Origin of the sequence: Hyphomicrobium sp., assembly GCF_019744875.1 — a bacterium.
GTDB lineage: Bacteria > Pseudomonadota > Alphaproteobacteria > Rhizobiales > Hyphomicrobiaceae > Hyphomicrobium_C.
The window spans coordinates 1,352,910-1,407,340 of record NZ_JAIETU010000002.1 but is presented as its reverse complement, the minus strand read 5'-3'; the positions used below and the strand labels follow the sequence as shown (position 1 = coordinate 1,407,340).

Below are 54,431 nucleotides of genomic sequence, written 5' to 3'. Positions count from 1 at the left end.
ACGCGGGCGGTGAGAGCTGACAATCGGTGACGCGGGCGGGTGCTAAGTGTCAGAATAGATGAGACGCGGTAGCGAGATGTGCTGGAGCGGCGCGCTGTACGCAACGGGTACAGGCTTGATGGGATTTCAAGGGATTGGGTAGCGGCTTGCTACCGATTATGCGTTCCACGCCGCAACGTGGAACAGCGTGCCGCTACCGTTTATGCGTTGTCGTGCTGAATGGTTTCAATCATTTGTGCGGAACGGCCAGCACCTCCGACGATCCTGGGTGGATGACGCATCCGTTTTCGCTGAGGAAGACGGGCAACTTCGGGAACACGTCCTTGATGTCCGCAATCTCCAGCGCGAGGTCGCGCTTGAAGTTGTTGAAGCGGCTGTATCCGGCGCCCCATTGGTCTTTGAGGTTTTCCCAGGACAGGTGGATGTCCTCTTTGGCCGTGTAGATGCGGTATCCCAGCCACCACATAAGGTCGATTTTGCGGGGGCTGTTGGAAAAGGCGCGCATGGCGTGGGTGCTGACCGGCAGGGCGTGCTTGGAGAGCGACGTATAGAACTCGTGGCTGAGCTTGAGTTCGGTTGGCCAAAGGGTTCGCTGGTTGGGTTCGTCGTTGAACATCTCGGCTGACATGGAGGCGAATGGGCTGGTGTTGAGTGTTTTCCCCAGGCGTCCGTCCTGCCAGCCTATCTGCATGTTGCAGGCGGCAAGCGCGTTGATCTGCTGCTTGAAGGACGTGATGGTGCCGTTCTTTCCTCCCGTGGGGGAATAGCCAAGCGCGCGGATGAACCCGCAAAGCGTATCCTCGACATGGACGGTGGCGGAGTTAGTGCGGATGGCTTCGCTGCAGACGTGCATCATCATCATGCGGGCGCGCGTGCCGTAGGGAACCGGCTGGTCGACCCAATTGCCGTCGGGGCCCATGAGGCGTCCGGCGGAGACGGAGAGCTTCATGCGGCCCTGCTGGGATTCCCATTGCCGCTTGTTGTCGGGGAGTTTGTTGTAGGGAAGCGAGCAGATGGCAAGCACGGAGTGGATGTGCCGCAGTGAATCGCGCGAGGGGGCTGCGGCTTCGGCGATGGCGTGGCTGATCTTGGCGCGGCGGCGCTGGATGGGCGGCATGGCGACCAGAGCATCGCGCTTGGCTTGTTCCGTGACGCATTGCCGGTAGACGGTGTCCCGTAGGAAGCCTGAACCGGTGATGCGTGCGAGCAGGTCGGGGTCGCGCACTTCGGTTTCGATGAGCTGGGGCTGCTGAGATGTCATGTGCCCCGCTCCGATCGGCATTCGGCAATGACGGCTTTGGCGATGGCAACGAACTGCGCCGCGCGCGGGTTGGCGTTTGCGGAAGCGATTATGCTATTGCCAGTGAACTCGTAGCCGCTGGCTTTAGCTGCGGCGCGGGCGCAGCGATCCAACACGGGCGACGAACGGGCGAACGACCGAACGGGCGAACTGGTGTTGGTGCTAGGCATCGGCGCCTCCATTCAGCACTTCGCCGCTTTCGGTGATGTCGATATCCTTCACCTTGAGGCCACCAGCCTGGAAGGCTTCCAAGACGACGCGTTTCTTGGTGACGCCGCGGCTGAAGGCGAGCTGGTGAATTTCGTGAATGACGTAGAGGGGCAGGTCCACCGAGCAGCGGCGCACCGGCGCGGGTCGTGCCCCCCTTCCCTTCTTGTCGGAGGCGGGAAGCGGAGCCGGGATGACAGCGACCGGGACGGCGGTGGCGGCAACAGGTGCGGGAGCTTGCTCAATCACCTGCTTGTTCTGCGGATAGACGCTGGTGGGTACGTTAGTTTCGCGCGCGACTTCCTGGGCGGCCGCGATGGACTTGGTGATCATGTCGGCGTCGACGCCGAGGTTCATGCGCTTGGGAGGCGTGGATTTCATGGGCGCGGTGCTCATGCGGCGGCTTTCTGTTGTTCGGGTTCGAGGATGATGCGCACTTCGTTCATCAGCGCGTCGATTTCCTTGAGCGCCTTGCGGTCTGGTGCTTCCGCCATGTGGGGCAGCGTGCCGCGCGAGAAGGATTTGCTGTAGGCGGAACGGCGGTAGATCAGTGTCTGGAAGCGGCGCAGGTTGCTGTCGTCGATCTGCTTGATGAGGTCCACCTCGTCCTTGCTGATGATGCCGGGCACCTCATTGAGAAGGATCAGATGGTTGATGGGCTTGCCAAGGCGCGCGGCAACGGCGTGAAGCTTCTGCGCCATCTTGTTGGCTTCGATGATGTCGGGCTCGCTAACCTTCGCCGGAGTGATGGTAAGGGTTGCGAAGGCGGCGATCATGAGGGTGAGGTCGGTCAGCGCACCCGCGAGATCGAGCAGCACGTAGTCGGTTGCGGTGGCGTAAAGCTCTTGAATGAAATTGCCGAGGTTGTCGATGGGCCCCTTCTCCACCGTGAGGTTGGGGATAGCCTGTGCGGTGGGGCTGGTGGAATACCAGCGCCAGATGGTTTCAGTCTGGTCGAAGTCGATGATGTGCACTTTCTCCCCTGCTGAAAGGAGCGCACCGGCGATGGCGAGGCATGAAGTGGATTTGCCCACGCCGCCCTTGGGAGATGCGAAGGAGATGAACTTGGCGGTGTCGTGGTGGCTCATGGCGCAACAATGCGTATGCGGATGACTGACGTCAATTGAGGGCGCCGAAATGATGGGCAGTTGTGTGGTGGGGGTGTTGCAAAATGAACGGGCGAACGGACGAACGCCCGAACGGGCGAACGCGGCCAATGCAGCATGAATGCAAGTTTAAATGGATGGATGGCGATGGTGATCGAACGGGCGAACGGACGAACGGGAGAACGCCCGCACGCCCGAACGGGCGAACGGACGAACGGCAGAAATGGCGCGGAAATCCGTGCAGTCCCGGAATGGGGAAAAACGAACGGGCGAACGCCCGAACAAACGAACGCCCGAACGGAAGAACGGGCGAACGGGAGAACGGACGAACGCCCGAAGGGGCGAACGCCCAGGTTAGCAAGGGAGACTGGGAGCAATGCGAGTGAGCGAACGTCCGAACGGGCGAACGGATGAGGCGCACAGCGCCGTGCGGTGCAGCGATGTAACAGTACGGAACGAACGCCCGAACGCCCGAACGGGCGTTCGCCAAATGCTCACGCGGCGAGCAGCAGCGATGTGCGTGGTCTGGCAACCGGCCGGGCGTTTTTGTACGGCGCGGTGCGAAGCCACTTGAACATGGTTGGACCGTCGTACCCGGCGTGCCAGACCAGCCAGCAATAGCGTTGCTGCAAAATGCTCCGGGTGGCCTTGTTCGGGTCGCCGTAGGGATAGCAGGTGCAGTCGTCAACGGCGTAGATGATGGCGGGCGGATGCTTCTCAAAGAAGGGCGTGCGCGTCGGGTGGCAGAGGCTTTGCACGGCTACCAGCATGGCAACCTTGCCTCCGGTTTTGGCGGTGAGTTGCAGTGCGTGAAGGCAGAACGCATCGGCGAGGCCACGGCCATAGGGTGGGTTGGTGATGATGTTGCGGGCCAGCGGCTCCCGCTCCACGAGGAAGTCGCGGCCTCGTTGGCCAAAACCGTAGTCAATCAAATCCGTGGCCACTACGTCATGGTGATGCTCGGTTAGCACCTTGGCTATATGGCCCTGGCCGCACGCTGGTTCCCAAATGGACCCTTCGAAGCGTTCCGCTGCAAGCAGCGCGCGGGTTGCTTCAAGTGGTGTGGGGTAGAATTCATAGGCGGCGCGGTTGGGGTGGAATGTTCCCGAAACGGGGAAGGGGCGCGCGCCCCGGTATGCATCGTTGTTGTTACGTGGGTTGAAGAGAAGAACGGTCACGGAATTAGCTTTCGTTAGTTAGTCTTGAGGCCAAGGAAAATCTGGATGGCCAGCTCGACGTCCTCGTGGACATCCAGCAATTTTGCGTGGAGGTCCAAGCCGACGGGAAAGGTGACGGTGCCGTTCCGATTCATCACCGCCGAGCTCTTTGCGTTTACAAACCAAGGGAGGTTCACGAGCTGTTGGTGGGTTTCCTTGCTGATTGTGATGGTGGTGAAGTCGCTGTTTTTCACATGTCGTGCATTCATTGGTTGATGGTGATGGTGACGTCGGGCAGCAGATCGATGCTGTCCGGGTCTGTTTGCTCCAGCGCCCAATGGCCGATGCCGGTTTTGACGATGGAGAGGTAGTCCAGCCCTCCTGATTGGCAGTAGTGGCCGATGTTGGCGATTAGGTCGCCGGCTGCTTCCTTTATCGAGAGGGCGGGACCGGTGAGGTGGACGAAGTGGTTTAGGCATACCTCGGCGGTGTACGCACGATCGAGGTTGGTCATGAGGGATAGCTTTCATTGGGGAGGTGTTTGTCGAGGAAGTCGGTAATGACTTCGTTCGAGAGGGTCGAGACGTCTATGTCGCGGTAGGTCGCAAGTATTCGTAGGCGTCGCTTGCTTTCAGCAACGCGCTGCGGCTCCATGTAGACACGAAGCTTCAAGGCCGGATATTTGAGATCCTGGGGATGGGTCATAGCCTCACCCCTTCAGCTGCCGGTAGCTTTTCGTCGAGAAGCGTGACGATCGCGGCGGGCAGGAATTTTCGGGGATCATCATACCCGACTTCGGCGGTATCGGGAATCTGCTCTATTTCATCTTTTTTGATGGAATGGATGACGTCGTTGTGGAGCCCCCAATAGTCGTGGTCCACGGTGTAGCCGGCGTCCTGGAGCAGAGTGGCGACTGTGGATGTTTCCACCTGGCCGTCGCCGTCACCGAATCCAAACTTGTCGAAGGCGTCTTCCCAGATCCAATGGTAGGGACCGCCGCATGTTTCGCAGATGCAGCTAGGCATTGGTGTGCACTTTGTCGTGCGTGCTTGCATCCCGATCCGTGGTGCCACCCCGGTTCATGTCGATGGAGAAGCCATCGTTGGTTTCGTCGTCATGGTCGTAAGCGGGATTGTTGCTGTAGTGGTCGTTGGCGAACCAGGTATCGAGTGCGTGGCCAAGTGCCGCCCCGCTCAATCCCCGAACCGGAAGCTCGGGGAAGAGCGATTGCAGCGCCGCGCGGTCAGCGGACGAGAGGAGCATTATTGGGGCTCCCCTTGACCTTCGGTGGTGGTTTCAGCGTCGGCTTTCGGTTCATCCACGCGGATGACGATCTTGCCTTCGCCTGCGGGAACCAGGTCGAGCATGATGTTCAGGCCTTTGCTGTCGTCGTGGAGCCAACCGGCGCCGATGCGGGTCCAGAAACCCTTGCCACCTTTCTTGCCTTCGCGGACGAAGAAGACGCCGTGGGTGGGTTTGCTGCCTTTGGTTTGAGCCATTGTCGTTACTTTCGATGGTTGGTTTGTTCGAGGCTGCATCCATTGCGGCCTGTCGGGGTCAAAAGCGGCTACCGGGAATGACGGCGGCGGGAAGGGGAGGGGCATCACCCGGCTGCACGGCAGGAAGCTGGGGAAACCCCTTCAGGGCGACGGCCCGTGGCCGATAACCCTCGACATGAAAGGGCGCATGGCGTGTCTCGCCTCGCCAACCACGCGAAAGGGCAATGGGAAAAGAGCAGCGCCTCCACGTCGGCTTTCCGGCGCGGCAGAAAGGGCTGGTGTGTGTCTGGATTGGTGGCGACAGGTCCAAACAGCCGGTGCTGTCATCATGTGCAAGTGTGGTTTCAGGCGCGAAGGGATGCGGTAGGCTTTGCGGATGGCAAAGACCAAGCTCGCAGACGGAGTGAAGGGTGAAGAAAAGACCCATTGGACGCTTCGATTTGAGCGCGCGGCGCAACGGGAACGGTTGCGCGCGTTCGCGGTGGAAGCACTGAAGTCGGTGCGCCCGGCCAAAATGATGACCTGGGCCATGCTCGCCCAGGCGCTTAACAGGAAGAAGGTGCGGAACCATCTTGGACACGTATGGAACGGGCCGATGGTTTCGGGCTTTGTGCGCATCCATGAAGCGATGACGGGAGTGCGGCTTGTTCCTTGGATGGGCGAGGCCGGTTCGAGGCGCGGGGCGTTGAGGCTGGTAGCGGGAAGGAAGGCGTATCTGCTGCGCAGACGCAGGCTGAGGGAGGAACGTGCTGATGCGATCAGGAAGTATTGCGTGGCTGCTAAGACCTATTCAGAAGGAGTGAGGGTTCTGAATGTGCGCGGCATCCGCACGCAGTCGGGTAGGTGGACCGTGGTGCGCTTGGGCGACTTCGTGCGGCGGTACAGAGAGCAAACCGGTGAAAAGTTGATGCCCCTGGTGGAGTTGAAGCCGGGCCTGCAAACGGGCGGCAGGCGGCTAAATGGCCTGAGGGAGTGATGCATTTGTAGGCAGGAGACGCCCGGCCACCGTTAGACCATCGGGGGGGACGGTGGCCGGGTTCAGACAGGAGAATACGTGGCGCCGGTCTGCACACATACGCTTCGGCGGGGGAACACCCCATCAACAACATCGCCACTACCGGCACCACGCATTTGATAATGACGGACCGGATGGGCGTTGGCAATCGCGTGATGGAATACCCGTAGTGTTAGACGTGGAACTGGTAGGAAGAGCACCAGTGCGGGTTTGCACGATGAAAGTGAGCGAGTGATGCCCGGCCCAGCAATAAGTTGCCGCGATTGTATGCAGCTCCCTTTCATGTAATCGCATGATCAGGCATCTAGGGTTATAAGCCGCGCATGTATTCTGGCCTGTGCTCTATTTTCCGGTGTGACCCGGATGCGAGGATTTGGAACTTGACCGGCACGCCTATTACCCCGTGACGATAGATGAAACGGTTGTGGTGCGGGGGTGTGACGGATACACGCTTGGCACTGTGCGCGTAGACAACAAGGATGGAACGTCGGCCATGTGTATGCCGCTGAAGGCGGGATGCAATGACACGCGCGAACCGGGTTGCGGCGAAGGAAGGTTTGTCGATCACGTGTCCGGGGAGGATGCCGGACCGTAATGAATACAATGTGGGCAGAGGTTCTTTGCGGACACGGGGCATTGTGCAAGCATCGGGCATGATTGCCGATGTTCCTCCTTTCTACGTGCGCTTCTTCAAATCGGTGTTCTTGCCGGTGCCGCTGCGCAATCATCAATCTCCAGAGGCCATAGTTGGGGCATCTCCGCCAGAGCCAGTGCGGCTGCTTCCCAAACCCGAGCCGAAACGGCTGCAACAAGCCGCGACGGCGTTGAAGGCCTTGTCGCTGCCGGAGCAACCGAAGCCGGATGTGCTGTCGCTTGCCGGCTGCGACTACCTCCGAACCGTGGTGCCGGATTACGATCACGTTGTATACGAATAAACGGCGTCGCCCGCATGCAGGAGAAACGTAGCCTCTCGCAGGGCAATCCGCGCGGTCCTTCCCGGTGGCGTCCTGTGGATTGTTGCGTCGCGCGGCTTATGGCCGAATTGTCCTTGTGCGAAGGTTGGACCTGCTGAGGAAACGGAGGTGAGCCTGTGCTGAAGGAGGGGTGTTTCCTATTTCTTGTTTTGCTGGCCGGCGCGATCATGGTGTCGTCGATGGCGCAAGCCGACGATAGGGAACAGAGGTTGCGGGAGATGATCGGTCATCATCGCCATTTGGCTCAAACAGTTGGGCAGGGCATCGATACGTCGGAGGCGGGGAATCTTGGAACCGCCTTCAATGAAATGGGCGTGAACGAATTCAGGTGTGCCGCACTGGCCTTCCTGTTCGGCAAGGATGAGATTTTCAAGAGACTCGGGAAGATTGAGGAAACGCCGCGCCAGACATATCTCGAGACGCCGTTGGCGGTGCTCGGCGATTCTTTGCTTCACACCAACTGGGCGTTGGCCGCTGACGGTGTTCTTGTCCTGTCGGAACGTAACCGCGTGGAAACGTGGAACCTCGATTGCGTGAGGCAATACGATATCGGGGAAGAACATGCGCGCGCGCGGATAGCGCCTGCCGCGGAGTTCGAGATCCATGAGGACCAGCTTCATGTTCTCGGGGATATCGATGAAGGCTTCTACGATAGATTTGCAGCGTTCCTGTCGGGGCATCCCGGCGTGAAGTATGTGGCGATGGGAAGTGGCGGCGGAAGCGTGCGAGACGCAATCCTTGCGGGGATGCTGATCAGGAGGAGGGGGCTTGAGACCACGCTTATGGCCGATTGCTACTCGGCGTGCCCCTTGCTGTTTCTGGGAGGCGTAAGCAGAACCGTGTGGTCGCCGTATCGGCGGCTCGGTTTTCATCAGGTGTCCCGGAATGGGCAGGCGTTGCCGCTCGATGACGACATTTACGGCGTGATCCGGAAATACACGGAGAACATGGGGGCGAACGGTGCCTTTGTCCTGAAGAGCATGCAGAGCGCTGCACCCAGGGATATGTCGTACCCGGACGTGTGGGATCTTTGCGAACCGGGAATAACGACGTGGGTGCAGCGCGGATGTTGAGCCGAGGGCGTGCGGGGAACCCTCGTCACTTCCTCACGGGAATGTTCGAGGATGACCACTGGGTTGCGAAGGGATGGGCGAGGTTGCGGTTTGGGCACATGAGGTGACTTCTTTTCGAGCAGGGTCATGGCGGGGCATTATCATTCCCGTTAGAATCTCCGCAAAAAGATTGCATACCCTTGCGCCAATGGTTCTCCTCCGCCGTGGTTCTGCTGGTCATACCGGCAGCCGCCGCATGGTTGGCGTGGGACTTCCATAAGAGCGCATCCCTTAATCCGGGCGCCTGCATCGAAGGCACGTTCCGCACCAACGACAATGGAAGTCCGCAAATCTGCGTCACGCGATAACCCGCTCCGCGATGACGGCGCTGCTGGCGCTCGCAGCCGCATGGGGGAACGCGCAAGACTGGGGCAACATCGCGGTCATCTCCGATACGCTCGGTAATCACGCCGGACGCCTCTGTATCGGTGAGGGCTTGCGCGTCAGCGACATCGGCTGTCCGACCTATGCGCCAAGCGTTTCAACCGCCGGCCACGTAAGCATCACCGGCAACGTCTCTGCACAGAAGTTCATTGGGGATGGCTCTCTCCTTAGCGGTATCAGCACCGCGAGCGGCGATCGCATCGTATCAGGCACGAACGATGCCACCCGCATGGTGGCGATTTCGGACACCGGATATATCAGCATTACGCAGGCGGGTGCGAACAGCGGGTGGTTTAGCCCCTACACCGGTTTGGTGACGTTGGGTGTGAGTAGTACCGGCGGGATTAGCGGTACGACGGGCTATTTCAGCGGAAATGTGGGAATTGGAATGAGCGCGACTGATGTCACGCTTCATGTCAATGGCATCGCCCAGTTGGCCGGTTCGAATGCTCAACACAACAATGATGGCATTCCTCTTACGAGTTCAACTTTGTGGCTTCGCAGAGGAACTGCCGGTTCCGGGAACTATGCAGGACTACGCCTCGGCACCAACCATGCCGATGGCAGCACTTACCTCTTCGGCAACCAAACGGGGATGCTGTTCTACACAACAAGTGGTGGCACCTCCAGCGAACGGATGCGCATTGCTGGCGGAGGCAATGTCGGCGTCGGCATCATTTCACCCACCGCGACGCTGCAAGTTTCCGGTAGCTTCACCGTCTCCACCAGCGGGCAGACCACCACGCCGACCATTCAGGGTTTAGCGAATGGCGGCGTGGGTATGGGTATGCTCGCTGATGCGGCGTGGCCCTTATCGGTGCGGAACTGGATAAGGTTAGAGTCGGAAGACACGGAATTCAATGGGATCGGATTCGGTGGCGTCGGTGGTGCGCCAAACAAGTTTTACATCGGGAAACGAACAGGCGTCTCCTCATCGGCACTGGCTATTGTGTACGGATCGGGGCCTGCAAACAGCAATGGCCTGCTGCTATCACAGAACGGCAAACTCGGAGTGAAAACGTTTGCGTTGGCTGATCTTGATGTCGCCGGCACCATCTCCGCCTCTGGCGCCATCCAAGTCGGCACCAGCAGCCTTGCCTGCAGCGCAGGTATTCCCGGAGCGATGCGTTATTCATCCGGCAACATACAGTTCTGCAACGGCACGACGTGGACGGCGTTGGGCGCGGCGGGTGGCGGCTTGGAAGACCGCATCGTTAGCGGCACCACCAGTGTGATTGCTTATGAGGACCGGAGCATCACCTTTAGCATCGCCGGTGCGCAGCGGATGATCGTGGGCGAGAACGGCGCGGTCGGCATTGGTTTGGCAGAACCTGTTTCGGGCTATGCCCTGAGTGTCTCGGGATCAATATATTCTTCAAACTCCACCCCTTCGCTCGCGAATATTCACGTCACCAACTTCGGTGGAAACGCCGCGTTGTGGGCAAACACCTATAATGCCGGTTCGGATGCCATGGTGTTGTTGCGCACCTTGCGGTCGGGAGCGAGCCATTACTGGAACATGGGTTCGGACAGCAGCGATGGGAACAAGCTCAAGTTCGGGCAAGGCTCGAGCGTCGGCAGCGCTGTTGCCATGACCATCGATTCCTCGGGTAGCGTTGGTATCGGGACAGTGACTCCGGTTGCGACGTTGCAGGTGAGTGGGACGTTTATCGTGAGCCGTACCGGGCAGACGAGCACGCCGACGTTCTATGTGGGCACGGACGGCGTAGTGGGTATTGGAACAACGACGCCGACGGTTGCATTTTCAGGGGGCGGACTTGAGATTGACGGCCGTGTTGGAGGTGGTTCGGGCGGGGCTGGATTACGACTTACCAATTCCTTGGGTATTTGGGATATCACATCGCCTGGCAGCAATGGCAACCTAGGGATCTATGACGCTTCGAACAATCGGTATCCATTCTATATCCGGCAAAATAGCGGGAACGTAGGGATTGCGACGACCCTTCCCAATGCGGCGCTGCAGGTGAGTGGGACGTTTACGGTGAGTAAAACGGGGCAGACCGCACAGGAACCGAGTTTTGTGGTGGACAGTGATGGCGAGGTTGGTATCGGCACCAGTGCGCCGACAGCGCCGCTGCATGTCTCGGGAACCGGGCAGATGATCCTGCTGGGCACTTCGAGCGGCATTCCCCACTACTATATGACGTTCCGTGACCCTACCGTTGGAGGCATGGTCGGATTTGATGCTGGGGGCGGCATGGGGAACTCGCTGAACAGCAACCTGCGAATCCAAGGCGGCACCAATAAGGGTATTGTGTTCGACGTGCACAACGCCGGTGGGTGGGGTACGGGGCCGGGCGCGATGTTCCTTTCAGCCGCCGGCAACCTAGGGATTGGCACGAGCAACACCCTGCCGAAGGCCCGGCTTGACGTCAGCGGAACGATTTCGGCAACCAATGCGATTCAGGTTGGGCAGAGCAGTTTGGCTTGTTCCAGCGGTATTCCGGGGGCTTTGCGTTACAACGCCAGCGCCATGCAGTTCTGTAATGGCACCACGTGGACGACGCTGGGGAGTGCGGGGGCTGCCACGGCGGCCAGCAGTACGGGGGCTGTTCAGTTTAACGTGGGGAATGCGCTGGCGGGCGATACCTCCAACTTCTTCTGGGATGACGCCAACAACCGTTTGGGGATTGGCACCAGCACGCCGGGTTATATCGTTCATGTCTCGGGTTCGAGCCCACGTCTGGCTATCGCCAACGGCGTGGGTTCCACCTATGCGGAAACCGTGCTGCTCGATGAGACGGGAAGCGCGAAATGGTCGACCGGTATTTACGGAGACAGCCATTCGAACGCGAGCCTCCGTAACGGCTATTACATTTACCAGTACGAGGATGCATCGGACGCGATGGTGAACAAATACCGGTTCTTCATCAACGATGATGGCAACGTTTCAGTCGGCGGGTCGGTAACGCCCATCGCGACGCTACAAGTCTCCGGCAGCTTCATCATCTCCACCAGCGCGCAGATCACGACGCCTACGATGATCGCTTATGATAGCGGCACCATCTCGATAGGCACAACGAGCACGACAGCTGGTTTTCCTGCCCAAGTCTTTATTGGCAGACGGCTCGGGCGTGTGGGTCTCACCATATCCAGCGTTGATGGCAGTGCTCAAAGCGACCTTGTTCTTCACAGCAGCGGCAACCCGGCCGATGGCAAAAGCCTTCAGTTCGTTAATACGGCCACCAGTGGAGGGAATTTTTACTTGCGGGTGCTTTCGGATGACTATCTGACGATCAAGCACAATCTTCTCACGGCCACTTTGGTTTCGGGCACCTTGGGCATAAGCAATACCAATCCTCTTGCAAAACTCGATGTCGTCGGCACGATTTCGGCGAGCGATGCCATTCAGGTTGGGCAGAGCACCTTGGAGTGCAGCGTAGCTATTTCGGGCAGCATCCGCTACAACGTTACCAGCAACACCATCCAAGTCTGCACGGGCGCCACGGGGTGGAAGAGCCTTGCCAGCAGCACGGTTGCAGCGGGGTCTGCCACGGCGGCGAGCAGCACCGGTGCGGTGCAGTTCAATGTGGCGGGTGATTTGGCTGGCGATACAAACAACTTCTTCTGGGATGACACCAACAACCGGTTGAGCATCGGGACAAGCACTCCCGCGAACTTTGGGCAGTTCTATGTTTCCGGTTCGATTGGCCGGATGGGAATTGCGGCAGGAAACCCGACGCAATTCTCGGAGTTGATGTTCTTTGATAATACGCCGGTGGCAAAATGGGTGTTAGCCCACTACGGTGACAGCACCGCCAACACGACGCTCCGCAACTCGTTTGGTATCTACCAGTACCGCGACCAGTCGGACGCTTCGGTCAGCCGCTACCGCTTGTTCTTCAATGATGATGGCAATGCGTCGTTTGGAGGTTCTGTTTCACCCACCGCGACGTTGCAGGTGAGCGGCACGTTCACGGTTTCCAACAGTGCGCAGACCACCACGCCGAGTTTGTTTGTGGGGACGGATGGGAATGTCGCGATTGGAACGACCAGGCCAAGCGCCTCGCTGCATGTAACGGGCGGCGCAAAATTCGGCAATACCGGCGCATCTCTCAATTATGTGGATCACACTGTTATCCTTTCGGATGGCGGTACCGCATTTGAGGGCGGCCTATTGATCACCAACATTGACACGCTTGCCGGAACGAGCGTGAAAATGTCAGCGGCCTTTGGTGCTGGTTCTGCTGATTTGCGTTTAGGCATGGTCAGCAACAATGCGCCCAACACGTTTGTACGAAATTGGATTTTCGGCGAGGGCTCCAACGGTAATGTAGGGATCAGTCAGACCACACCATTGGCGAAGCTTGATGTCGTCGGCACGATTAGTGCCAGTGACGCGATTCAGGTGGGTAGTAGCAGCTTGACCTGCAGTAGCGGCATTTCCGGTGCCATCCGCTACAATTCAGGGAGTCTTGAGCTCTGCGATGGCACATCGTGGGGCGCACTCGGTGGCAGCGGTGGCGGTACCGCCCTTGGTGACCGCATCACCAGCGGCACGTTGGCCATGGTGGTCAACAGTGCAACCAGCTATGTGAGCCTAAGCACGGCGGGGACGGATTGGGGCTACCTCTCCAGCGCCGCGACGTATCTGCCGAACCTGCGCAGCAACAGCATCAGCGCAACGCTGGTGAGCGTGACGAACGTTTCGGCCACCTACATCCAACTCAACAGTCCAAGTACCGTGCTTGCTTGCAACGCTGGCTTTACCGGCGCCATGCGCTACACCTCCGGCACCATGCAGGTGTGCGATGGTTCCAACTGGGGTAACATTGGCCTGGGTGTGCCAACAGGAACGATCTCGGCTTTTGCGGCAACCAGCTGCCCGTCCGGATGGACCGAATATATTCCTTCGCGCGGTCGCTTCTTGCGCGGCTATGACAACAGCGCGGGCAATGATCCGGACGGCAACCGTGCTGTCGGCGATTTGCAAGACGACGCGATGCAACAGATTACGGGGTCGATGGGCTTTAACCGCACCGCGGCAGCCAACCCGGTTGGAGCTTTCGTGGCAGGAGGAACCGCCGGTGCAGCGGGGGCTACACCCGGTTCCAGTGCTGCCGGTTCAATCGCTTTCAACAGCGCGAACTCTCCGGGTGCGCGTACTGCAGCTGAAACCCGTCCAAAAAACGTGATGGTTATCTTCTGTAGCTATAGCGGTTTCCAGAGTGCCCCCGGGCAGACCATTCTGACAACCTTGGCCAGTTTGACCGATGTGAACCTTGCCGGAAACGCAGTCGGCAAAGTACTGGCTTATAACGGTGGCCAGTGGGTGGTGAGCAACAGCGCTGCTGGCAGCGATAATCTCGGCGACCACACGGCCACTCAGGACCTGAACATAACCGGTTCGTACAAGATATCGTTCGGTTCGACGGTGTCGGACAAAGCCCTGTGGTATGGCAACACCTTCGGTACTGGCATTGAAGCTAGCACCCTGACCAACTGGAGCGGATCGCAATTCCGTTGGCGCACGGGCGGCACCACGGCCTCGGGCGGCACGGAGCGAATGTTACTAACGACAACAGGTTTGACCGTAACGGGCTTTGTATCCACCACGGGTGTGATCGACGTCGGAACACAGGTTCTTGGCAACGGCGGCGACAGCGCCGCAACGCCGACCTACAGTTGGACAGGCGACACGAATACGGGGCTGTTCACACCCGGAGCGGACCAGGTTGGGCTTAGCACCGGCGGCGCGGAACGACTGCGCGTAACAAACACTGGCCTTGGCATCGGGACCACTGCCCCCTCCACGTCTCTGTATGTGAATGGTCAGATTGGTGGCGGATTTGGTGCCGTCACTACCGCTGGTACCCTTGACTTCAACGATATATCAAATGCTCGACCGGGCAGCGGCTACACCTTGCTGCGCGGTAGCACGGCTACCAACGCGCCGAATGTGACCGCCAGCTATTGGCACCCGTTCTCATTCGAATATAGCAGCAAGGTGGGTAGTGGAAACCTGACCCAATTCGCCATCCCGTACACTGCGGCCTCGGGTATGTATTTGCGGTACAGGACATCGGGCACGTGGACGGGATGGTACCGGTTCATCGTCGAGGATGCGTCCGGCAATGCCACGGTTACAAACAACCTGACCGCAGCGGCTTTCCTCTACAGCTCGGATAAACGGCTCAAGAAGAATATCGAAGCCATGACCGGGGGGTTGGCGAAGCTTGACCATATAACTCCTGTGACGTTCAGCTACATCAGCGACACAACCAACCGCGAGCATTTGGGTGTAATCGCGCAAGACGTGCAGAAGGTCTATCCGCAAGCGGTGGTCATGCAGGACGACGGCTTCCTGGCGGTGGATTACCCCGCGCTGGTGCCCGTGTTGATCGATGCCGTGAAGGAACTGAAGGCCGACAACGACCGGTTGGCGGGTGAAATGAAGGACGTGGAGGAACTTCACACTGTTGGTCTTACGACCATCGGGCGCTTGAACCGGGAAGTCGAAGAGCTCCGCAGCGCCAATGATAACTTTGTACGCCGTCTGGAAGCGGTAGAGACAAGGAAAGCCGCGTCCAGGTGAACAAACGTATGATGGCCGTATTGTTGAGGCTGGCGGTCATTCCGCTGGCCTTTTTGTTGGTTTCCGCGACCTCGTACAAGGTCGACAACGGTACCAACCAGAACATCACCGAACACACGGTTTGCAGGAACGTCGCCAATAATCACTCGAGCGGGAGCGATATATTCGTCCCGACAAATACCTCCACTGAGTGGAGCACTTTCTACGGCAATCCGCCTGCGGGTGTTGTTGTAGCCGCATGCTGCGGTGGCACGGCCACGATTTCTGCCAACGCTAGCAACGTCAACCTGTTCACGTTGGCCGGTTCACCGTCGTGCACCGGCGGTACGTGGACCATTACCATCAACAACAACATCGTCGTTAACTCCACAAGCGCGGCCACCGCTGCGCTCGTCACTGGAACATGGCCCGCAGGCTCAACCGTCACGCTGGTCAACAATGGCGAGATTTATGGCAAGGGTGGCGCCGGCGGCGTAGGTGGAAACGGTGATACCGGTCCAGGAACGGCAGGATCAGCCGGAGGGGATGCCATATCCCTCGGCGCCAACATCACCATCAACAACACCGGCGGCAACATTTTTGGCGCCGGCGGTGGGGGCGGGGCCGGAAGAGGGTGCGGATCCGGCGGCCTGGGCAATCGCCGCGGAGGCGGCGGCGGTGGAGGCGGGCAAGGCTCAACCAACACTCCTGGTGGCGCCGGAGGGACGGGCAACACCGCCGCCGGAACTGCTGGCGGTACGGGATCCGTGGCCAGCGCGGGGATCGGAGGGGCTGGCACCGGCGCTGGCGGTTGCAGCACCTCGGGCTCGCCCGATGGTGGCGCTGGCGGAGCATGGGGAGCGGCCGGAGCGGCCTCATCAAACGCCGGCGGAGCGGCAGGCAAAGCCATCGACCGGAACGGCTTCACCGCAACATTCACCGGCGGGAACAACGCCACGCAAGTTAAGGGCGCCGTGAACTAGCGGTCTACCGGCAGGGGTTTGACCGTTGGGGGTGTCAAGAGCAAGCTCGGCTGCATGCTTCGGTTTGAATGCGAGCTATTGGAAGGCATGTGCCTGCACGCGGTGATAATTGCGGGGGGCAGGCTTGGACGACGCTTTGCCTTCATTTTTGGCCTGCCGGATAAATCACCGGTGGCAAGGAGCGGTTTGGTGCGAGCCTCCGGTGAAGGTTATGTGGGCTCTGGCATCCGCCCGGAAAGGGCGGTGCAAGCTGGCCCTGGTATCATGTTGGTACTTTATTTTCCGTCGCCAATCTTCAGCACGGTTTTGGTCAGCTGGTAGGTGGCGGTGATCCCCGTGATCTTTGCGCTGGTCATCAGGTTGTTGGTTTGGGCCATTTTGGCTCTCACGGTCAGCTGCTTGGACGCAGCACTATAGGACCACGCGAAGAAGCTGCTGCGGTTCGGGGAATTGTCGTAGTGGCATGTGGCCTCGGTGGTGGCAACGTTGGTGTTTACGTTGGCGATGTTCAAGGTTTTGGTGCCGGTGACCCCGGAACAGCTGCCGGTGAAACCTGCAAGAGTGCCGATGACGGAAATTGATTTCGCACCTGCTTCCACGGCGTCTGACAGGTCGATTGCGCGGGTGGAGGAACCGATGAAACCCTTCTTGTTCTTGGAGTAGTCGGGGTAGCTGTTGAAGGCAACGTTGGGCAAGTTGACCTTGTGATTTGTGGTGGTCGTAGTGATGGCAGCCCCCACACAGCCGTTGGCGTCGGCGGTGGTATCGAGGGGTTTGTAAAACTTGTTCATCTTATTGCACTTGAGGACGGCGAGGATGTCTTTGTTCACTTTTGTTATTGCTGCGGTGAGCGCTGCGCTCTCGGCGTTGATGCGGATTTCGCTCGAGACGGTTTTGACGTCGCGGGCATTGGCGCTGGTTTCCAAAGAGGTTGCGTGTTGCGCAAACGTGGTGGCCAGAAGGACGGTTGCAAATAAGGCGTATTTCATGGACGTGTCTTTCATTGATTACTCGACGGTAACGGTAACGGTAACGGTGATGGGGATGCAACCGTTGGCATCTGCGCCGACTTCACCGGGTGCGTAGAAGCGGCCTTTGGCGGTGCAGGCGAGGATGGCGTTGGCTTTAGATTGCAAGCTTGCGACTTCGGCGATCTGGTCGGCTCGTGTTTGGGTGAGATGCCGCATCATGGATCGGTCGCTGGCTTGGCCTCCGGGGGCGGTGGTGGCTTCCAAGGCGAATGCATGTCCGCAAAGCGCCGGGCCTGCGACGAGCAGGGCCACCGAGAAAATTACCTGACGTGAGTGCATGATTGCTCTCCCTTGTTCCGTGTCATTATGCGGAGCGGGGTAAGGCAACCTGACATCGAAGGGCGGCATACGTGGAAGAGCAGGATGTGCCGACCGAGCGCGGGGATGTTTTGAAGGCTCGCCGGAGGACGTGGAACTTGAACGGCTCGCGGATGTATTGGATGCCGCTGGAAGGTGAGTTTCAACCGAAGTGGTAAGGAATTAATAACCAAGATAATTGTGGGGGTTATTTACCGGTGGTTCTTACCCCGTGCCGACGGAATGTCTTGGTACGGGGTGATTGCAATGGCGGAGTTCGGGAAGCGGCGCGCGCAAGGCGCATCGACGGTGCGAACGGGGAGTAGGGTTCCAGAAGCGCGGACGGCGGCGGAAGGAGCTGCGATTGGTGACGCTGCTGAAACGCCGGTGCGCGAGGATGGTGTATTTGACAGCTGGATCAAACGACATCCCTTCATCTCCGGATTTGTGTTCTTGGCGGTCCTTGGTTCACAACTGCAGAAGAATACGGGCGGTGAACTTGTGACCCGCACCAACGAGGGGAACTGCAGCGCCACGCAGCGTGACGCGGCTCAGGGGATGATACGGGCCTATGGGTATTCGTGTGCGCCCGTGAACTTCTGCCTGCAGTCATCCTGGGACGGGAGCTACCGCGTAACATGCAACAGCAATCGGTACGTGTACCGGTTGGAAGACCGCGGCGGAAACTGGACTGTCATGCTGAAGTGAGGGTTTATGCTTAGCGTGAGTGCTAGATGATCTATCTGCGCTTTGCGTTGGTGAATGCGCCAGTGACCGCCATGATGATGGTCTGGCTGCCCGCACCGTGTGGCGGAACGAGAAGGCCCCGCTCGATCTTAAACCCTTCTGCGCGTAGCCCCGCGAGGGTTTTCTGGTGAAGGGTGTCATCGTCCTGGCCGGCCAGGGCCAAATGCGGATAACCCGCTATGGGAAGACGTTCGGATGCCATGCCGCCGTTGGTAGTGGCGATCGAGGGATTCGGCAAGAACCCAGCAGGTGTAACGGGGAGCTTTGATGATCACTGCGCTTCGTTGACAACGCCTTCGATAAATCCATTCTCATCCAGCAAGCAGCGGATACTAAACTTGAGCTCCAGGTTGAAACTGTTCTTCGCGGTAAACGACGACAGGACGGTTGTGCGGCCGTTCGCGTGTTCGTTGACTGCAATGTCGAGGAAGCGTGAAAAACTGACAGTGGATGGGTGGGTGGCCTGGGATTTGGCGTAGGCTTCACAAAGCTGAATCGCTTGCGGCCGGTTAAGATGCGAAGGTGCCGTGAACGGTTTTTGGTCGTTGGCGCGCGCTGCATCGAAATAGACGGTCACGACTTTGATGCCGTCGCCGCAGGTGACGTAGAACACAGGTCTGCCCTTAACCTTGGACTGATGGGCGGATTTCGCCACGGATGCAGGGGAGATGCTATCCCGGCATCGGGCGTCCTCCCGGCGGATGCGATTTACCGCCTTGATGATCTGGGCCTTGGCTTTGCTGGTGTCGCCATCCCAATGGAAATCATTGGCGGCGAACTCGCGCGTCTGTCCGCCGGGCAACTTGAAGGCGAGCACTCCAGCCTGAACCCATCCGACCTGATGCTTGAGCCAGTCGGGGTCCGTGATCTGAACGCGAATCCAATCCCCATCGCGGCATTGGACCTGAACCTTGGTAGAATTGTCGATGGATTGGTAGACGGTGCTGCCGATGATTGCGGTCGCCTTCTCGTTTACGATCGTCTCTCCGTTGGGTTTCTTGCGGAGTGGGTGGGAATCCGCACCGATCACTTCGACCACCGCGCCATCGGCAGGCACGCCGTGTTCACAAGAGAAGCGGGAGGCGACGGGGATTGGATTCGCAGCGGGCGTTGAAGGGGCGCGTGGTGCTACCGTGGTGGCGAAAGCTACGAAAATGACCGCCACGGCGGCAAGAACCTGTGCGGTGTTGCTCTTGAAGAAGGAGACGGCACGCGCGAGGGCGGCGCCCCCTGGTGGAGAGAGAAGAATGGAACCGGCCAGGATCCAGGCACCGCCGATAAAACTTTCGGTGGCCATCACTTGAACGGCAACCATGCCGAATAGGATGGCGAAGGCCCAGCGGATGAGAGAAGTGATCACGGCCATGGCGATATCCCTTGGTTCGGCCAGCGAAAGTACGTGTGCGAATCGACAGGCGTGGGAGTATTTTGGGCAGGATGCTTATGTCCTTCAAGTTACCGGGGCAAGAAAGGCGATTTGTTCAGCGGTAATCTCGATGGAGATCTGTGAGCCGGTGTTCGCGTCTATCCATTCCTGGACTTCGTTGAGAGGGAACTGTTCGGCGCCGTCGTCTCCTCCAAAGGTGGCGCTCTTTTCCATCCACCAGTTCTCGTCTGTGTTGGGGTTGCAGCCATTCGCGTAGACGCAGGTGCGCGGTGGCTTTTCACTTGGGTTCATGAAGTAGACCCCGTGGTCTCCCACAAGCATAAGGTGGGCGGCGGGGGCTTCTCGCGCTCGTTTGATGAGACGCAGAAGGTCCGCACGGCGGAAGGAAAGCCTAGCCATTGTTTCTCTCCGCTTGTGCGGGGAGGGCTATTTCGCGCAGCGTGACGTGAAGGTCTGGCCATTCCTCGTATTCGATGGCGTGGGTGATGACGCGGGTGGTGTACGCAGAACAGACGCTTTCCCAATCGGCGTCGATGAGATCGTTCCAGGGCGCGTGTTCGTAGCTGCATTCGAACTGGCTTACTGCGTTGGCCATTCGCTGGATGAGCTCGTACATGCGCAGCATTCCGCCCATGCGGTTTACGAAGCTGAAGCGGTCAATCTTGCATTGCTCGCTCAGCAGCAAGTCTTCGGTGATGTAAATGGCGTTTAGGGCGAGGCCATCGGGGTCGATGTGCCGGACCAGGTAAGGTGCCGGTTGAATATCAGGCATGGCGAGATGCTTTCGTTATCCGGTGCCGCGTTATCGCGGCTCCATCCCGCGAAACATGCACGGCGATGTCGGCGGGCGTGCCGGGCTGTAACCGAAGGCGCGCGTTACGCGCGGCCCTTGGCGCGGACGCGGTGGCCGGGCAGCATCGCGTTGGATGGGGCGTGCAACTTGCGGACCCGGGCGAATGCTGAGCCTTGTGGCTCAATAGGCCCTGCCGGGGGTTATCGACCCTTGGCCTTTTGATATGCGCCCGTGATGTCAGCGATAAGCTGTGGGACCCATGGCGCGGAGCGCGCGTGCGTGCATTTTGAGCACAGGGATGGCCGCTGACTTGTTCATGTCGGTCAGTGTGGGTGTGGGTCGCTTGGATGGCAATACGCAGGTGATCGAACGGAACCTGCCTAACTCTTTTGCACCAACGGCGACGGTATGATTGTTGTACGTTTGTCTTGGTGGCGCGGAGCAACATCCCACGCCATGATGTGAAAGATGGCAGGGGAAGCCGCCCGCGTAACGAAGCTGGGGAGCGACGCCCAGCTTTCGCATACGGAGACAGCACCCCATAGCGTGCAGGCCGAACAAGCCCTGATCGGCGCCATCCTCGTCAACAACCGCTTCTATGACGAGCTCGAAGGGAGATTGAAGCCTGAACACTTCTACGTGCCGATGCACGCGGCGGTGTTCGAGGCGATCGAGACCATTATCGACCAACGTGGTGGCGACGCGAACCCCATTACCATTGCCGAACGCCTGCGCGGTTCACCCTTCGATGCTGACAAGGCGCTGTTTCCGCACCTGTCGCGGATGTTCGAGAACGCCGCGCTGACCGCCGACGCGAAAAGTCTAGCAGAAGTGATCATCACCGCGTTCCGGCAACGCCAACTGATGGGTCTTGCCGAAAACCTCCACAAGGAAGCCCGCGCGGCGTCAAAACCCGAAGACGTGGAAGGGATGTTGGAAGCGGTGGGCAGCGAAGTGTTCCGCCTCACCGAAGCGGGTGGTTCCAAATCAACGGCGCGCGGCATGCGCGAAAATCTCATCGCGGTTATCGAACAGGCGGCAGCCGCCAAGCAAAGCGGCACCGGCATCACCGGCATCACGAGCGGTTTCCTCGATTTGGACAAGCTGCTGGGTGGGTTCCAGAAAAGCGACCTCATCATCCTCGGTGCGCGGCCGAGCATGGGGAAGACCAGCTTGCTGGTGAACATCGCGCAGGCGGTGGCGATGCGTCACCTAACAAAGCAACCCAACTGTGGCCCGGTCGGCGTCTTCAGCCTCGAGATGAGCAGCGAGCAGCTGACGCAGCGCATCCTGTCCAACGCATCCAAGATCAACGCACAGCAACTCGGTAGCGGACAAATCAGCGATTCTGAAATGATGCGGGTGATGAAGGCGGCGAACGACCTTCACACACTGCCGCTGGTCATCGACGACACACCGGGGCTTTCGATTGCCGCGCTCCGGGGGCGTGCGCGCCAGATGAAGCGCCAGCACGGGATCGGGCTTATTGTTGTCGACTACCTGCAACTCCTAACCTGCCCCTTGAAGGGGGATTTCAACCGTGTGCAGGAAATCAGCCAGATTAGCCAAGGGCTGAAGCTCGTGGCGCGCGAACTGAATGTGCCGGTGATCGCGGCGAGCCAGCTATCGCGGCAGGTGGACAGCCGTGACAACAAACGGCCTTTGCTCTCAGACCTCAGGGACAGCGGGACGATCGAACAAGATGCTGACGTTGTGCTGATGCTCTATAGAGCCGAGTATTACCTTTCGCGGGCGTTGGGTGCCGATGACGGAGCAAGCGCCGCGGGCGATGCGGAACGGAAACGTATCACCGAGACGCAACAGCAACTTGAAGCGGTGCGGGGGATTACCGAATTGATTGTCGCGAAGAACCGCAAGGGCCCGACTGACACGGTGAAGCTGCGCTTCCGTGGCGAGACGACCACTTTTGAAGACTATTCCGGTCGCGGGGCCGGACTAACATTTTAATCGGAGGAGGGATTGATTGGAACGCTCAACGATATTTCTGTTTCAGTGCATCTTGCGGTTTGTGCTCTTGGTATGCACCGGTCTCGTTGCCCTGGGTCACCAGTCCCTCGCCGCTCGTTTTTGATCTTCAGCCAGTAGTGCAGGTAGCGGATTGCGTCCGGGCGGTCTGGGGTAAGGCGGTAGTGCGCGAGTTCAGACCTATTGAACAGGGTTCCGGCGCAGTGCCCGAGGATAAGCGTGTCATAGAGGAGATGGCGGGGGTCGGTGCATTCCTCGAATGTGGACAAACCGTCGCTCCAGAGCAGCGTCCGTTCCGGCATCGCGTCGCTAAGGGCGTACCACTGCTTGGCGCGTTCCTTGGCGAGGTATTGTTGGTGTCTTCTTAAAATGGAGATCAGGCTTCCTCGCCCCTAAACCATGTGCGGCGAATGCTTGATGGCATGGATGAGGGGAATGATGGGGAAGAAGAGAATGGTGTTGGATGTTTGCTTTCCCGTCCGCGTGAGATGCCAAAGGAATTTGACGGTGAGGGGGGGGACATCCTCCAGTTCGAGAACCCTGTGGCAATGGCAGAGGATGAGCCTGAGTTGGTGGGCTGCTGCATTCCGGGCGGGTACATCGTGTGTGAAGGACACGGACGTTGCGATGGGAGCGGTGCCATCGGCCGTGGAGGACATTGGCGATGGCGTTATGCGCCCGAGAGAGGTTGTGGAAGTGCTTGTCCGTCAGCATGCAATAAACTCCGACGGAGTCGTGAAAAGGTATTGCCGGAAACATGAATAGATAATCCAAAGAGTATTGAAGAGGGTTTTTGTCTTAAGTTGGGTTGGCGTGGCTAGCGACGGGGGCGGGTTTGCGGCGTCGTGTATTCTCCGCCGAAGCGCTCGATGAAGCGGTCGGCATCTTCCTTCCGCGAGAAGCACTTGACGTTCCACCATTCGCCGTCGCGCACGAATGCATGCCCGCGGGGTGACACATCGAGGGCATTGCAGAATTCGTGCTGTGGTGGCCAGTGCTCCCGGCATGAAAGCCGTTCGGGCAGCGCCACCTGGTGGGGCCACGTGCTGTCGATTGTGGACTTGCTGCGCTCGCCCTTTCTTCTCACGGGAACCTCCATCTTGACGCCGAACCCAAATAGGAACAAAAAGTGAACACAAATCAAGAGGGAGTTGTTCCATGCGGGTCCATGACGTCGAAAAGCGCACAAATCTGGCGGTTCCATTGATGGCGGCACCGGTTGCCGCGGGGTTCCCGTCGCCGGCGGAAGAACACGAGGATCGCCCTCTGGATTTCAACGAGTTGCTGGTGAAGAACCCTGCCAGCACCTTTGCCGTGAAAGCGCAGGGCGACAGCATGGTGGGCGCCGGCATCCACGACGGTGACATCTGCGTTGTCGACCGTTCGCTGAAGCCCGTAGACGGCTCTGTCATTGTGGCGCTGGTGAATGGTGAGTTCACGATGAAGCGGCTGCGCATGAAAGCGGGGCGCGTGTGGCTTAAGCCGGAGAATAGCAACTACCCGGATATCCCGATCACCGAAGGGACCGAGTTTGAGATTTGGGGCGTGATACCGAAAAGCGTGCGGATGCACACGGCATGATGGTCGGCCTGGTCGACTGCAACAACTTCTATGTCAGCTGCGAGCGCCTGTTCCAGCCGCAACTGCGCGGTCGGCCGGTGGTAGTCTTGTCGAACAATGACGGTTGTGCCGTGGCCCGCTCGGAGGAAGCGAAGCAGCTTGGTGTCAAGATGGGCGCTCCGTGGCACCTTCACCGCGCAGCGTGGAAACAAGCTGGGGTGACTGTCCGATCATCCAACTACGCGCTCTACGGCGACCTGAGCAACCGCGTGATGTCGATCCTGCGGATGCTCACGCCCGGTATCGAGGTGTATTCCATCGATGAGGCGTTCATAGATTTCGGTGGAATGGGAGGCCGGGAGGAACAGGTAGCCCGCGAGCTGCGGGCGACGATCCTGCAATGGACCGGCATTCCCGTGTCGATCGGCATTGTGCCAACGAAGACGTTGGCGAAGGTTGCAAACCGGAGCGCCAAAAAAGTTCCTGTATCCGGCGGCGTGCGGGTGCTGCTGACGGACGAGGTGCAACAGCAGGTGTTGTCCAAGCTGGAGGTCGAAGATATTTGGGGCGTGGCGACAAGGCTCGGCCGCCGCCTCCGCGCGCTGGGAATCGCAACGGCCGCCGACATGCGGAATGCTGCGCCGGAGGCACTGCGGAAAGAAGGCGGGGTTGTTTTGGAGCGTATCGGGAGGGAACTGCGGGGCGAACGGTGCCTTCAGCTAGATGATGCAACGCGGTCTGCAAAAAGCATCATGGCGTCGCGGTCGTTTGGGCGCCCGGTGACGGAACGATCGGAGCTTGAGCAAGCGGTGGCTTCATTTGTGAGCCGGGCGGCGGAGAAGCTGCGCCGCCAGCATCTGACGGCCGGTACTGTGACCACCTTTATCCACACCTCCCCTTTCCGGCCGACTGATAGGCAATACGGTGCATCGGCGTTGGTGCGCCTGTGTGTGGCTTCATCGAACACCCCGAAACTCATTCAAGCTGCGTTGCAGGCCTTGCGGGAAATCTACCGGCCGGGGTTCCGCTATGTGAAGGCGGGCATCCTGCTTGATGCCTTTGAACCGGCGGGGGAGGAGCAGACTCACTTGTGGGCAGGCGGCGATAGCGAAAACGAACGCGGCTTGATGGCGACGATGGATCGGGTAAACCGGATATGGGGCCGCGGCACGCTCAACATGGCGGCTTGTGGTGTACGAAACGGGTGGTCAATGCGGGCGGAACACCTGTCGCCGCGTTACACGACGCGCTGGCAGGATTTGTTGCACGTTGCGTGAGGGAACAACCGAGAGGTAACGGGGGCGACATGTGGAGAAGTTGGCTGGGGTTGTTGGTGTTCCTTGGGTTTGTGGATGCGGCGGGCGCCGCTGATCAATTTCTGTGTGTTTCTGAACAGTCGACGGGGTTTCGTTGGAAGGACGGAACTTGGCGGCAGGAGGAGTTCAAGGTTGGTGAAAAGTATCTTGTGGTGGCAGTCCCGGAGTACCAGCACGTTGGTGAAAAGGTGAATTTTGAGATCCGGACATTCGGAAGCGACAAGGTTGAGCACAGGTGTTGGGGCGATGGCCCGGTTTCGAGTGAATTCGGGACGCGGATCATGTGTGGCGGCGTAGGGTACGGATTGACGATGGACACAAAATCGATGCGGTATCAGGAGGTGTTTAGCCTCGGTTATGTTGAGGGGTGGGACAAGCCTGAAAGCACACCTGCCATTACGATTGGCACCTGCTCGCGGTTGAATTGAGCCGATGTGTAATCTCTACAGTCAGACGAAAGACCGCATGACGGTGATGATGCGGTTCAAGCTGCAAGAAAACCGAACCGCATGGTTCGAGCCGAAATCTGCGATCTTCCCCGGTAACCAGGCACCCATCATCCGCGTGGCGGATGATGGCGAGCGCATGCTCGAGGAAGCGTTCTGGGGTTTCGTGCGCCAGCCGAAGGGCAAAGCCCCCGGCCGCGTGGGGGAACGTGAGGAACGATACCATATTGGCCAACAAGTTTTGGACATCCTCATTCAGGGAACGGCGCTGCCTTGTTCCCTTCAGCAGCTATTGCGAACCACTTGGATTGAAACCCGCGTCGTGGTGGTGGCACGCTCTCAACGACGGCGATGAACGCCGCCCGCTGGGAGCATTTCCGGGCATCTGGAAGGACTACACCGGCCCCATCCGCAATGACGGCGAAAACGTCACACAAAGGGTTTTCTCTTTCATGACCTGCGGTCCGAACCAGCTTGAAAGTGCTCAAGCCCATGAAAGGATGCCGGTCCTGCTGCATACTGATGAGCAGTTCGAGAGCTGGCTGAAGGGTGGCGATGAAGAGGCTATGGCGCTTGCCCAGCCCTACCCGGCCGATGCGATGCGGATTGTTCAGAAAGGGTCGGCGCGGAAGGACATGCTGGATGCAACCCTGAGCTAAAGGGAAAGGTTCTTCTTGCGCTTGGGGGACTTTTTCATTGCGGGTTCAACTTTGCGGGCTGTTTGAAGGAATAATTCAAGCGGTGTCGGTTCAACACTCTGGGGTTGGGTGTCCAACGGTGGTGCTCTGCGGATCAAGACTCCACGCCGTTCCGCAAGAGGGGGCGTCGATGGCATCATGCGCTGGCTGCGCAGGAGGTCATCCAGCCGTGTTTCAGCCTGGGTGCGAACGGAGCGTGTGGTATCGGCCTGCTGCTGGAGGTCGTTGATGAGCCGGTCGAGGGTTTCAATCTCGACGCCGTCCGCTTTCCATTGTTCGCTTTTGTAGTAGTCGTGCGCTTCCTTTAGATTGCGCGCGGCCTTCTGCTCGGATTGCTTGAAGTTCCTGACCAGCTGCGCGGTATGAAGGGCCTGTGTCTCCTTGTAGTCTTCGCTCCAGGTGGCGAAGGGGTCTGTGCCGGTCATCGTGACAGCCCCAATGATTTCTTGCGCTTCGGCGGCTTGTTCGACATCTGGCGTTCCCGATCGGCGCGGCGTTGGAGGTAATCCTTCCTGATATGCTGCTCTCGGTCATCCTGTGCCCTGCGCTGGTCTTGGATTGTGCGGAGGGCGGTTGAGATAGCCGGCTTGAATTCCGTCAGGTGTTGTTCGTTATAGAGGTATCTGTTGTTGGCGCGTTCGAGCTCGGCAAGCTTGCAGCGCGTGTGGAATTCTTTGTCGTAAATGTGCCGCCGTTCGAACATGATCTCGAGGAGTGTGTCGAGGCGTTCTTCCTTGGAGCGTCCCGGGAGGCACATGCGATGGCGTTCGGACCACGTCGGGCGCATGAGCAACAGTTTTTGCCGCTCAAATGCGGACAGCCCATGCAGTGGGTCAGGTAGCGGTTGTCTGGATTGCGCGACGAGATCTTGGTAGCCGCGGGTTACTTGATTGCTCATAGGGACATCCGCTTTCCCTTGCGGCGCCTGTTTCGGTTTTCCAATTCATCGGTGGCGGTTAGGGGCGGAAGCCCAAGCTTGTCGCGGCGGTGGTTCTCGGCGGCCTGACGCAGCGTCCAATCGTTCTTGTCGTCTTCCATGCGCTGGTCAGCTGTTTCGGAAAGCGCCGCGTTCATGAGGGGCTGGTAGCTTCTGAGGCGGTCGTCGCTCATGAGATTGCGGACGGTGGGTGGCTCTACCCCGCTTTTCGCGCAGGCCTGTTTGAAGCATCGCTCATAGAGGCGGCGGCGCTCGAGAAGGATGGTGAGCAGCAGTGCTTCACGCTCTTGGGTTGTCAGGCGTGGGTTCCGCATCCTGTAGCGTTCAGACCAACTCGGCGCCATCGAGAGGATGAGCTTCTTTTCGTAGGCGGATAATCGTTCAAACGGGTCATGGGGTGCCTTGATGTGGTCAACCATGAAAACCTGCTTCTATGAACCTCTGAAAAGTATGGGGTTATGTTGGTTAAGTGATAACCGGACCGCAAGGGGTTGGAGGGTATGCGGGCTATCTGTCCACAGCCTATGCCGGTGGGCAGATAGCCATCTTCTCAATACCGGCGCGGAAGTTGCTGGAATAGGTGAGCGGAGTGGCCTATACGTCCGCAACAGCAGGATAATATTGTAAGAGGTAATCCCATGGCTAAGGCTGTGCGTTCCGTGGACCGCAATCAGGTGAAAAGCTGGTTTTCCGGCCTGGAGTTCGAAGTGCAGCAATCCGTCCTGGATGACCTGAGCAAAGCGCTCGAGTCGTCGAAGGAGGAGCGGATCTCTGTGCTTGAGAGGGAATTAAGTGCGCTTCGCGGGCGTTCACAAGCCGGAAGCTCTGCGCCTGCTGCGCGTAAGGAGGCGTCACCGAAGAAGGGTGTAAAGGTCGCGCCGAAGTACCGGCATCCGGCGACGGGTGAAACGTGGGCCGGGCGCGGCGTGCATCCGGTCTGGGTTCGGGATTACTTGAAGAAGCGCGGCAACAAGCTGGATGACCTGCTCATCGACAAGAAGGCTGCGAAGTAGTCTCTGACACGATGCGAATTCAAAAGAGCGGCGCCGGAAGCGGCGGCCGCTCTTTTTCGCGGGCGGTGGCGGTCAGTGGAGAAGGAGTTGGGGCAGCGGCGTATGGAAGGGATGGGGCGCCGCCAACCCTTTGAAGACCTGGTCGAGCAGGTAGTTGGGCCGCTTGACCATGGCGATGTGGCGACCGTTGAAGAGAAGCTGATTATCATCGGGTATGCCGGTATCCGGGTAAGCGTTGCCGAGGAACTTTCCAAGCGCCTTGCAGGCGGGCGGGGATTTCGCGCCGAAGTATTGTTGGACGGCGCTGTTGTTGATGATGGATTCCCAGTCCTTCGGGTAGATCGCTTTCAATTGCGACAGGTCCTGCCAGAACGTCCAGACGCGCATCCCGTAGGAGCGCATGAGGGTGAGTGCGGTTCTCAATTCCGACATGGAGCCGAGCTGCGCGGTTTCATCGATGAGGAACAGGGTCGGCTGCTGGGGTGCGCGTTTGCGGCGCGCGATGGCGGCAATCATCACGCCGATCCACAGCCGCAAGAGCTTGCCGTGGGTGATCAGCTTGTCCGGCGGCAGGATGATATAAATGGTCTGCATCGCCCCAGCGGTGATGTCGTCGAGGGGAATGGTGCTGCTGGTGAGCGACGCATGGACGGCGGGCGAGCGCAGGAACCCCATGTGCGCATGGGCTGTGGCCATAATGCTGGCGCGTGTCTTGTCGGATGAGAACTCTGAAGACGTAATGACATGCCGGAGCGAAATGCCCCGTTGTTTGGGCTTTTCGGCATCATGGGCTTCCATCGCCTCCTGCAGGGAGTGGGGGAAGTCGTCCGAGACGGGTGCGCCCTTGATGGCTTCCTGCACGTCCTTGAGCGTTGGTTGACGCTTCAGCACCCGGAACAGTTCGCAGATAACGGCGACGATCATGGCGGTGGCGCGTTCGTCCCAGAACGGGTCCTGCAATGACGCATGCTCCTGCATGCAAAGCTTGGCGACCACGGCGGCGTTGTCTTCGAAGCAATCGTCATTCGGGTCGATGAGGTCCATGGGGTTCAAGGAATCCCCGATATCATCGCCTGCGACACGGAAGGGGTCGAGACGGTGAACCAGGTGCCCCATCTGCCTCCGGCGCTCGGCGGTTACCGCGTAATTCTCGCCCTTTGGATCAACGACGATGGCTGGGCCTCTCCATGTGAGCAAGGCAGGGATGGCACACGAGATGCCCTTGCCGCCGCCTGTGGGGGCAATGGTGAGAAGATGCCCCTCGCGGCCGGTGTCCCAGATGGGGGAGGGGGCGTTCGCTTCCCCGTTCTCGGACCATCCGAGCAGAAGGCCGTTCGAAAGGGTATCGGTACGCGGTACACGGGTTTTCATGAGTATGTCCTGGAGTATTGACCATTAAAAAGAAACCTAGCTGGTGGTTTTGGTCAAAACTAAGGAATGCACGCTGATACATCTTAAATTGTTGCCTCTGCGCGACAGGGCGCGCGGCCAAGCAGAGGCGCGAAGTGGACGCCAGACATTTGCACGGGATAATTTGCGGGCGAAGAAAGCCCCTGCGCATGAGCGTGATGAAGAGCCCGGCCGATACGACAGCGCTGAATGCGCCCTGGTCGTCGGAGGAATATGACCGCTGGCAGCGCGTGCAAGACGAGAAGGACGCGGCGGAATGCGAAGCGGCGAACATCCGCATCCTCCAGCGCTTCGACCCGGAGACGGAAACGGCGGTAAGGGCTTTGGAGGAAGGATGGGGGCGAAGCAGTCACGGACGAACTTTGTCTGGTATGCGCTGAGGCTCCGTCCTTGATCGGTTGCGCCCGTTCCACGATGCGGCCGTTTTCGTTGGGTATGCCTCATGCCTTTAGGGGTATTGCATGCGGGTATATTCGTGCGCCGGGATGGGGTGGCTTGTCCTTGCCTCCATCATTTTCAAAAACCCTGTTTGGGGCATCGACCGTGGTTGGGAAGCGCACCGGACTTGCCGCGCGCACCTGAAGGACAACTTGCTCTGCAGGAAGTTGGCGGTAGACACCTTTGCCAAAGCGTTCCCCGCCCTCACCTATGAGTGGCCGACCTGCGGGAAGGACGGCTTGGCGGAAGCGCTGCTATGGGTGTCGATCCACGACCGAGTATTCGTCCGCCGCTACATGGATCAGTTTCGGAGGTTGTGCCCCTAGTGGCAGGCTGGTGCTGAGGAAGCGGCATCTTGAGCTGAACCGTTCAAGCCAGAAGGTCAGTATACCTGGGTAGTGTTCTAGTTTGAGGGTGGGGTGCTCACCGCTGTTACACTTTGCCAGCCTTGGTCCGAGGGCTCCGCTTGATTCCGAGCGGAACCGCTCGTGTGCTAGAGGCGTTGGGCGACGCCTTCAATTTCTTTGGCTAGGACTTCGTAGATGTGGTCGAGGATTTTTCCGTAACCTGCGGCTTCCTCGCCAAGTGTGACATCAAGGCGTTCCAGTTCCTTTGCCAGCCGCGCCGCCACATCACCAGCTTTATGGGCTTTCAGGATTCTCACATCGTGGAGGGCGAAAAGGCGCGCTATGGGCTGCGCCGGCTGCGTGCCTTCGGTGGCAAGTCGGCCCCAGAGCACCGCGCCATCGGTCGCAAGGTTCAAACCTGTCGCTCTAGCGCTCTGCGCAAGCCTTACGATGGCGTCGAGCAACTTCAAGGCTCGAAGGTCCTTGATTTCCTTTTCGGGCACGCCCAAAGCAAGTAGCGCTTTCCGCAGGTTCGCTTCTGACAGCCCCTCAATGATGAGCTTTTCCAAGCTCATGCAACGATCCAAGAAGGCATCTCGGCCTAGGTTGAGGGGAACATGATGTGAAACGGCTTTCGGCCCATCGAACGTCCACCATCCGTAGTGATCAAGCGTCTGCCTCCGCAGTGATACAAAACTGGCTGTTGATGGCGTGTCCGAAAAACCAAGCAATGAGTGCGACGGCCGCGGAAAACGCAGCCCACTTCAATATCCGCATGCTGACACTAGGTCCCCCGTGTTGGCAATGGGGATGGTAGACGTGAGGTGCGGCGTTTGACTACCGGGTTTAAGGGGGACCTGGGGCAGGGGCATGTGCTGAAGGCGTTTTGACGCGGATCCAGCGGCGTTTGACGTGATTTTCCCGGTCGAGGGGTGAGGGGGTGATAGGGCGGGGGCGTCAAAACGGGTAATGCGGGCGTCTGAAGCGGTTGGCGGGGCACAACTCTCAAATAAAAAAGGCCGCTGGGCGGCCTTGGTGCAGGTTTTAGCGGCTTTGACTCCAGGGAAGCCCTTCAGGCAGGACAGGCTCTTCCATGAGTTCTGTCATCAACTGCTCAGAGGTTCTGCGGAATAGGAGGCGGTCGAGTTGCGGTGAGAGGGATGCGCGATCGATTTTCTGAGTGAGATTGTGGATGAGTGTCCTGACGGTCTGTTCGGCTTCTTTGGCGGCGCCGAGGAGTTCTTTTTCCTCATTGGTTCGATCGAGGGAAGGCTCTTCGTACGAGTAGGTCAGGATGGTTCTGGATTTGTGCAGGAACTCGAGTGCTTCAACGACCGATTTTTGGACGTGGGATTGGGCGAGGGGCGTAGGGGTGGTGGACGCAGGGTAATCCATTCATGATGCTTTCCTTGGTGGTTCCATGATGGGGCGGCAGGGAACGAGTTCAAGTGTCAGTTTTTGGATCTTCGATCCGCCCTAACGCCGGAAAAGATCACCCTGCCGGTGGCCGGCAACGGCATTGAGGTAAGCAGGGTTGTTGGAATCGCGGTCGGCCCAAGCCCGGAAATACGCCACCGTTCCCCCTTCCGCATCAAGCTTTGCCTGCTCGAGGCCATGGCGGCAGTATCCCCGGACACCAAGCGGAAACGGCACATCCTCCGGCGCCCTCAACGTGATGACGGTCCAGCCATCGATGCGATGGTCGCGCGTGGTGCAGACGCGGCAGGTGATGCCGCGCCAGATGAGGGTCTCATAGATGGCCTTGGAGCTACGCGGCATCGGCCACCTCCTTGCCCATAAAGCCCATGAGGTAGCGGGTGGCTTCAGATGCCTTTGAGGCAGCCGTGAAGATGGCTTTCTTGTCAGCCTTCATCACGCGCAACCAGTGGGCGAGGTATTGGGCGTGGTCGGAGCGCGGTTCCGAGGATATGCCCAATTCCGCACACAGGTAGGCCGCTCCCAATTCGGCGCACAATTCTTCAAATGCGTAGCTGTCGCTTCCGAAGCGGCCGGAGAGGTCGCGCGCGAGGCGTGTCTTCCCTCCCGCCCAGTGGGTCAATTCATGCCCGGCCGTGGATTCGAAATGATAGGTGCGCTCGGCCGCATCGGTTTGGCGGAAGCAGCGGTCATCCGGAAGCTGGATGTAATCGAGGGAAGGGACGTAATAGGCGCTCTCACCACCGATGCGGACGTCAGCGCCGGTGGCCCCGATCAGGCGCTGCATGGCTTCACTGCGTTGCAGCGGTTCCATTGGCTGCAGAGTGGGTATGTCGAAGCCGTCGACCTGGCTGGCGTTGAACACGTAGGAGTGGCGGGCCGCGAGCCGTTGCCCGTCATCATCCTCGCCGGACGGCTCAACCTCATACTGCTTGTAGAAGACGATGAGGGTTCCCTTCTCGCCGGCACGTACTTTTGCTCCTACCTGCTGCCATTGCTTGAAGGTGGCCCACAGCGACGTCGGGTACTGGCGTGCCTCGGCCACGCACCAGCACATCAGGATGTTGATGCCGTTGTACGGGGCCTTGGTGACGGCGTTCCGGGGTAACGAGGCGCCCAACCCGCTGCGCTGCCAGGGCATGCGGTATTCACCCGGCTGGGCTTCGATGGCGGCGACAATCGAATCCGTCACCTGTTGGTAGATGTCTATGGGCGGCTTTCTGGTCATTTCATGCTTCCTTCCTTCAAGCCGCACCCAACGCGCGGCTCGTGCGCCCCTGGAAGCCGGGGCGCGCCGGGGTCCCCGCATCCCTTTAGGGACGAGCCGTAGGCGAGAGGCTTTGCCTTGCGGGGTGGCGCGACCGGCTTAGGCGCACGCTTTCGAGCCGCGCGGGCGGATAAGAAGGTGGTGTTGATAAAAGGTGACTAATGAAGTATACAAATGTCGCATAATGGAAGTGATTGCATTGAACGATACCGATCGTGCGGACCTGTACCGGACGAACCCTGAGCGCTATGCCACAACTGGATTGAGCTGGGCCGAGCCCGCCCATCACGTGACAATGGCCAACGGCCTGTTTCAGGTTCTGATGATGGTGATGGCCGAACAGCAGGGCGTACGCGATGATGGCTTACGCCGCGCACTGCGTAAGCAGCAGGCCCGGGTCGAGCAGCGGTTGTCGGTTGTTGAGCGCGCCGCTTGGCGCGAGAGTATCATGCTGGCGCGGCGGGCGGACGACGAGGTGGTGGTTTACAGCCTCGAGAAGATGGCGGATGCCTTTGAAGAGGGCGCTGGAGCCTGGACGAGGCGCGATGAACGGTTCGGGTTCAATACGCTGGCCGGAACGATGCTTGGCGCGGCGGTGGGCTTTGCCGCCTCGACCCAGAACCATCGCGCAGGCGAGCGTTTTTCTGTGGGGCCGTTTGGCGGACTATCAAAGATAGCTCAACTGGTAACCCGCGGGGACGTGCTGGTGGAGGTGGAAGACCTGCCCGCACTTGATGCATTGGTCCAACAGGCAAGGGCCATCCCAGCTGGGCATGCCGTGTCGCACGAGAACGAGACGTGCTTTGCTTTTTACGAGGCGGTCGATGGCTTGCAGGCCAAGCTGCAGAAGCGGGATCGGGAGCACGGCTGGACCTGCTGAATAGTTCGAAGGCAGGTGAAAGGGGTTGCAAGGCGGAAATCGATGGGCATTGGATGAATGTCCGCCTAGTCCCATATGCGGAAGTCGGGCCGATAGTCGTCCTGGGCACTGTCGATGTTTAGGCCGATGTCAGCTTCCAGCGGATTAGCGGTCGCCACAGATTAGTGGTCCGTCCCTGACCCCGAACGGATTCTGTGCGGGCGCTCAACACCCATGTTGCGATAGTGTGGAGATGGGCGCGATCACTAGGTGCGCCGCAACGCCTCCGAGACGGCTTCCATTCACATATACGCGACGGATCTCCTCCGCTACATCGCTGGTAGCAAGAGCAGGAACTGCGTTGCCTAGCGCCGGGTCATTTCAGGTGCTCGTCGATTGCTAGTCGAGTTTAATCGGTCAGCTCGAAGCGACGCGGACAGCAACGACGCCACAGCCGCGCAGTTTGCGGTCGATCGAATAGCGCAAGGACTCGATCCTTGCCCTCAGTGGCGGCCGAACCATCATGGTGCATTTCTTACGCGGCTTAGCGCTCGCGGCGTTTGCCTAATCGAACTCGTAACCCACCATTGTGCGGATGATCGTGTCCTCGCTGTCGCCAGTGAGACCGAGGGCAATGCCCGTGCCCACTTCTAGGCCGCCTCCGAATTCCGCCAGGATGTTCAGTCCCGCGTACTGCTCTGTCTTCGACCAGCCGAAGGTCAGGCCTTCGTCGCTATTGCCGAGGCCGCCGTATAACTCGAGACCAAGCTTAAATTCCTTGCAGCCGAACGGGCAGCGCTCGCCCTGGTCATTCTCAGATTCATAAAGCACATAGTTCAAGCCGGTGGCGTAGCCGAATTCCCAGTTTCCAGTTTCGAGGTTCGCCTCGTTGATCCAGTTGAATGCCACGTTGATGCGATTGGAGATATCCTGCCCCAGGATCAGCTTGGTTTCGAGCTCATGCTCGGTGCCTTCCTCCTCCTCGTCTTCGTCACCGTGAGTCCTGCCCGTAACGGCGCGCTTGTATCGATGCGCGGGCTCAAGATGTTCGTACTCGACATAGAGGACGGGATTGAACGGAACCTCTTGCTCGAACAGGCGTACCCTATTCTCGAAGCGCCAGCCGCCGAAGTCATAGGATTCGCCGTCGATCGCGACCCCCTCGAAGTAGAGCGAGGTCGTCCAACGGTCCGCGACGCCATACTCTAGCTCCAACAGCTGAGCGGCATAGCCTTCTTCGACGCCCGCATGCGAGAAGTCGGAGTAGAGCTTGATCTCCTTTTCGCCCTGCTCGGCAGTGTGATGATTGTAGGTGACGAAGTTGGCGCCGCTGCCAGCTGTCGCGCGGCTGGTCTGGGCGATCAAGGCCGCTCCGGCCATCAGTCCTATTAGGGCGAACTCGAATCTGTCCTTTAAGAACGCAGGTTTCACCATTTACTTGCCCCCGGATAACTCCCTGGCGGCAAGCTTAGCATTCCGACCATTGCCCGGCCAATGTGGCACGCAGGACACCGCCGTTCTGAGGACATCGTGTGGATTGTTGCGGAAGGTGATCCGCGTGGCGGCAAATTTGGCGGCGAAAGGTGGGCGATTGCAGACTAAACATCAGTGAAATCAAGCTTCGCCCTTGGCCTGCAAGCCTTTCAGATGCGCTTCAGGTCGACCGTCTAGGGTTCTTTCCATCCACCGCATATCGGTGCAATCAAAGAGGAACTCGACAATGACGAAAATCATTCCAGCAATCGTTGTGCTTGGCGCGCTCGCCACGAGCCCGGCATTCGCTTCAAGCTATTCGGGAACATGCACGACGGCCCCCAAAGCTGAATGGATGACCGAGGCTGCCGCGCAGGCCAAACTCATCGAGGAAGGCTACGCGGTTTCAAGCTTCAAGACGACGCGCGCAGGCAACTGTTATGAGGCGTACGTGACCGACAAGAGCGGAAAAAGGATGGAGCTGTTCCTCGATCCAACGACCGCGAAGATCGTCCACACCGCATGAGCGCAAAATCGTCAGACGTGAAAACTCGCACGAGTGGGGCCGACCGCGCCGGGCGGTCGGCCTTAGTTAAAGTGTGGGATCCCCTTGTACGCATTTTCCACTGGTCCTTGGCTATTCTATTTGCTGCGGCATGGTACTCAGGCGGGATCTGGGACGCGCCGCATCTCGTGGCTGGCTACGCAGTTTTCGCATTGATTCTTGTGCGCGTTGTCTGGGGCTTTATCGGCTCTAGACATGCGCGATTTTCTGACTTCGTGCGGGGACCGGCGACGACGATGGGCTATATGGCGGATATGGTCCGCCAGCGGGCGCCGCGTTATCTTGGGCACAATCCGGCCGGTGGCGCTATGGTGGTAGCCCTGTTAGCGATGATCCTTGTGATCTGCGCCAGTGGGGTGATGATGACCACCGATGCATTCTGGGGCGTTGAATGGGTGGATGATCTCCACGAGATGGCCAGCACGATTGCGCTCCTACTAGTTGGGCTGCATGTCGGCGGTGTGATTCTGGCTGGCATCGAGCATAGCGAAAACCTCGTCAAGGCCATGTTCACCGGTCGGAAACGAGCTGAGTAGGGATTGATCAAGTAATGAGCCGCCTCAAGTCGCATACCGAGAATCACCTGGTCGACCGAATTGGTTGGCTGCGGGCCGCAGTGCTCGGCGCAAACGACGGCATTGTTTCTACAGCGAGCTTGATTGTCGGTGTCGCTGCGGCATCTGCCAAGTCCAGCGACATCTTGATCGCCGGCGTAGCGGGTCTTGTGGCCGGGGCAATGTCGATGGCAGCTGGCGAATATGTATCTGTGAGCTCGCAGTCCGATACCGAGCGAGCCGATCTCGCGCGAGAGAGCAAGGAACTCACCGAGGATCTGGATTTTGAGCGCGAGGAGCTTGCCCAGATCTACGTAAAGCGTGGCGTTGACCACGATCTGGCCGTGAGGGTTGCCGATCAGCTTATGGCCAAAGATGCGTTGGGTGCACATGCCAGGGACGAACTCGGCATATCGGAAATTACGACCGCGCGGCCGGTGCAAGCAGCTTTAACATCGGCGGCGACGTTTGCTATCGGCGCCGCGATGCCACTGCTCATGGTGCTCATTTCACCTGTGAGCTACCTTATACCAGTCGTCACTGCCGCTTCCTTAGCTTTTCTGGCTCTCCTTGGCGCTATCGGGGCGCAGGCTGGCGGGGCGGATATTCTCAGAGCGACCGCTCGTGTTACGTTCTGGGGTGCTCTCGCGATGGCACTTACGGCAGGCATTGGAGCCCTCTTCGGGACAGTCGTCTAGTAACGCCCTTTTTTATGCCGTGACATATTCAAGCGCTCTTCTGAAAGCGGCGATTTACATGGCGGAGCTAATTGACGACCGCATCCTCCGCCGGGCTCTCATCGCCATAGCTTTGGCAGGTCTCGTCGTCGGACTTATAGCCTGGATCACAGGACAGAAAGCCATCGCGAGTTGGGTGTGGGGAGCGGGCACCGTCCCAGTGGTCCTTGGGCTCGCTGTGTCGATATTCCGGGATTTGATGTCAGGCCGAATGGGCGTCGATGCGGTCGCTTTTGTTTCCATGTCTGCAGCGCTCCTGCTTGGTGAAGCACTCGCAGGTGCAGTCGTTGCCGTCATGTACGCCGGCGGCAACGTGCTCGAAGACTTCGCGGTTTCTCGCGCGGAGCGGGATCTGAAATCTCTTGTGGATCGCGCGCCCCGTCTGGCTCACAGGCGGACCGGAACGTCGGTGGAAGACATACCGATCGATCAGGTAGTGATCGGTGACACTATCCTGGTTCGTGCTGGCGAAGTCGTTCCTGTAGACGGCCTTATCCTGGATACCAGCGCAACACTCGATGAGGCTGCACTAACAGGCGAGCCCATACCTGTGACCCGCAATAAAAGTGATCAGGTTCATAGTGGGATCGTCAACGCGGGCGAAACGTTTTCGCTGCGAGCGACCTCAACTGCAGGTGAAAGCACCTATGCCGGTATCGTGCGTTTGGTAACCTCGGCCCAGACTGCGAAAGCGCCTTTTATCCGCCTTGCGGATCGTTACGCGTTGCTCTTGTTGCCCGTGACGCTCGTCATCGCAGCTGCTGCATGGATCTTATCGGGAGACCCCATACGAGGGCTTGCTGTGCTCGTCGCTGCTACTCCGTGTCCGCTTATTCTTGCTGCCCCTGTTGCCTTCATCGCGGGCGTCTCCCAAGCTGCACGACTTGGTATACTAATCAAAGGCGGTGGGCCGCTCGAGGCACTGGCGCGGACGAATACTGTCATTTTCGACAAAACAGGGACGCTCACCGTTGGCGGCGCACGGCTCGTAGGGGTAGAGGTTGCTCCTGACGAGAGTTCCGATGAGGTTTTGAGACTCGCTGCGTCGCTCGAGCAGGCATCTCATCATGTGCTGGCCAGTGCCATCGTTTCGGCAGCGCTGGCCAAAGGACTCACGCTCGTGTCTCCGGAACAAGTCCACGAAACAATGGGCTCTGGCCTAGAGGGTCAAATTGCAGGCAAGCTCGTCAAGGCCGGATCTCAAGAGCTCGTTTGCGGGCAAGCAAAGCCAGCCGCCTGGGCAGTGCGCGCGCTCAGACGCGCGTCCTGGCGCTCGGCCTTGTGTGTTTTTGTGTCGGTTGATGGACGGACAATCGGCGCGGTTCTCCTTGCCGACGAGTTGAGGCGGGAGACACCGAGGGCCGTACAGGCCCTCCGCTCGGCTGGAATATCGCGGATCGTTATGCTTACCGGTGACCGCGCGGACGCGGCGGAGACAATCGCTGCAGCGCTCGACCTTGATGTTGTTCTCGCCGACAGGACACCATCCGACAAGGTCGAAGCAGTCGCTGTCGAGCAGAGACTGCATCCAACGCTCATGGTCGGAGACGGAATTAACGATGCGCCCGCCCTAGCCGCGGCGGACGTCGGTATCGCAATGGGAGCCCGCGGAGCCAGCGCTTCGTCGGAAGCAGCGGACGTCGTCATTCTCGTTGACCGTCTCGACAGGGTCTCGGATGCCGTTTCCATCGCGCGCCGCGCGCGCCGCATCGCCCTCCAAAGCATTGGCGTCGGTATGTCTCTATCTGGCGTCGCCATGGTTGCGGCCGCCTTTGGTTTTCTGACGCCGGTGGCAGGAGCTCTCACGCAGGAAGCAATCGATGTCGCCGTTATTCTCAACGCGTTGCGGGCTCTGACGCCGGGCCGAAGGAACGGGCGCCCTGCCTTGGCCACATCGGCGGCTCGAGCCCTTCATCAAGATCATCAAGAGCTAGGATCGGCTCTAGATCGGCTCCGCGAAATCGCAGATGCTCTTGACGATTCCGATCCAAACGTCGCCGTCAGGCTGATTTCAGAAGCAAACACTATCGTCGTGCAAAAAATCGCCGAGCACGAACGTACCGATGAACGCATAGTCTATCCGAACCTCAGCACGATTCTTCATGACGGGCACGGCCTAGCCGCCATGAGCCGTGCTCATCGAGAGATCCTGCATCTTGGGCGTCTCCTGGCGCGACTATCTGGCGGCTTGGACGTTCGCGACATTGACCGGTATCTCATTCGGGATGCGCAGCGGGTCATCGAGTCGATCGAGTCTCTTGTTCGCCTGCACAACGCGCAGGAAGAAGACATTTACGAGCACGCAGCTACCGGTTAGGTGTCGTAACGTCACCGATTGAGCGCCCCTTTTTCTAGCGGTTTATTTTGTGGTCCATTGCGCTAGGCATAGGTAGGTCAAGCCGCGCCGCGAGCCCGCCCAGCTTCGACGTTGCGAGGGAAACATCACCGCCATACAGACGAGCCAGGTCGCGAACGATGGCCAGTCCAAGACCTGATCCGGCCAGACGCGAATCCCAACGCTCGCCGATGTTGAAAACAATTTCGTGAGCTTCGGGTGGCAAGCCAGTTCCGTCGTCCTCTACAAGCAGTCGGACGAACCCGTCTTTCTCAGTGTTGACCGAGAGCCTCACCAACGAGGCAGCATGTTTGCATGCATTGTCGACAAGATTGGCAAGCATTTCGTTGGCGTCTTGCGCGTCGCACGCGATGGTCAAGCTTTCATCGGCTATCGTGTTCTCAATCCGAAGCATCTTATCCATGTGCAGTCGCCTGAGTGCGCTGGCGACTTCGCTTGCTGCAAGCTTCACGGAAGCCACCGTACCAGGCGACGACCGCATGGCGACGGCGCGAGCACGCGCAATCTGAAAGTCGATCTGCGTTTGCATTTTTCTGCATTGGTCGAGAATGGTGCCGGAGGATTCGGGCAGACCTTTCTCTTCGATCCGGTAGGCCTCGTCGGTCAGGATGGCCAGCGGCGTCTTTAGGCCATGAGCGAGGTTGCCTGCTTGCGTTCGCGCCCGTTGGATCAACTCGGATGTCGAGGTGAGCAACGAGTTGAGGTCATCGACCAGAGGTCTCACCTCAGTGGGAAAGTCGCCTCGAAGCTGCTTTGATTGCCCGGCTCTGATCACGGCAAGCGCCCGGCGCAACTGACCTAGAGGTGCAAGCGCATACAGTATCAGGAGCGTCGCAGCTACGACCATGGACAGGCCGAACACTGTCAGCGAATAGGTGAGTGTCGTGTCGAACCTGGCCAAGACGGCATCGAGGTGGCGTTGATCAGTGCCAATGATGAACCGAACAGGTGGCTCATTGGGGTCCTTCCAAACAGCACGCTCCGCCACCAGCAGTTTGCCCGTTGGCCCCGAAATGGCGTGCGTATGGACATCGACATCTTTAGGTGCGTCGGGAGGCGTTTCGAGAGCGGCGCCTTGCAGCGATGATGATCGCGCTAGCACGTTGCCCGACTTCTGGATCTCCCAGTAGAACCCTGATAGCGGCACATCGTAGCGCGGATCGCTGAGATTGCGCTGAAGGTGAGATCCCTTGCTGTCGAATTCCGCGAGCCGTTGTAGCTCGTCGAGATGAACGTAGAGTTCATCGTAAAACTGTTCCGTAACATGGGTTTTGAAGACGGCCGATAGTACAAAACCGGCCGCGATCATGCCAATCGCAATCCACGCAGTGGCAGCGGCTATCAATCGGCTTTTGAGGCTCAGCATTCGCACAGCGCTATTCCATGCGGTAGCCGAGACCACGGATCGTGGTGATGAGATCAGAGCCGAACTTGCGACGGAGGCGGCTAACATAAACTTCGATGGTGTTCGACTCTCGACTATCCTCAAGCGCGTAGAGGTGTTCCGTAAGTTCCGATTGGGATACCACGCGCCCTATCCGGTGCATAAAGTAATTGAGCATCTTCAGCTCCCGCGCCGTCAAGTCGACGTTTTCACCGTTGAGCGAAACCCGGTTTGCGCCTGTATCGAAAACAATACCCCGGTGGGTCAGCATTGCGCTTGCCAGCCCTGATGAGCGCCGGATGAGAGCCTTCAACCGAGCGGCGACTTCGGGAACATGGAATGGCTTGGTGATGTAGTCGTCTGCACCTGCATTGAGCCCATCGACCTTTTCGGACCAGGTACCTCGCGCGGTCAAAATGAGCACTGGAACCTTTCGCTGCTCTGCGCGCCAGCGCTTCAGCACATCGAGCCCTTGCATTTCTGGCAAACCGAGATCGAGGATTGCTGCGTCGTAGGCTTCGTCCGCGCCCATGGCGTAGCCGTCCGCGCCATTGTCAGCCCGGTCCACGGTGAAGCCGGCGGGAACGAGACCCGCAATCAGCCTCCCGGCAATGTCGTCATCGTCCTCAACCAGCAAAACGCGAATGGAACCCTCCCGCGACCGTTCTGAGGGATATCTATCACGATGCACCTGAATTCGGCCTGAAATGCTGTTTCAGACAGTTGCCAGCTTGCGTTCAGATCCCTTTCAGGTGGGCAAGTCACACCCCGGGCAATGCAATCCTGCAGCTCGAGGGCCTTGTCCATGTCTGCACCTGACCTGCTCACTCCACTTCTCATCTTGGCCTCGATCCTGATGCCGACCATGGCGCAGGCCAACGACGTGACCATTACGCGCGAACAGGTCGAGCGGATGGAAATCAAGGTCGAGGCGGTTCGTCCTGCGATCACAGAGCCTGTCGCGGTGCTGCCTGGCACTGTTGTGCCGCCGATGAATTCTCGTCTCGTTGCAACTGCGCCGTTTGGGGGCACAGTCATTCAGGTTCACGTCCTGCCCGGACAGCGCGTTACCAAAGGAACGCCGCTTGCCACAATTTCTAGCCGCGAGTTTCTCGAAGCCCTGAGCCAACTTGCTCAATCGGAAGCTGAGCTACAGCTGGCAGAGGCGATCGCCCAGCGTAAGCGGTCACTGGTCGACAAAGGTTTTCAAAGCTCGACGCTCGCCGCAGAAGCGGACGCTCAGGTTGCAAAGGTTCGGGCGGTTATTGCGCAGCTCAAGCGCACGGCGTCCCTCAATGAGATCATTCGCGGGGATGGAGGAAACTATATAATACCTGCGCCTGCCGATGGCACTGTCGTGGAAGCCCGTGCCATGCCAGGTGACATGGTTCCTGCCATGTCTGCCGCAGTCAGCATTGATACGACCGACTCCCTATGGGTCGAAGCTCAAGTCCCGGCTGCGATCGTGGCGCAGATCAAGCTCGGCGACCGGGTGCAAGTTGTGGATGGCCCCGAAGGGCGCGTGGTTTCGCTCGGTGGATCACTTGATCGGCTGACTCGCTCCGCAATGCTGCTTGCCAGCTTGCCTGCCAATTCCGAGCTCTTGCCAGGGCAAATGGTGTCACTCAGCATCCAACGGCCGGCTGTTTCGGGTGCCATCACGGTGCCTTTAAGAGCAGTGGCGCTAGTCGACAACCAGCACGGTGTCTTTGTTCGCAAAGACCACGGCTTCACGCTCGTACCCGTCGCACTGCGCGGAAAATCTCCGATCGGCGCGACCATTACCGGTGCGATCCAGACTGACGCCCAGGTGGCAGCGAGCGGTTTGCCGCAGCTCGAACAGATGCTGGCGGGAAACTAAGGCATGCTCCGACGATTGATCGAGTTCTCCCTCACGCAACGGCTGTTCGTGCTGCTCGTTTACGGTCTTTTGGCCGGAGGTGGAGCTTTCGCCTTCCGCACCATCCCGATAGATGCCTTTCCCAACATCTCGCCCGTGCAAGTGAAGATGATTATGAAGGCACCGGGTATGACACCGGAAGAAGTCGAGACGCGAGTCATTACGCCAATCGAAATGGAGCTGCTCGGCATCCCTGGCCAGACGATCCTGCGCTCCGCTGCTAAATACGCGGTTGCGGATATCACCCTCGATTTTATTGATGGTACCGATATCTATTGGGCACGCCAACAGGTCAGTGAACGCTTGGCTAGCGTTCGCGGAGATCTTCCGGCAACCGTCACCGGCGGACTGGCCCCTGTTTCGACGCCGCTGTCCGATGTCTTCATGTTTACGATAGAAGGCGGCGATCTCAACCTCGAAGAGCGGCGGAGCCTTCTCGATTGGACCATCCGCCCAGCATTGCGCACCATTCCTGGGGTAGCCGACGTCAATACCCTCGGAGGCATGGTCAGGACGTTTGAAGTCAGTCCAGATGGAGCAGCCCTTGCTGCTGCAGGTCTCGGCGTCGCGGACCTGGTGGCTGCCATTGATGCAGGCAACAGGAACGACGGAGCGGGACGTCTCAGTGAGGGCGAAAAGGCACTCGTCGTAAGGGCCGAAGGCGCCATTCAGACGCCAAGAGATCTGGAGCAAATCGTTCTGAAAATGAACGGTTCTCGCGTACTGCGGCTGAGCGATGTTGCCAAAGTCCGTATCGGCAGCTTGACGCGCTATGGCGCGGTCACCAAGGACGGCGAAGGCGAGGCCGTGCAGGGGCTTGTGCTATCCCTACGTGGCGCCGACGCGAGCGCAATCGTATCAGCCGTTCGCCAGCGTCTTGCGGACCTGAAGCCAAGCCTCCCCGAAGGGGTCCGTCTGGACGTCTTCTATGACCGATCCGATCTCATCACGAGTGCCGTAGGTACGGTCACAAAAGCTCTCATGGAAGCCACGATCCTCGTGGTGATCCTTTTGTTGGCCTTTCTCGGCAATCTGCGGGCAGCGCTCGTTGTTGCCGTGACGCTGCCTTTCGCTGCTCTTGTGACGTTCGTCATGATGCAGTTTTTCGGAATGTCGGCCAATCTTATGAGTTTGGGCGGTCTCGCCATCGCCATCGGCCTCATCGTCGACGCGGCTGTCGTAGTCGTCGAGAACACTGTCGAGAGGCTCCAAGTTTGCGGCGAGAGCTCCTCAGTCCCGAAGCTGCATTCGATCTATCAGGCCGCGAGCGAAGTCGCGACACCGGTTACTGCAGGCATTTTCATCATCTGCCTCGTGTTTCTTCCGCTCCTTTCGTTGCAGGGCCTCGAAGGCAAGCTCTTTGGTCCCGTCGCTTTGACGATCATATTTGCCCTCAGCGGTTCCCTGGTCCTGTCTCTGACGCTCATTCCCGTCCTGGCGTCCTTCGTACTGAAAACCGGTCAGCATTCCGAGCCACTGCTGATGCGGCTGCTCAATCGCGGCTACCGCCCGCTTCTCAAGGCTTGCTTGGCTTTTCCGCTTCCCGTGTATGCCGTTGCAGCGGCGGGCATCGCGCTCGTGCTGGTTGCCTACGGTGCCATCGGCAAGACCTTCATGCCGACGATGGACGAGGGTGCTGTAATCATGCAGATCACCAAGCATCCGTCGATCAATCTGCAAGCGAGTATCGATGGCGACCTTCTGATCCAGAGGGCGCTCATAGAAAAAGTGCCCGAAATTGAGCGCATCGTCGCTCGCGTTGGCTCCGATGAGTTGGGTCTCGATCCCATGGGCCCTAACGAGACCGATACGTTCATGGTCTTGAAGCCGAAGAGCCAGTGGCGCGTTCCGGACAAAACATGGCTGGTCGAGCAGTTGCGCGAAGCCATGGCCGATCTGCCAGGTGTTGAATTTGCTTTCACCCAACCGATTGAAATGCGTACGGCCGAAATGCTGACCGGTGCGCGCGGTGATCTGGCCATCAAGATCTTTGGGCCCGATTTGAAAATACTCTCCAACCTCGCCGGCCAAATACAGTCAACGCTTGCAGAGATCAAAGGAGCATCCGAAGTCTCAACAGTCGCAAATGACAGCGTCGATTATCTTCAGATCAACGTCGACCGCTTGGCCGCTGGCCGGACCGGCCTGTCCGCAAGCAAGGTTCAAGACGAGCTGCGGGCTGTCCTTGAAGGCACTTCGGCAGGGCTTGTGGCCGAACCCGGCCGCCGAACCCAAATTGTCATTCGCGGCGCCGATTCAGTACGCGATTCGCCGGAGATCTTCTCCGCCACCCAGTTAGCGGCAGGCGACGGGGGACTTGTTCGCATCGGCGATGTGGCGAAACTTATTCGTGTCGCTGGACCAGTGAAAATCGACCGTGAGGACGCGTCGAGATTCGCGATCGTTCAGGGTTACGTCGCGGGTCGCGATCTCGTGGGATTTGTGGACGAAGCTCAGCGCGCCGTCGCCGAACAGGTCACGCTACCCCAAGGCTATCGGCTGGTGTGGGGCGGTCAATTCGAAAATCAGCGGCGCGCTGCCACCCGACTTTCGATTGTCGTTCCGATCGCCATTGCACTCATCTTTGGTGTCCTGTTCGCCACGCTGCGCTCTATCCGGCAGTCTCTGCTTATATTGGCGAATGTACCGTTCGCGCTAGTCGGCGGAGTTCTAGCCCTCTGGATATCGGGCGAATATCTCTCGGTTCCGGCCTCTGTAGGATTCATCGCACTGCTCGGTATAGCCGTTCTGAATGGCCTCGTTCTGGTCAGTCACTTCAATGAGCTCATTGCCTCCGGCATGAGTCTTCGCGACGTGGTTTTCGAAGGCTCGATGCGTCGCCTGCGGCCGGTGATGATGACCGCCAGCATCGCGGCGTTCGGCCTCGTGCCGCTTCTGTTTGCCGATGGACCTGGATCGGAAATCCAAAAGCCCCTCGCGATTGTCGTCATTGGCGGTCTGATTACTTCGACTGCACTGACGCTCATCCTCCTTCCCATTCTTTTCCGCCGCTTCGGCGTGAAAACCAATGACACAGAACTTGAAGTTGGAACCGTCAAATGGATCAATCCCTTTGCAAGCTCACCCTCGTCTATCCCTCATCCGGCAACGATCCCATCGTCGACTTGATGTTGAACGTGGATCCCCCGATCGCCGGCTTCACGACATGGCTTGGCGAAGGGCATGGCTCCAGCTTTGGCAGCGCGTCACCAAGCGAGCGAGTTCGCGGACGTGTGAAGCGTACCATTCTCGTGGCGGTACTTCCCCGCGAGAAGATCGCGGCATTGTTGGAAGATATTGCTGAGAAGGTTCCACTGCCGCACCTGACGTATTGGGTCGAGCCCGTTACGGAATTCGGTCAGCTGAAACGTACGAAAGGCGAACGGGAGTTAGACCTGATTCTCTCGCAAGGCGAGACCCTGGCAGAGAAGACGGCATCATGAGCACCGCTACCGTCGGCACGCTGCTCCAATTTGTTTGGCCGATGCTTATCTCAGCTGTCGCGTGGGCTATCGCCGTCTGGGCATTGAAACAGCCGGATACTCATTCGGAAATTGTTAGTCGCCTGACCACGCCTACCAAGCCGCCTCGGCCCGAAACGGCCCATAGCGCTGCTGGTATCCCCTTCAAAGAGTGAAACGTCGTCATGATGAATTGTCTTCCCGCCGTTGCTGTCTTAGGCGCAGCTATCTCATTTTCAACGCCATCTGCTTACAGCCAGGAAATTCCGTGGCGCACCGGTACCCCACTCACCGTCGGCTTTGGTCACTGCGCGAAAGGTCCCTGCGTGAGGCGCGCCACTTTCGACGTTACCGTGCCTCATCGACATCTTGGCAACGATCAGTGCGAGGGCAAAGGAGCGGCTGGCTTTCGGTTCGGAAGTCGCTTCAAGTGTTAGTGAAGCCCGTCCGCAGTTGCGATCCGTAGTCTCGCGCTGGCCGAATTTAACAGCTATTCAACTGTGCGAGGATACTCCTGTGGCCATCACACGCCGGCACTTTGTTGGGGGCGCCTTGGCTGCCTCTGCTTCAGTGGCAGTCGGACGGCAGTCAATCGGGCGACCAAAATCTTCGGATTTGAACTTTTTGATCATCGGGGACTGGGGGGATTCCGGCTCAGTAGGGCAGCGCCTTGTGGCAGCGGCAATGAAGAATGCCACCTCGTATGCGCCTCCCAGGTTCGTAGCTTCGGTTGGTGACAATTTTTACCCTCGGGGCGTCAGCGATCCCATCGATGAAGCGTGGCTGAACAGCTATGAGAGGGTCTACGATCCCGTGGCGCTTGGGTGTCCATGGTATGCAATACTTGGAAATCACGACCACAAAGGAAGCGTCGCCGCGCAGATCGAGTACTCGGAAAAAAGTCGGCGTTGGATGATGCCATCGGCTTACTACCGGCGCATCGAGCCAATTGCGCCTATTACCGAAGCGGAATTTTTCTATCTCGATACGACGCCGCTTGTTTCGCAACAGCCTAGCGTTTGGAGCAGATGGATAAGCGGAACGGACCCTGATGAGCAGTTCTCTTGGCTTGAGTCGTGCCTGCGCAGCAGTTCGGCCGTCTGGAAGATCGTCGTAGGCCATCACCCAATCGTCTCAGCCGGTCCTCACGGGGCTTCTCCAAAATTGGTCGAACGTTATGCCGATAAATGCATTATTCCGATATTCGAGCCATGACTGGCGCACTTCCTGCTCTCACCATCTAGCACCATAGGAATAATATTCTGTGAGAGGACTATAAGTCTCGATAGAGATTGGCAGGCTCTCGTGAAGAGCGGCAATCCGAATCTCAAACTATCCCACGCGTTGTGCAGTCCGTCTCTCACGGCGGTTTTTATGGGAGCGACGATCCCTGTCTGGGTGAACACCTCCACCCTTCCAATCATTCGAAGCGAGCCATTCTTCAAAAAAGAACAACCAGACCGACGTCCATCGCACCAACGTCTGGTCGATCCTCATCTTCCCGTCCCACTCTCCTGATCCCGGCAGATAAAGACAGAGGCAGAGCGGGTCCTTATAAATATGGGGGATGTCCTCCGCCCGATCGCCGGCCAACACGGTGATATCGGGATCCTTGATGAAAACCTGGGGGATCCCCCCGCGCTTATACTCGATCCGTACCGTGTACTCTCGGCTGAGTGGCGTAGGACGTTCCTTGTATTCCCAAACGAGCCCGGTTGCATCCAGAAAGCCCGTGCCATTCCCAACCTGGCCGTTCTTCAAAAACAGGTATTGCTGTGCAGGGGTCAAATCTGGCCGTTCCCCCCACTTTGGCATGATTAGTCTCCGAAATGTGTATTGCGCGGCACGGCTGAACTCGACGTGCCCGAGAGGCTCAAGCCGCCCGTGGTCCCGACAAACAATTTACCCGCGCCCCGCGCGGAGGTAATCGCATCCGTTCGTCGATCCATGACCCGCCGAACAACACTTCCAAGACTTGCTTCCAAAACGAGGCTAATGCGGTCGATACCTTCCATGGCAGCGGCCTTCTCGAAATCGGCAAGGGCCTTGCCATGCCATTCATAGAATGCCTTCACTCGCGCCGGTTCGGTATTCCAACGGTCGGCAAAGTTCTCGCCCACCGTGGTCTCATTTGGCACCCAAAACTCAATGCGCCCACCCACCCCACGCTTTTCAATAAAATGAGGCATCATCCGTACGACGGCGACCAGAACATCCAGCTCCGTGTCGAAGGTGAACATGCCGATGCAGTATTCATAGGCCCGCGCTGCAAGGGTCGTGATGACAATGGAGATGGGCGCCACCTCCTCGGTAACGTGTTGGAAGTGCGTGTCCCGGTGCCGCTTGAGCAGCTGGACCGTACGGCGCAGGATACCCTTGCCGGTCATTTGGGTCGGAAACGGCACCACCTCGGCACGGTCATTGGCATAGGCCTTCTTCTGCTCGTGGAGCCGCGGCTGAAGCCTCGCGCGGGTCTCGAATAGGGCCTTATAACCACTGGGGTTCGTGGGCTTCCATTCCCGCAGCTTCTTATCAGGCACCAATTCACCGCCGTTCGCGCACTTGACGTTGATGATCGTGGGCGAGACGTCCAAGTGGAATTCCCGAGCGTAGTTCAATCGCCAACACCGCTTTTTCTCCTCCAACATGGAGGCATAGCGAGCATTCTCACGGAGGCGTTCACCAATCAGGCGTTTGAGCTCGGCAGGCGATCCCGCGGCGGAGAATCCATTCACCAAGCAGATAACGTCAACGTCGAAGTCTTCACGCCCCAGCGGCTTCACGCTGGTACCCAAGCCCGTGGATCCGTGAGCATAGAGCCGGAGATCACGCAAGACTGGGTTGGTGCTTCCCGACAGCCAATCTGCCACGGCTTCGTAACTGGTCTTGGCATCGGCCAACTGGGTTTCGCTGAGCTCCAGGTCGCGGCAGATTTCATCGAGGATGGAATAGACGGCGGACTTCCGCAAAATGGTCGGTGCATCGTTGGGGACGGGGGCAAGCAAATTCATCAAGCAATCTCCTTTGTTTTATAAATTGGTTCGAATGGTTCGGCGGGCGTCTGGAAAAAGATTGGCTCCAACCGCGGTCTCTCTTTGCGAGCGGCAGCCGCACCCATTCCGCGAAGCTCCGAAATTTTTCCGGTATCATCCATCTTGAAGAGGTCCTTGGGGACATCGGGGCAACAGCGAAATATCGCCTCGCGTTCGTACTCGTGGCCCGTGAGCAATTTGGCCATCCCCAACGCGCCCCGAGATTGGCCGTCCATGAAAAGGCGCGCCAGATCACGAACCATCGTCAGCTTTCCTGGTGCTGCGCCGAGGGCATACACTTCGTTGACGCACCCCAGACTGAGGATCCGAAGACTGCTGGCGGGCCACTGCAGCAATGAAATGGCTTCAACCACGGCGAGGGCGATTGGATTGTTCGCCCAAACGCCACCATCGAAAAGGCCGACATGCTCGGCGGTGGTGTGGCGCTTGAAGTACGTCGGTGCAGCCGCAGTCGCCATCGCCGCGTCGATCGCCAAGCGGGAATGATCGGTCTTCAGGCGCGGATGGTGGGCAGTCTTGAAGATGTAAACGCTCCGGTGGGCTGGATCCCAAGATGGTATCAACAGCCGCGTGCGAGAATCTCCAATGCGCTTTTGACCAAGGATGGCCTGCAGTTCCTGCCGAAGGTATGCAGCGTCGTGCTTTGGCGCAAACCAGTGCCTGGCGTTGCGCCGAAGTGCGGAGATGAAACCGCGCACCCCTTGCTCATCCTCCCCGAAGATGTGAGGGCCACGCTCAACATAAAGCTGAAGCAACTGTTTGGCGCTGAGGCCAAGGCCGAGCCCGATTGCCAGAATGCCTCCGGTGGAGGTCCCAGCAATCAGGTCAAAGTACTCTCCGATGGGGCGGTCGAGGTCTTCCTCAAGCGCGGCAAGGAAAGAGGCCGGCTGTGTGCCCATGATGCCACCGCCATCAAGGCACAGAATGCGGCGGATAGGGGGTGGTTGAGCGACGTCAGCCGACATGGAAATCAGCCCTTAGGAGGGCACTTATCAGGACCATGGCTGTCGCTCTGCGCGATCTTACCATCCCTGTTGTGGATACGGAGCTCGGTCTGCTGATTGCGGCTCACCTCTCGGCCAAAATCGGTAGCCTCTCGCTTCGTTTCGAAATGCCCAGAGGCGCGATCTGCGCCACCGCGCCGTACATCCCATCCTCCCCCACTGTGGGGCACGACGTGATGGGTTTTAGGTCCTTTGCTCATTAACCATCTCCTGAACTTCGGCATTGTTTATGCGCCTACTCCGAACAAAGTGGCCGAAGGAATGCGCGTTGTCAAGTACCCCATGTGCTGCTACTCTGAACTCTCGACAGAGGAGACCGAATGTGACAACGCCAATAGGGGAGAAGATCCGAGAACTGCGGAAGAAAAAAGGGTTCACGCTCGACAAGCTGGCTGAGCTTTCCGAGTCGAGCAAAAGCTATATCTGGGAATTAGAGAACAAAGACCCCCCTCGACCCTCCGCAGATAAGATCGCCAAAATTGCAATCGCTCTCGGCGTGACCCCTGATTACCTCATTACGGATGAAGTTCTCGTGGAAGATGCGACGGATACTGCCTTTTTCCGCAAATACCGCACCATGAAACCAGCGACAAAGGAAAAGATACAAAAAATGCTCGATTTGATTGGCGACGATGAATGAATACACCGATCACACCGGAACGTTGGGCTGCTGACATTACCCACCTGCTCAACACGGCTTTCGGTGCCGATCGCTTTCCAATCGATGTCGCAATGGTCGCGCAGGAATTTTCAAAACAACGATATCCGCAGGACCGCATCGTGGCCGTGGAAGGTGGGGATCTGCCCACCTTCGATGGAGCCCTGTATCCTATTAAATCCAAAGGCTGGGCTGTAATTTACAACAACGCGATTTCCTCCAAAGGCCGCATCAACTTCACACTGGCCCATGAATTCGGCCACTACCTTCTTCACAGACTAGATTACCCCGAAGGCTTTCGATGTGGTCCACAACAGATCGTTAGATGGGATAGCGAAATTGGCCAGATCGAACATCAAGCCAACGTGTTTGCAGCCAGCCTCCTCATGCCTCTTGATGATTTCCGCCGCCAAATTTCGGCCAAGGCCAAAGTCGATTTCGATATGTTCCAAGCCTGCCGGGAACGCTATCAAGTATCCCTGGTCGCGGCTGTTCTCCGTTGGCTCAGTTATACGGAAAAAAGAGCGATCCTAGTGGTGTCCCGAGACGGTTTCATCCTTTGGGCACGATCCAGTAAGGCTGCACTTCAAACGGGAGCCTATTTCAAGACTGTAGATCAACCCCCTATTGAGATTCCCGCGTCATCTCTGCCCTTGAATCCAATGCGGCTTGTTGATGGGAAAGGTTCGATCGACCACATGGCAGGCGTCTGGTTGCCCGAACCCGTGCGCGAAATGACCATCTTGGCTGAACAATACGATTTCTCGTTATCACTCCTTCTTCTAGATGACCGTGCAGGGCCCACCATAGCCGAGGACGAGCCGGTAGAAGACACGTTTGACAGGTTCACGCAGGCATCTCGCCGCCGGGAATGGTGAATGGCGGTCGGCTGCTGCAAAACTGCGAGCTAAGACCTACTTAGATATTTCTTGCGCGGTCCATAAGCTTCGACCAAGTCTTCATTGTCATTTGCAGCGGCCCTGGGCTTCGGAACAGGAAACGATGTCTGGTTCATCGCCTTCTCCTTGATCCGACGGTTGTGGTGAAGGTATCGATAAGTCGTCTTCACGTCGGCATGGCCGAGGTGCAGAGCGATGACCGCGAGGTCCACGCCGCTATCCAGCATGAACATCGCTGCTGTGTGCCGCAGGATGTGGGGGTGTATGTTCCGGTTTGATAGAGTTGAGCACGTCTTCACTGCCTTCTCGACCGACGTTTTGACAATGAGCTCCAGCGCTCCAGATTTCATGTGAGTGATCCGGTTGGTTGGGAACAGCGGCCCATCTTCGGTACCTCGCACCCGCAGCCACGCATTGAGCTCGGCCACCGTGTTGGCATGAAGCGGTAGGTCACGGCTTTTACGTCCCTTGCCGTTGCGGATGCGAATCCCTGGCGATGGATGAACGTAGAAATCTTCCAACAGCAAGGCACGTGCCTCACTGCTGCGGATTCCCGTTTGGAACATCAGTGTCAGCAGCGCCCGATTTCTCAGGCCAGCCCACGTTTCAACATTCGGCGCCTCGATAACAGCACGGGCCTCTTCCCGCGTCAGGTAGTATATGGGCGGCGGACCACCTCCTCGTTTCAGACGGACTGTTTGGATATATTCCGCTTGCGCCGCATATCGAAGAGGATCCAACTCCGCGATAAACTGAAAGAACGCCTGGACGGCGGCTAGCCGGTTGTTCCGCGTGGAGACCTTGTTGCCACGGGCATCGAGCGACAGCAGGAAGTCGTTGGTGAACTCAGGGGTCAAGTCTTCCACGGTTAGCTGGGTTGGGCGCAGGTTTCTCTGCTCCTTTGCGTAACGGAATAGCTGTGCCCATCCAGATTCGTAGGTGTTGAGCGTGGCGTCGGTGCAGCCCCTGTTCAGCGTGAGGTACTGACCGAACATCTTCAGAAGCTCAAGCATCGTATGAGGGCGCTTCATGACGGCTGCCCCTCTGCCAAGTAGCTTTCCAACCTCCGCGATGCCAGATGAAGAAGCTCCGGCACGGCTTCCAAGTACCAATATGTGTCACGCAGCGTGGTGTGCCCGAGGACATCCACCAGAGTAAGGATGTGCTGCTTGACGTCCTTCCCCTCGGCGTACCACCGCTTCAGCGTGTTCACCGCAAAAGTATGGCGAAGGTCATGGATCCTCGGACCTGCACCCATCTTTGCGCCTGCAGGCCTCAACCCGATTGCCTTGCTTACCTCAGCAAACGTCGTGCTCACGGCGGGATATGTGAGGCGGACGCCGTGCTCATCGGCGAACAGGCAGGTTGGGATCCTCCCAAGCAGACGGTTGCGCCGGCGTACATAGACTCTGAGCGCATCCACAGTCGTGGCGTCCAAGGGCACCAACCGTTCATAGGCACCTTTTTGTGGCGCGATGCGAATGGTTCCGGCTTGGAAATCGATGTAGCCCAAATCAATGGCCAACGCCTCGCCGATCCGCAGGCCGGTAACGTGCAGCAGAGCCCACAGCACCGGATACGTCACGCGCCTGAGGCCTCGCGGAGATTGGATCTTGGCGGATTGCTCAAGGAGTGCCGCGATTTCACCATCGGTATAGATGTGCGGCTTCGGCCGGTTCTTGCCGAGGCCGCCCCGGTAGGGCGGCGGGACTTCATGGCGAAGATCGAAATTCCGGAGCCACCTTGCAAAGCCGCGGATCGCGATGGCCCGTTGCTGCATGGTGTTGTGGGAGGCAGGATGCTTGGCGTTCCAACGGGCACAAAGCTCGCTGCTGATGATCTCGCAGCCCTGTTGTTCCAGGAAACGCACGAACGAATCCAGCATGCCCGCAGCCTGATCAAGCGCGAAGCCGCGCTTGCGGCGAAAATCAAGGTATTGATCGAGTTCCTTGCGGAGGATGCTCATCATGCGGCCCTCCGCTTGGTGATGGGCCATGGCGGCGCGACCTGGCGCAAGCGCTTGAGATCAGTCCGCGCATAGATCATCGTGGTGGCAAGCTTGCGGTGCCGCAGCAGGTTCGCCACCTGCGCGATGGACTTGCCCTCACTAACAAGCTGAGTCGCGAAAGTATGGCGGAAGACCCGG

At 58.7% G+C, this 54,431-nt stretch carries 60 protein-coding genes (1 of these 60 only partly in view); 25 read left to right on the top strand and 35 right to left on the bottom strand.

What is annotated here, in order from left to right; genetic code table 11:
• Positions 1–229: 229 nt before the first annotated feature.
• From K2Y42_RS06725 to K2Y42_RS06675, 11 genes are all read right to left on the bottom strand, one after another.
• Positions 230–1,261 carry a replication protein RepA gene (locus K2Y42_RS06725; RefSeq protein WP_291150078.1) on the bottom strand — a complete coding sequence of 344 codons (1,032 nt, stop codon included), beginning with the start codon at positions 1,259–1,261 and terminating at the stop codon, positions 230–232.
• Positions 1,258–1,470 carry a hypothetical protein gene (locus tag K2Y42_RS06720; RefSeq protein ID WP_291150073.1) on the bottom strand — a complete coding sequence of 71 codons (213 nt, stop codon included), beginning with the start codon at positions 1,468–1,470 and terminating at the stop codon, positions 1,258–1,260. The genes K2Y42_RS06725 and K2Y42_RS06720 overlap by 4 nt, the downstream gene beginning before the upstream one ends.
• The gene (locus tag K2Y42_RS06715; protein WP_291150071.1) at positions 1,463–1,903 is read right to left on the bottom strand and encodes a hypothetical protein; all 441 of its coding nucleotides are present in this window, start codon (positions 1,901–1,903) and stop codon (positions 1,463–1,465) included. Before K2Y42_RS06715 ends, K2Y42_RS06720 begins: the two co-directional genes overlap by 8 nt.
• Positions 1,900–2,724 carry a ParA family protein gene (locus tag K2Y42_RS06710; protein WP_291150068.1) on the bottom strand — a complete coding sequence of 275 codons (825 nt, stop codon included), beginning with the start codon at positions 2,722–2,724 and terminating at the stop codon, positions 1,900–1,902. Before K2Y42_RS06710 ends, K2Y42_RS06715 begins: the two co-directional genes overlap by 4 nt.
• Positions 2,725–3,107: 383 nt before the next feature.
• Positions 3,108–3,791: a hypothetical protein gene (locus K2Y42_RS06705; RefSeq protein WP_291150065.1), complete on the bottom strand. Its 684-nt coding sequence runs from the start codon at positions 3,789–3,791 to the stop codon at positions 3,108–3,110.
• Between the two features lie 14 nt (positions 3,792–3,805).
• Positions 3,806–4,024, bottom strand: a complete 219-nt coding sequence (locus K2Y42_RS06700; protein ID WP_291150062.1) for a hypothetical protein — start codon at positions 4,022–4,024, stop codon at positions 3,806–3,808.
• 11 nt (positions 4,025–4,035) lie between these two features.
• Entirely contained in the window at positions 4,036–4,284 is a 249-nt protein-coding gene (locus K2Y42_RS06695; protein WP_291150059.1) for a hypothetical protein, read from the bottom strand.
• Entirely contained in the window at positions 4,281–4,475 is a 195-nt protein-coding gene (locus K2Y42_RS06690) for a hypothetical protein (RefSeq protein WP_291150057.1), read from the bottom strand. Before K2Y42_RS06690 ends, K2Y42_RS06695 begins: the two co-directional genes overlap by 4 nt.
• On the bottom strand, positions 4,472–4,795 hold the full coding sequence (locus K2Y42_RS06685; RefSeq protein WP_291150055.1) for a hypothetical protein: 324 nt from the start codon (positions 4,793–4,795) through the stop codon (positions 4,472–4,474). Before K2Y42_RS06685 ends, K2Y42_RS06690 begins: the two co-directional genes overlap by 4 nt.
• Positions 4,788–5,033 carry a hypothetical protein gene (locus K2Y42_RS06680; protein WP_291150054.1) on the bottom strand — a complete coding sequence of 82 codons (246 nt, stop codon included), beginning with the start codon at positions 5,031–5,033 and terminating at the stop codon, positions 4,788–4,790. The genes K2Y42_RS06685 and K2Y42_RS06680 overlap by 8 nt, the downstream gene beginning before the upstream one ends.
• On the bottom strand, positions 5,033–5,269 hold the full coding sequence (locus K2Y42_RS06675) for a hypothetical protein (protein WP_291150052.1): 237 nt from the start codon (positions 5,267–5,269) through the stop codon (positions 5,033–5,035). The genes K2Y42_RS06680 and K2Y42_RS06675 overlap by 1 nt, the downstream gene beginning before the upstream one ends.
• 376 nt (positions 5,270–5,645) lie before the next feature.
• Here K2Y42_RS06675 and K2Y42_RS06670 point away from each other — a divergent pair, with 376 nt between their 5' ends.
• The 5 genes from K2Y42_RS06670 to K2Y42_RS06650 all read left to right on the top strand — a co-directional run bounded on the left by K2Y42_RS06670 (position 5,646) and on the right by K2Y42_RS06650 (position 16,272).
• Positions 5,646–6,245 carry a hypothetical protein gene (locus tag K2Y42_RS06670; RefSeq protein ID WP_291150050.1) on the top strand — a complete coding sequence of 200 codons (600 nt, stop codon included), beginning with the start codon at positions 5,646–5,648 and terminating at the stop codon, positions 6,243–6,245.
• A gap of 560 nt (positions 6,246–6,805) precedes the next feature.
• Entirely contained in the window at positions 6,806–7,219 is a 414-nt protein-coding gene (locus tag K2Y42_RS06665) for a hypothetical protein (protein WP_291150049.1), read from the top strand.
• 155 nt (positions 7,220–7,374) lie between these two features.
• Positions 7,375–8,331, top strand: a complete 957-nt coding sequence (locus K2Y42_RS06660; protein ID WP_291150048.1) for a hypothetical protein — start codon at positions 7,375–7,377, stop codon at positions 8,329–8,331.
• 358 nt (positions 8,332–8,689) lie between these two features.
• Positions 8,690–15,310 carry a pyocin knob domain-containing S74 family peptidase gene (locus K2Y42_RS06655; protein ID WP_291150046.1) on the top strand — a complete coding sequence of 2,207 codons (6,621 nt, stop codon included), beginning with the start codon at positions 8,690–8,692 and terminating at the stop codon, positions 15,308–15,310.
• Positions 15,307–16,272 carry a hypothetical protein gene (locus K2Y42_RS06650; protein ID WP_291150044.1) on the top strand — a complete coding sequence of 322 codons (966 nt, stop codon included), beginning with the start codon at positions 15,307–15,309 and terminating at the stop codon, positions 16,270–16,272. The genes K2Y42_RS06655 and K2Y42_RS06650 overlap by 4 nt, the downstream gene beginning before the upstream one ends.
• A gap of 275 nt (positions 16,273–16,547) precedes the next feature.
• Here K2Y42_RS06650 and K2Y42_RS06645 read toward each other — a convergent pair whose 3' ends face one another.
• Positions 16,548–17,276, bottom strand: coding sequence for a hypothetical protein (locus K2Y42_RS06645; protein ID WP_291150043.1), 729 nt, complete (start codon positions 17,274–17,276; stop codon positions 16,548–16,550).
• Between the two features lie 3 nt (positions 17,277–17,279).
• Positions 17,280–17,582, bottom strand: coding sequence for a hypothetical protein (locus K2Y42_RS06640; protein ID WP_291150041.1), 303 nt, complete (start codon positions 17,580–17,582; stop codon positions 17,280–17,282).
• 285 nt (positions 17,583–17,867) lie between these two features.
• Between K2Y42_RS06640 and K2Y42_RS06635 the strand changes: the two genes are divergently transcribed.
• Entirely contained in the window at positions 17,868–18,308 is a 441-nt protein-coding gene (locus K2Y42_RS06635) for a hypothetical protein (RefSeq protein ID WP_291150038.1), read from the top strand.
• Between the two features lie 310 nt (positions 18,309–18,618).
• Here K2Y42_RS06635 and K2Y42_RS06630 read toward each other — a convergent pair whose 3' ends face one another.
• From K2Y42_RS06630 to K2Y42_RS06620, 3 genes are all read right to left on the bottom strand, one after another.
• Positions 18,619–19,713, bottom strand: coding sequence for a hypothetical protein (locus K2Y42_RS06630; protein WP_291150035.1), 1,095 nt, complete (start codon positions 19,711–19,713; stop codon positions 18,619–18,621).
• A gap of 84 nt (positions 19,714–19,797) precedes the next feature.
• Entirely contained in the window at positions 19,798–20,133 is a 336-nt protein-coding gene (locus K2Y42_RS06625) for a DUF3085 domain-containing protein (protein ID WP_291150033.1), read from the bottom strand.
• Complete coding sequence (locus tag K2Y42_RS06620) at positions 20,126–20,506, bottom strand: hypothetical protein (RefSeq protein ID WP_291150030.1); 381 nt, start codon at positions 20,504–20,506, stop codon at positions 20,126–20,128. Before K2Y42_RS06620 ends, K2Y42_RS06625 begins: the two co-directional genes overlap by 8 nt.
• 489 nt (positions 20,507–20,995) lie before the next feature.
• Between K2Y42_RS06620 and dnaB the strand changes: the two genes are divergently transcribed.
• A complete protein-coding gene (gene dnaB, locus K2Y42_RS06615; RefSeq protein ID WP_291150029.1) occupies positions 20,996–22,495 on the top strand; it encodes a replicative DNA helicase in 1,500 nt (499 codons plus the stop codon).
• Positions 22,496–23,330: 835 nt separating this feature from the next.
• On the opposite strand, the gene K2Y42_RS06610 is transcribed toward dnaB, so the two are convergent.
• Complete coding sequence (locus K2Y42_RS06610) at positions 23,331–23,600, bottom strand: hypothetical protein (RefSeq protein WP_291150028.1); 270 nt, start codon at positions 23,598–23,600, stop codon at positions 23,331–23,333.
• Positions 23,601–23,671: 71 nt separating this feature from the next.
• Here K2Y42_RS06610 and umuD point away from each other — a divergent pair, with 71 nt between their 5' ends.
• The 4 genes from umuD (at position 23,672) to K2Y42_RS06590 (ending at position 26,494) form a co-directional block, all read left to right on the top strand.
• Positions 23,672–24,094 (top strand): translesion error-prone DNA polymerase V autoproteolytic subunit, encoded by a 423-nt coding sequence (gene umuD / locus K2Y42_RS06605; RefSeq protein ID WP_291150026.1) that lies wholly within the window; start codon positions 23,672–23,674, stop codon positions 24,092–24,094.
• The gene (locus tag K2Y42_RS06600; protein ID WP_291150023.1) at positions 24,091–25,350 is read left to right on the top strand and encodes a Y-family DNA polymerase; all 1,260 of its coding nucleotides are present in this window, start codon (positions 24,091–24,093) and stop codon (positions 25,348–25,350) included. The genes umuD and K2Y42_RS06600 overlap by 4 nt, the downstream gene beginning before the upstream one ends.
• 29 nt (positions 25,351–25,379) lie before the next feature.
• Positions 25,380–25,817: a hypothetical protein gene (locus K2Y42_RS06595; RefSeq protein ID WP_291150022.1), complete on the top strand. Its 438-nt coding sequence runs from the start codon at positions 25,380–25,382 to the stop codon at positions 25,815–25,817.
• A gap of 143 nt (positions 25,818–25,960) precedes the next feature.
• Positions 25,961–26,494, top strand: coding sequence for an SOS response-associated peptidase family protein (locus K2Y42_RS06590; RefSeq protein ID WP_366512352.1), 534 nt, complete (start codon positions 25,961–25,963; stop codon positions 26,492–26,494).
• Here the strand turns inward: K2Y42_RS06590 and K2Y42_RS06585 are convergent.
• The 3 genes from K2Y42_RS06585 to K2Y42_RS06575 are packed head-to-tail and all read right to left on the bottom strand — an operon-like array spanning position 26,491 to position 27,889.
• Positions 26,491–26,958 carry a hypothetical protein gene (locus tag K2Y42_RS06585; RefSeq protein WP_291150020.1) on the bottom strand — a complete coding sequence of 156 codons (468 nt, stop codon included), beginning with the start codon at positions 26,956–26,958 and terminating at the stop codon, positions 26,491–26,493. The two genes, K2Y42_RS06590 and K2Y42_RS06585, sit on opposite strands and share 4 nt — an antisense overlap.
• Complete coding sequence (locus tag K2Y42_RS06580; RefSeq protein ID WP_291150017.1) at positions 26,955–27,431, bottom strand: hypothetical protein; 477 nt, start codon at positions 27,429–27,431, stop codon at positions 26,955–26,957. The genes K2Y42_RS06585 and K2Y42_RS06580 overlap by 4 nt, the downstream gene beginning before the upstream one ends.
• Entirely contained in the window at positions 27,428–27,889 is a 462-nt protein-coding gene (locus tag K2Y42_RS06575) for a hypothetical protein (RefSeq protein ID WP_291150014.1), read from the bottom strand. Before K2Y42_RS06575 ends, K2Y42_RS06580 begins: the two co-directional genes overlap by 4 nt.
• Positions 27,890–28,108: 219 nt before the next feature.
• Between K2Y42_RS06575 and K2Y42_RS06570 the strand changes: the two genes are divergently transcribed.
• Entirely contained in the window at positions 28,109–28,483 is a 375-nt protein-coding gene (locus K2Y42_RS06570) for an H-NS histone family protein (protein ID WP_291150011.1), read from the top strand.
• Positions 28,484–28,555: 72 nt separating this feature from the next.
• Here K2Y42_RS06570 and K2Y42_RS06565 read toward each other — a convergent pair whose 3' ends face one another.
• Complete coding sequence (locus tag K2Y42_RS06565; RefSeq protein ID WP_291150009.1) at positions 28,556–29,854, bottom strand: type IV secretory system conjugative DNA transfer family protein; 1,299 nt, start codon at positions 29,852–29,854, stop codon at positions 28,556–28,558.
• 188 nt (positions 29,855–30,042) lie between these two features.
• Between K2Y42_RS06565 and K2Y42_RS06560 the strand changes: the two genes are divergently transcribed.
• Positions 30,043–30,273 (top strand): hypothetical protein, encoded by a 231-nt coding sequence (locus tag K2Y42_RS06560; protein ID WP_291150007.1) that lies wholly within the window; start codon positions 30,043–30,045, stop codon positions 30,271–30,273.
• 551 nt (positions 30,274–30,824) lie between these two features.
• Here the strand turns inward: K2Y42_RS06560 and K2Y42_RS06555 are convergent.
• The 4 genes from K2Y42_RS06555 to K2Y42_RS06540 form a co-directional block, all read right to left on the bottom strand.
• A complete protein-coding gene (locus K2Y42_RS06555) occupies positions 30,825–31,253 on the bottom strand; it encodes a hypothetical protein (RefSeq protein ID WP_291150005.1) in 429 nt (142 codons plus the stop codon).
• A gap of 469 nt (positions 31,254–31,722) precedes the next feature.
• Positions 31,723–32,073: a hypothetical protein gene (locus K2Y42_RS06550; RefSeq protein WP_291150002.1), complete on the bottom strand. Its 351-nt coding sequence runs from the start codon at positions 32,071–32,073 to the stop codon at positions 31,723–31,725.
• 81 nt (positions 32,074–32,154) lie between these two features.
• Complete coding sequence (locus K2Y42_RS06545; protein ID WP_291150000.1) at positions 32,155–32,457, bottom strand: hypothetical protein; 303 nt, start codon at positions 32,455–32,457, stop codon at positions 32,155–32,157.
• Entirely contained in the window at positions 32,447–33,343 is an 897-nt protein-coding gene (locus K2Y42_RS06540) for a zincin-like metallopeptidase domain-containing protein (RefSeq protein ID WP_291149998.1), read from the bottom strand. Before K2Y42_RS06540 ends, K2Y42_RS06545 begins: the two co-directional genes overlap by 11 nt.
• Positions 33,344–33,581: 238 nt before the next feature.
• On the opposite strand from K2Y42_RS06540, the gene K2Y42_RS06535 reads away from it, so the two are divergent.
• Positions 33,582–34,262, top strand: coding sequence for a hypothetical protein (locus K2Y42_RS06535; protein WP_291149996.1), 681 nt, complete (start codon positions 33,582–33,584; stop codon positions 34,260–34,262).
• A gap of 543 nt (positions 34,263–34,805) precedes the next feature.
• Here K2Y42_RS06535 and K2Y42_RS06530 read toward each other — a convergent pair.
• Positions 34,806–35,606 carry a hypothetical protein gene (locus tag K2Y42_RS06530; protein WP_291149993.1) on the bottom strand — a complete coding sequence of 267 codons (801 nt, stop codon included), beginning with the start codon at positions 35,604–35,606 and terminating at the stop codon, positions 34,806–34,808.
• Positions 35,607–35,961: 355 nt separating this feature from the next.
• Here K2Y42_RS06530 and K2Y42_RS06525 point away from each other — a divergent pair, with 355 nt between their 5' ends.
• The 4 genes from K2Y42_RS06525 to K2Y42_RS06510 are packed head-to-tail and all read left to right on the top strand — an operon-like array spanning position 35,962 to position 39,887.
• A complete protein-coding gene (locus K2Y42_RS06525; RefSeq protein WP_291149990.1) occupies positions 35,962–36,240 on the top strand; it encodes a PepSY domain-containing protein in 279 nt (92 codons plus the stop codon).
• Positions 36,237–36,815, top strand: coding sequence for a cytochrome b/b6 domain-containing protein (locus K2Y42_RS06520; protein ID WP_291149987.1), 579 nt, complete (start codon positions 36,237–36,239; stop codon positions 36,813–36,815). Before K2Y42_RS06525 ends, K2Y42_RS06520 begins: the two co-directional genes overlap by 4 nt.
• A gap of 14 nt (positions 36,816–36,829) precedes the next feature.
• On the top strand, positions 36,830–37,531 hold the full coding sequence (locus tag K2Y42_RS06515; protein ID WP_291149985.1) for a VIT family protein: 702 nt from the start codon (positions 36,830–36,832) through the stop codon (positions 37,529–37,531).
• Between the two features lie 58 nt (positions 37,532–37,589).
• On the top strand, positions 37,590–39,887 hold the full coding sequence (locus K2Y42_RS06510; RefSeq protein ID WP_291149983.1) for a heavy metal translocating P-type ATPase: 2,298 nt from the start codon (positions 37,590–37,592) through the stop codon (positions 39,885–39,887).
• 34 nt (positions 39,888–39,921) lie between these two features.
• Here K2Y42_RS06510 and K2Y42_RS06505 read toward each other — a convergent pair whose 3' ends face one another.
• Positions 39,922–41,292 carry a HAMP domain-containing sensor histidine kinase gene (locus tag K2Y42_RS06505; RefSeq protein WP_291149974.1) on the bottom strand — a complete coding sequence of 457 codons (1,371 nt, stop codon included), beginning with the start codon at positions 41,290–41,292 and terminating at the stop codon, positions 39,922–39,924.
• Between the two features lie 10 nt (positions 41,293–41,302).
• Entirely contained in the window at positions 41,303–41,956 is a 654-nt protein-coding gene (locus K2Y42_RS06500) for a response regulator transcription factor (RefSeq protein WP_291150219.1), read from the bottom strand.
• A 159-nt stretch (positions 41,957–42,115) separates the two neighbouring features.
• Between K2Y42_RS06500 and K2Y42_RS06495 the strand changes: the two genes are divergently transcribed.
• The 5 genes from K2Y42_RS06495 (at position 42,116) to K2Y42_RS06475 (ending at position 47,886) form a co-directional block, all read left to right on the top strand.
• Complete coding sequence (locus K2Y42_RS06495) at positions 42,116–43,171, top strand: efflux RND transporter periplasmic adaptor subunit (protein ID WP_291149971.1); 1,056 nt, start codon at positions 42,116–42,118, stop codon at positions 43,169–43,171.
• A gap of 3 nt (positions 43,172–43,174) precedes the next feature.
• Positions 43,175–46,339 carry a CusA/CzcA family heavy metal efflux RND transporter gene (locus K2Y42_RS06490; protein ID WP_291149969.1) on the top strand — a complete coding sequence of 1,055 codons (3,165 nt, stop codon included), beginning with the start codon at positions 43,175–43,177 and terminating at the stop codon, positions 46,337–46,339.
• Positions 46,270–46,653 carry a DUF3240 family protein gene (locus tag K2Y42_RS06485; RefSeq protein WP_291149966.1) on the top strand — a complete coding sequence of 128 codons (384 nt, stop codon included), beginning with the start codon at positions 46,270–46,272 and terminating at the stop codon, positions 46,651–46,653. The genes K2Y42_RS06490 and K2Y42_RS06485 overlap by 70 nt, the downstream gene beginning before the upstream one ends.
• Positions 46,650–46,847, top strand: a complete 198-nt coding sequence (locus K2Y42_RS06480; protein WP_291149964.1) for a hypothetical protein — start codon at positions 46,650–46,652, stop codon at positions 46,845–46,847. The genes K2Y42_RS06485 and K2Y42_RS06480 overlap by 4 nt, the downstream gene beginning before the upstream one ends.
• A 340-nt stretch (positions 46,848–47,187) precedes the next feature.
• Positions 47,188–47,886 carry a metallophosphoesterase gene (locus K2Y42_RS06475; RefSeq protein WP_366512351.1) on the top strand — a complete coding sequence of 233 codons (699 nt, stop codon included), beginning with the start codon at positions 47,188–47,190 and terminating at the stop codon, positions 47,884–47,886.
• Positions 47,887–48,003: 117 nt separating this feature from the next.
• Here K2Y42_RS06475 and K2Y42_RS06470 read toward each other — a convergent pair whose 3' ends face one another.
• Genes K2Y42_RS06470 through K2Y42_RS06455 form a run of 4 tightly spaced genes read right to left on the bottom strand, consistent with a single transcriptional unit; the run spans position 48,004 to position 50,928 of the window.
• Positions 48,004–48,459, bottom strand: coding sequence for a hypothetical protein (locus K2Y42_RS06470; RefSeq protein ID WP_291149961.1), 456 nt, complete (start codon positions 48,457–48,459; stop codon positions 48,004–48,006).
• Between the two features lie 29 nt (positions 48,460–48,488).
• A complete protein-coding gene (locus K2Y42_RS06465; protein ID WP_291149957.1) occupies positions 48,489–49,682 on the bottom strand; it encodes a nucleotidyltransferase in 1,194 nt (397 codons plus the stop codon).
• A complete protein-coding gene (locus K2Y42_RS06460; RefSeq protein WP_291149954.1) occupies positions 49,682–50,689 on the bottom strand; it encodes a CBASS cGAMP-activated phospholipase in 1,008 nt (335 codons plus the stop codon). The genes K2Y42_RS06465 and K2Y42_RS06460 overlap by 1 nt, the downstream gene beginning before the upstream one ends.
• Before the next feature lie 5 nt (positions 50,690–50,694).
• On the bottom strand, positions 50,695–50,928 hold the full coding sequence (locus K2Y42_RS06455) for a DUF2188 domain-containing protein (protein WP_291149952.1): 234 nt from the start codon (positions 50,926–50,928) through the stop codon (positions 50,695–50,697).
• A gap of 122 nt (positions 50,929–51,050) precedes the next feature.
• On the opposite strand from K2Y42_RS06455, the gene K2Y42_RS06450 reads away from it, so the two are divergent.
• Together K2Y42_RS06450 and K2Y42_RS06445 are read left to right on the top strand one after the other, a co-directional pair.
• Positions 51,051–51,368 carry a helix-turn-helix transcriptional regulator gene (locus tag K2Y42_RS06450; protein WP_291149950.1) on the top strand — a complete coding sequence of 106 codons (318 nt, stop codon included), beginning with the start codon at positions 51,051–51,053 and terminating at the stop codon, positions 51,366–51,368.
• A complete protein-coding gene (locus K2Y42_RS06445) occupies positions 51,365–52,264 on the top strand; it encodes an ImmA/IrrE family metallo-endopeptidase (RefSeq protein ID WP_291149949.1) in 900 nt (299 codons plus the stop codon). The genes K2Y42_RS06450 and K2Y42_RS06445 overlap by 4 nt, the downstream gene beginning before the upstream one ends.
• Before the next feature lie 29 nt (positions 52,265–52,293).
• Here the strand turns inward: K2Y42_RS06445 and K2Y42_RS06440 are convergent, their stop codons facing one another.
• The 3 genes in view from K2Y42_RS06440 to K2Y42_RS06430 are tightly spaced (each overlapping or abutting the next) and all read right to left on the bottom strand, a layout consistent with a single transcriptional unit that may run on beyond the window.
• Positions 52,294–53,316: a tyrosine-type recombinase/integrase gene (locus K2Y42_RS06440; protein ID WP_291149948.1), complete on the bottom strand. Its 1,023-nt coding sequence runs from the start codon at positions 53,314–53,316 to the stop codon at positions 52,294–52,296.
• Positions 53,313–54,254 (bottom strand): tyrosine-type recombinase/integrase, encoded by a 942-nt coding sequence (locus tag K2Y42_RS06435; RefSeq protein ID WP_291149946.1) that lies wholly within the window; start codon positions 54,252–54,254, stop codon positions 53,313–53,315. The genes K2Y42_RS06440 and K2Y42_RS06435 overlap by 4 nt, the downstream gene beginning before the upstream one ends.
• Positions 54,251–54,431, bottom strand: partial view of a tyrosine-type recombinase/integrase gene (locus K2Y42_RS06430; RefSeq protein WP_291149943.1) — the 3' portion only. Its footprint extends 1,016 nt past the window's final position; only the last 181 of its 1,197 coding nucleotides appear in the window; the start codon falls outside the window, past its right edge; the stop codon is at positions 54,251–54,253. The genes K2Y42_RS06435 and K2Y42_RS06430 overlap by 4 nt, the downstream gene beginning before the upstream one ends.

Excerpts from the sequence above, each read along its gene's own strand:
- K2Y42_RS06725 (WP_291150078.1), bottom strand. The coding sequence starts at position 1,261 with ATGACATCTCAGCAGCCCCAGCTCATCGAAACCGAAGTGCGCGACCCC.
- K2Y42_RS06720 (WP_291150073.1), bottom strand. The coding sequence starts at position 1,470 with ATGCCTAGCACCAACACCAGTTCGCCCGTTCGGTCGTTCGCCCGTTCG.
- K2Y42_RS06715 (WP_291150071.1), bottom strand. The coding sequence starts at position 1,903 with ATGAGCACCGCGCCCATGAAATCCACGCCTCCCAAGCGCATGAACCTC.
- K2Y42_RS06695 (WP_291150059.1), bottom strand. The coding sequence starts at position 4,284 with ATGACCAACCTCGATCGTGCGTACACCGCCGAGGTATGCCTAAACCAC.
- K2Y42_RS06690 (WP_291150057.1), bottom strand. The coding sequence starts at position 4,475 with ATGACCCATCCCCAGGATCTCAAATATCCGGCCTTGAAGCTTCGTGTC.
- K2Y42_RS06685 (WP_291150055.1), bottom strand. The coding sequence starts at position 4,795 with ATGCCTAGCTGCATCTGCGAAACATGCGGCGGTCCCTACCATTGGATC.
- K2Y42_RS06680 (WP_291150054.1), bottom strand. The coding sequence starts at position 5,033 with ATGCTCCTCTCGTCCGCTGACCGCGCGGCGCTGCAATCGCTCTTCCCC.
- K2Y42_RS06675 (WP_291150052.1), bottom strand. The coding sequence starts at position 5,269 with ATGGCTCAAACCAAAGGCAGCAAACCCACCCACGGCGTCTTCTTCGTC.
- K2Y42_RS06670 (WP_291150050.1), top strand. The coding sequence starts at position 5,646 with ATGGCAAAGACCAAGCTCGCAGACGGAGTGAAGGGTGAAGAAAAGACC.
- K2Y42_RS06665 (WP_291150049.1), top strand. The coding sequence starts at position 6,806 with ATGACACGCGCGAACCGGGTTGCGGCGAAGGAAGGTTTGTCGATCACG.
- K2Y42_RS06655 (WP_291150046.1), top strand. The coding sequence starts at position 8,690 with ATGACGGCGCTGCTGGCGCTCGCAGCCGCATGGGGGAACGCGCAAGAC.
- K2Y42_RS06645 (WP_291150043.1), bottom strand. The coding sequence starts at position 17,276 with ATGAAAGACACGTCCATGAAATACGCCTTATTTGCAACCGTCCTTCTG.
- K2Y42_RS06640 (WP_291150041.1), bottom strand. The coding sequence starts at position 17,582 with ATGCACTCACGTCAGGTAATTTTCTCGGTGGCCCTGCTCGTCGCAGGC.
- K2Y42_RS06635 (WP_291150038.1), top strand. The coding sequence starts at position 17,868 with ATGGCGGAGTTCGGGAAGCGGCGCGCGCAAGGCGCATCGACGGTGCGA.
- K2Y42_RS06630 (WP_291150035.1), bottom strand. The coding sequence starts at position 19,713 with ATGGCCGTGATCACTTCTCTCATCCGCTGGGCCTTCGCCATCCTATTC.
- K2Y42_RS06625 (WP_291150033.1), bottom strand. The coding sequence starts at position 20,133 with ATGGCTAGGCTTTCCTTCCGCCGTGCGGACCTTCTGCGTCTCATCAAA.
- K2Y42_RS06620 (WP_291150030.1), bottom strand. The coding sequence starts at position 20,506 with ATGCCTGATATTCAACCGGCACCTTACCTGGTCCGGCACATCGACCCC.
- dnaB (WP_291150029.1), top strand. The coding sequence starts at position 20,996 with ATGGCAGGGGAAGCCGCCCGCGTAACGAAGCTGGGGAGCGACGCCCAG.
- umuD (WP_291150026.1), top strand. The coding sequence starts at position 23,672 with ATGCGGGTCCATGACGTCGAAAAGCGCACAAATCTGGCGGTTCCATTG.
- K2Y42_RS06600 (WP_291150023.1), top strand. The coding sequence starts at position 24,091 with ATGATGGTCGGCCTGGTCGACTGCAACAACTTCTATGTCAGCTGCGAG.
- K2Y42_RS06595 (WP_291150022.1), top strand. The coding sequence starts at position 25,380 with ATGTGGAGAAGTTGGCTGGGGTTGTTGGTGTTCCTTGGGTTTGTGGAT.
- K2Y42_RS06590 (WP_366512352.1), top strand. The coding sequence starts at position 25,961 with ATGATGGCGAGCGCATGCTCGAGGAAGCGTTCTGGGGTTTCGTGCGCC.
- K2Y42_RS06585 (WP_291150020.1), bottom strand. The coding sequence starts at position 26,958 with ATGACCGGCACAGACCCCTTCGCCACCTGGAGCGAAGACTACAAGGAG.
- K2Y42_RS06580 (WP_291150017.1), bottom strand. The coding sequence starts at position 27,431 with ATGAGCAATCAAGTAACCCGCGGCTACCAAGATCTCGTCGCGCAATCC.
- K2Y42_RS06575 (WP_291150014.1), bottom strand. The coding sequence starts at position 27,889 with ATGGTTGACCACATCAAGGCACCCCATGACCCGTTTGAACGATTATCC.
- K2Y42_RS06570 (WP_291150011.1), top strand. The coding sequence starts at position 28,109 with ATGGCTAAGGCTGTGCGTTCCGTGGACCGCAATCAGGTGAAAAGCTGG.
- K2Y42_RS06565 (WP_291150009.1), bottom strand. The coding sequence starts at position 29,854 with ATGAAAACCCGTGTACCGCGTACCGATACCCTTTCGAACGGCCTTCTG.
- K2Y42_RS06560 (WP_291150007.1), top strand. The coding sequence starts at position 30,043 with ATGAGCGTGATGAAGAGCCCGGCCGATACGACAGCGCTGAATGCGCCC.
- K2Y42_RS06555 (WP_291150005.1), bottom strand. The coding sequence starts at position 31,253 with ATGAGCTTGGAAAAGCTCATCATTGAGGGGCTGTCAGAAGCGAACCTG.
- K2Y42_RS06550 (WP_291150002.1), bottom strand. The coding sequence starts at position 32,073 with ATGGATTACCCTGCGTCCACCACCCCTACGCCCCTCGCCCAATCCCAC.
- K2Y42_RS06545 (WP_291150000.1), bottom strand. The coding sequence starts at position 32,457 with ATGCCGCGTAGCTCCAAGGCCATCTATGAGACCCTCATCTGGCGCGGC.
- K2Y42_RS06540 (WP_291149998.1), bottom strand. The coding sequence starts at position 33,343 with ATGACCAGAAAGCCGCCCATAGACATCTACCAACAGGTGACGGATTCG.
- K2Y42_RS06525 (WP_291149990.1), top strand. The coding sequence starts at position 35,962 with ATGACGAAAATCATTCCAGCAATCGTTGTGCTTGGCGCGCTCGCCACG.
- K2Y42_RS06520 (WP_291149987.1), top strand. The coding sequence starts at position 36,237 with ATGAGCGCAAAATCGTCAGACGTGAAAACTCGCACGAGTGGGGCCGAC.
- K2Y42_RS06515 (WP_291149985.1), top strand. The coding sequence starts at position 36,830 with ATGAGCCGCCTCAAGTCGCATACCGAGAATCACCTGGTCGACCGAATT.
- K2Y42_RS06510 (WP_291149983.1), top strand. The coding sequence starts at position 37,590 with ATGGCGGAGCTAATTGACGACCGCATCCTCCGCCGGGCTCTCATCGCC.
- K2Y42_RS06505 (WP_291149974.1), bottom strand. The coding sequence starts at position 41,292 with ATGCTGAGCCTCAAAAGCCGATTGATAGCCGCTGCCACTGCGTGGATT.
- K2Y42_RS06495 (WP_291149971.1), top strand. The coding sequence starts at position 42,116 with ATGTCTGCACCTGACCTGCTCACTCCACTTCTCATCTTGGCCTCGATC.
- K2Y42_RS06490 (WP_291149969.1), top strand. The coding sequence starts at position 43,175 with ATGCTCCGACGATTGATCGAGTTCTCCCTCACGCAACGGCTGTTCGTG.
- K2Y42_RS06485 (WP_291149966.1), top strand. The coding sequence starts at position 46,270 with ATGGATCAATCCCTTTGCAAGCTCACCCTCGTCTATCCCTCATCCGGC.
- K2Y42_RS06480 (WP_291149964.1), top strand. The coding sequence starts at position 46,650 with ATGAGCACCGCTACCGTCGGCACGCTGCTCCAATTTGTTTGGCCGATG.
- K2Y42_RS06465 (WP_291149957.1), bottom strand. The coding sequence starts at position 49,682 with ATGAATTTGCTTGCCCCCGTCCCCAACGATGCACCGACCATTTTGCGG.
- K2Y42_RS06460 (WP_291149954.1), bottom strand. The coding sequence starts at position 50,689 with ATGTCGGCTGACGTCGCTCAACCACCCCCTATCCGCCGCATTCTGTGC.
- K2Y42_RS06455 (WP_291149952.1), bottom strand. The coding sequence starts at position 50,928 with ATGAGCAAAGGACCTAAAACCCATCACGTCGTGCCCCACAGTGGGGGA.
- K2Y42_RS06445 (WP_291149949.1), top strand. The coding sequence starts at position 51,365 with ATGAATACACCGATCACACCGGAACGTTGGGCTGCTGACATTACCCAC.
- K2Y42_RS06440 (WP_291149948.1), bottom strand. The coding sequence starts at position 53,316 with ATGAAGCGCCCTCATACGATGCTTGAGCTTCTGAAGATGTTCGGTCAG.
- K2Y42_RS06435 (WP_291149946.1), bottom strand. The coding sequence starts at position 54,254 with ATGATGAGCATCCTCCGCAAGGAACTCGATCAATACCTTGATTTTCGC.